55 protein-coding genes and 1 other annotated feature (1 of these 56 running past the window's edge) are annotated in these 51181 nt (G+C 41.5%); of the genes, 37 read left to right on the top strand and 18 right to left on the bottom strand.

Going from position 1 to position 51181, the window contains the following annotated elements; all coding sequences use genetic code 11:
• Nucleotides 1–254 precede the first annotated feature (254 nt).
• Complete coding sequence (locus ACWODM_RS04195; RefSeq protein WP_455320120.1) at nucleotides 255–395, bottom strand: hypothetical protein; 141 nt, start codon at nucleotides 393–395, stop codon at nucleotides 255–257.
• 168 nt (nucleotides 396–563) lie between these two features.
• Nucleotides 564–2345, bottom strand: coding sequence for an ABC transporter ATP-binding protein (locus tag ACWODM_RS04190; RefSeq protein ID WP_455320119.1), 1782 nt, complete (start codon nucleotides 2343–2345; stop codon nucleotides 564–566).
• Nucleotides 2346–2495: 150 nt separating this feature from the next.
• Here ACWODM_RS04190 and ACWODM_RS04185 point away from each other — a divergent pair, with 150 nt between their 5' ends.
• The 5 genes from ACWODM_RS04185 to ACWODM_RS04165 all read left to right on the top strand — a co-directional run bounded on the left by ACWODM_RS04185 (nucleotide 2496) and on the right by ACWODM_RS04165 (nucleotide 9057).
• A complete protein-coding gene (locus tag ACWODM_RS04185; protein WP_455320118.1) occupies nucleotides 2496–3338 on the top strand; it encodes an AraC family transcriptional regulator in 843 nt (280 codons plus the stop codon).
• Nucleotides 3339–3555: 217 nt separating this feature from the next.
• Nucleotides 3556–5022: a DHH family phosphoesterase gene (locus ACWODM_RS04180; RefSeq protein ID WP_455320117.1), complete on the top strand. Its 1467-nt coding sequence runs from the start codon at nucleotides 3556–3558 to the stop codon at nucleotides 5020–5022.
• Nucleotides 5019–5471: a 50S ribosomal protein L9 gene (rplI, locus tag ACWODM_RS04175; protein ID WP_455320116.1), complete on the top strand. Its 453-nt coding sequence runs from the start codon at nucleotides 5019–5021 to the stop codon at nucleotides 5469–5471. Before ACWODM_RS04180 ends, rplI begins: the two co-directional genes overlap by 4 nt.
• A gap of 96 nt (nucleotides 5472–5567) precedes the next feature.
• Nucleotides 5568–6938, top strand: a complete 1371-nt coding sequence (dnaB, locus tag ACWODM_RS04170; RefSeq protein ID WP_455320115.1) for a replicative DNA helicase — start codon at nucleotides 5568–5570, stop codon at nucleotides 6936–6938.
• A 193-nt stretch (nucleotides 6939–7131) separates the two neighbouring features.
• Nucleotides 7132–9057: a fructose-1,6-bisphosphatase gene (locus ACWODM_RS04165; RefSeq protein WP_455320114.1), complete on the top strand. Its 1926-nt coding sequence runs from the start codon at nucleotides 7132–7134 to the stop codon at nucleotides 9055–9057.
• A gap of 110 nt (nucleotides 9058–9167) precedes the next feature.
• Here the strand turns inward: ACWODM_RS04165 and ACWODM_RS04160 are convergent, their stop codons facing one another.
• Complete coding sequence (locus tag ACWODM_RS04160) at nucleotides 9168–9374, bottom strand: hypothetical protein (RefSeq protein ID WP_455320113.1); 207 nt, start codon at nucleotides 9372–9374, stop codon at nucleotides 9168–9170.
• 222 nt (nucleotides 9375–9596) lie between these two features.
• Between ACWODM_RS04160 and ACWODM_RS04155 the strand changes: the two genes are divergently transcribed.
• The 4 genes from ACWODM_RS04155 (at nucleotide 9597) to ACWODM_RS04140 (ending at nucleotide 13232) form a co-directional block, all read left to right on the top strand.
• Nucleotides 9597–10889, top strand: a complete 1293-nt coding sequence (locus tag ACWODM_RS04155; protein ID WP_455320112.1) for an adenylosuccinate synthase — start codon at nucleotides 9597–9599, stop codon at nucleotides 10887–10889.
• Between the two features lie 94 nt (nucleotides 10890–10983).
• Nucleotides 10984–11850, top strand: coding sequence for a DegV family protein (locus ACWODM_RS04150; RefSeq protein ID WP_455320111.1), 867 nt, complete (start codon nucleotides 10984–10986; stop codon nucleotides 11848–11850).
• Nucleotides 11851–11882: 32 nt separating this feature from the next.
• Nucleotides 11883–12746 carry a formylglycine-generating enzyme family protein gene (locus ACWODM_RS04145; protein ID WP_455320110.1) on the top strand — a complete coding sequence of 288 codons (864 nt, stop codon included), beginning with the start codon at nucleotides 11883–11885 and terminating at the stop codon, nucleotides 12744–12746.
• 168 nt (nucleotides 12747–12914) lie between these two features.
• A complete protein-coding gene (locus tag ACWODM_RS04140; RefSeq protein WP_455320109.1) occupies nucleotides 12915–13232 on the top strand; it encodes a hypothetical protein in 318 nt (105 codons plus the stop codon).
• A 92-nt stretch (nucleotides 13233–13324) separates the two neighbouring features.
• Here ACWODM_RS04140 and ACWODM_RS04135 read toward each other — a convergent pair whose 3' ends face one another.
• The 3 genes from ACWODM_RS04135 to ACWODM_RS04125 form a co-directional block, all read right to left on the bottom strand.
• The gene (locus ACWODM_RS04135) at nucleotides 13325–15346 is read right to left on the bottom strand and encodes a methyl-accepting chemotaxis protein (RefSeq protein WP_455320108.1); all 2022 of its coding nucleotides are present in this window, start codon (nucleotides 15344–15346) and stop codon (nucleotides 13325–13327) included.
• A gap of 165 nt (nucleotides 15347–15511) precedes the next feature.
• Nucleotides 15512–16255, bottom strand: coding sequence for a class I SAM-dependent methyltransferase (locus ACWODM_RS04130; protein WP_455320107.1), 744 nt, complete (start codon nucleotides 16253–16255; stop codon nucleotides 15512–15514).
• 164 nt (nucleotides 16256–16419) lie between these two features.
• A complete protein-coding gene (locus ACWODM_RS04125) occupies nucleotides 16420–18042 on the bottom strand; it encodes an ABC-F family ATP-binding cassette domain-containing protein (RefSeq protein WP_455320106.1) in 1623 nt (540 codons plus the stop codon).
• Nucleotides 18043–18231: 189 nt separating this feature from the next.
• Here ACWODM_RS04125 and ACWODM_RS04120 point away from each other — a divergent pair, with 189 nt between their 5' ends.
• The 3 genes from ACWODM_RS04120 (at nucleotide 18232) to ACWODM_RS04110 (ending at nucleotide 20696) form a co-directional block, all read left to right on the top strand.
• A complete protein-coding gene (locus tag ACWODM_RS04120) occupies nucleotides 18232–19047 on the top strand; it encodes a ZIP family metal transporter (RefSeq protein ID WP_455320105.1) in 816 nt (271 codons plus the stop codon).
• Between the two features lie 186 nt (nucleotides 19048–19233).
• Nucleotides 19234–19839, top strand: coding sequence for a helix-turn-helix domain-containing protein (locus ACWODM_RS04115; RefSeq protein ID WP_455320104.1), 606 nt, complete (start codon nucleotides 19234–19236; stop codon nucleotides 19837–19839).
• A gap of 116 nt (nucleotides 19840–19955) precedes the next feature.
• Nucleotides 19956–20696, top strand: coding sequence for a hypothetical protein (locus tag ACWODM_RS04110; protein WP_455320103.1), 741 nt, complete (start codon nucleotides 19956–19958; stop codon nucleotides 20694–20696).
• Between the two features lie 24 nt (nucleotides 20697–20720).
• On the opposite strand, the gene ACWODM_RS04105 is transcribed toward ACWODM_RS04110, so the two are convergent.
• The 4 genes from ACWODM_RS04105 to proB form a co-directional block, all read right to left on the bottom strand.
• The gene (locus ACWODM_RS04105; RefSeq protein WP_455320123.1) at nucleotides 20721–21218 is read right to left on the bottom strand and encodes an FUSC family protein; all 498 of its coding nucleotides are present in this window, start codon (nucleotides 21216–21218) and stop codon (nucleotides 20721–20723) included.
• Nucleotides 21219–21633: 415 nt separating this feature from the next.
• The gene (locus ACWODM_RS04100) at nucleotides 21634–21837 is read right to left on the bottom strand and encodes a DUF7554 family protein (protein ID WP_455320102.1); all 204 of its coding nucleotides are present in this window, start codon (nucleotides 21835–21837) and stop codon (nucleotides 21634–21636) included.
• Nucleotides 21838–21915: 78 nt separating this feature from the next.
• A complete protein-coding gene (locus tag ACWODM_RS04095) occupies nucleotides 21916–23160 on the bottom strand; it encodes a glutamate-5-semialdehyde dehydrogenase (protein WP_455320101.1) in 1245 nt (414 codons plus the stop codon).
• Between the two features lie 2 nt (nucleotides 23161–23162).
• Entirely contained in the window at nucleotides 23163–23963 is an 801-nt protein-coding gene (gene proB / locus ACWODM_RS04090; protein ID WP_455320100.1) for a glutamate 5-kinase, read from the bottom strand.
• A 173-nt stretch (nucleotides 23964–24136) separates the two neighbouring features.
• Here proB and ACWODM_RS04085 point away from each other — a divergent pair, with 173 nt between their 5' ends.
• The 5 genes from ACWODM_RS04085 (at nucleotide 24137) to ACWODM_RS04065 (ending at nucleotide 28431) form a co-directional block, all read left to right on the top strand.
• Nucleotides 24137–24616, top strand: a complete 480-nt coding sequence (locus ACWODM_RS04085; protein WP_455320099.1) for an RNA polymerase sigma factor — start codon at nucleotides 24137–24139, stop codon at nucleotides 24614–24616.
• Entirely contained in the window at nucleotides 24617–25201 is a 585-nt protein-coding gene (locus tag ACWODM_RS04080) for a zf-HC2 domain-containing protein (RefSeq protein WP_455320098.1), read from the top strand. It begins immediately after the preceding gene.
• A 142-nt stretch (nucleotides 25202–25343) separates the two neighbouring features.
• Nucleotides 25344–25847, top strand: a complete 504-nt coding sequence (locus ACWODM_RS04075; RefSeq protein ID WP_455320097.1) for a dUTP diphosphatase — start codon at nucleotides 25344–25346, stop codon at nucleotides 25845–25847.
• A gap of 21 nt (nucleotides 25848–25868) precedes the next feature.
• On the top strand, nucleotides 25869–27239 hold the full coding sequence (gene radA / locus ACWODM_RS04070; RefSeq protein ID WP_455320096.1) for a DNA repair protein RadA: 1371 nt from the start codon (nucleotides 25869–25871) through the stop codon (nucleotides 27237–27239).
• 79 nt (nucleotides 27240–27318) lie between these two features.
• On the top strand, nucleotides 27319–28431 hold the full coding sequence (locus ACWODM_RS04065) for a PIN domain-containing protein (RefSeq protein WP_455320095.1): 1113 nt from the start codon (nucleotides 27319–27321) through the stop codon (nucleotides 28429–28431).
• Between the two features lie 158 nt (nucleotides 28432–28589).
• On the opposite strand, the gene deoC is transcribed toward ACWODM_RS04065, so the two are convergent.
• On the bottom strand, nucleotides 28590–29303 hold the full coding sequence (gene deoC / locus ACWODM_RS04060) for a deoxyribose-phosphate aldolase (RefSeq protein WP_455320094.1): 714 nt from the start codon (nucleotides 29301–29303) through the stop codon (nucleotides 28590–28592).
• A gap of 218 nt (nucleotides 29304–29521) precedes the next feature.
• A complete protein-coding gene (locus tag ACWODM_RS04055; protein ID WP_455320093.1) occupies nucleotides 29522–30985 on the bottom strand; it encodes a BglG family transcription antiterminator in 1464 nt (487 codons plus the stop codon).
• Nucleotides 30986–31293: 308 nt separating this feature from the next.
• Between ACWODM_RS04055 and gltX the strand changes: the two genes are divergently transcribed.
• From gltX to ACWODM_RS04010, 9 genes are all read left to right on the top strand, one after another.
• Nucleotides 31294–32751, top strand: coding sequence for a glutamate--tRNA ligase (gltX, locus tag ACWODM_RS04050; RefSeq protein ID WP_455320092.1), 1458 nt, complete (start codon nucleotides 31294–31296; stop codon nucleotides 32749–32751).
• Nucleotides 32751–32954 (top strand) — a binding site (T-box leader). It overlaps the preceding gene by 1 nt.
• A gap of 68 nt (nucleotides 32955–33022) precedes the next feature.
• Nucleotides 33023–33577 carry a serine O-acetyltransferase EpsC gene (gene epsC / locus ACWODM_RS04045; protein ID WP_455320091.1) on the top strand — a complete coding sequence of 185 codons (555 nt, stop codon included), beginning with the start codon at nucleotides 33023–33025 and terminating at the stop codon, nucleotides 33575–33577.
• Nucleotides 33549–34958 (top strand): cysteine--tRNA ligase, encoded by a 1410-nt coding sequence (gene cysS / locus ACWODM_RS04040; protein WP_455320090.1) that lies wholly within the window; start codon nucleotides 33549–33551, stop codon nucleotides 34956–34958. Before epsC ends, cysS begins: the two co-directional genes overlap by 29 nt.
• On the top strand, nucleotides 34955–35356 hold the full coding sequence (locus ACWODM_RS04035) for a Mini-ribonuclease 3 (protein ID WP_455320089.1): 402 nt from the start codon (nucleotides 34955–34957) through the stop codon (nucleotides 35354–35356). Before cysS ends, ACWODM_RS04035 begins: the two co-directional genes overlap by 4 nt.
• 10 nt (nucleotides 35357–35366) lie before the next feature.
• Nucleotides 35367–36218: a 23S rRNA (guanosine(2251)-2'-O)-methyltransferase RlmB gene (gene rlmB / locus ACWODM_RS04030; RefSeq protein WP_455320088.1), complete on the top strand. Its 852-nt coding sequence runs from the start codon at nucleotides 35367–35369 to the stop codon at nucleotides 36216–36218.
• Nucleotides 36215–36745 carry an NYN domain-containing protein gene (locus ACWODM_RS04025; RefSeq protein WP_455320087.1) on the top strand — a complete coding sequence of 177 codons (531 nt, stop codon included), beginning with the start codon at nucleotides 36215–36217 and terminating at the stop codon, nucleotides 36743–36745. The genes rlmB and ACWODM_RS04025 overlap by 4 nt, the downstream gene beginning before the upstream one ends.
• A 110-nt stretch (nucleotides 36746–36855) precedes the next feature.
• Entirely contained in the window at nucleotides 36856–37425 is a 570-nt protein-coding gene (locus tag ACWODM_RS04020; RefSeq protein ID WP_455320086.1) for a sigma factor, read from the top strand.
• Between the two features lie 357 nt (nucleotides 37426–37782).
• Nucleotides 37783–38028, top strand: coding sequence for a Veg family protein (locus ACWODM_RS04015; protein WP_455320085.1), 246 nt, complete (start codon nucleotides 37783–37785; stop codon nucleotides 38026–38028).
• A 59-nt stretch (nucleotides 38029–38087) separates the two neighbouring features.
• The gene (locus ACWODM_RS04010) at nucleotides 38088–38537 is read left to right on the top strand and encodes a GNAT family N-acetyltransferase (protein ID WP_455320084.1); all 450 of its coding nucleotides are present in this window, start codon (nucleotides 38088–38090) and stop codon (nucleotides 38535–38537) included.
• A 15-nt stretch (nucleotides 38538–38552) separates the two neighbouring features.
• Here ACWODM_RS04010 and mscL read toward each other — a convergent pair whose 3' ends face one another.
• Entirely contained in the window at nucleotides 38553–39017 is a 465-nt protein-coding gene (mscL, locus tag ACWODM_RS04005) for a large conductance mechanosensitive channel protein MscL (RefSeq protein WP_455320083.1), read from the bottom strand.
• A 147-nt stretch (nucleotides 39018–39164) separates the two neighbouring features.
• Between mscL and yfmF the strand changes: the two genes are divergently transcribed.
• The 9 genes from yfmF to ACWODM_RS03960 all read left to right on the top strand — a co-directional run bounded on the left by yfmF (nucleotide 39165) and on the right by ACWODM_RS03960 (nucleotide 46451).
• Nucleotides 39165–40418, top strand: a complete 1254-nt coding sequence (gene yfmF, locus ACWODM_RS04000; RefSeq protein ID WP_455320122.1) for an EF-P 5-aminopentanol modification-associated protein YfmF — start codon at nucleotides 39165–39167, stop codon at nucleotides 40416–40418.
• A gap of 1 nt (nucleotide 40419) precedes the next feature.
• Nucleotides 40420–41715, top strand: a complete 1296-nt coding sequence (gene yfmH, locus ACWODM_RS03995; RefSeq protein ID WP_455320082.1) for an EF-P 5-aminopentanol modification-associated protein YfmH — start codon at nucleotides 40420–40422, stop codon at nucleotides 41713–41715.
• Between the two features lie 100 nt (nucleotides 41716–41815).
• Nucleotides 41816–42709: a RodZ domain-containing protein gene (locus tag ACWODM_RS03990; RefSeq protein ID WP_455320081.1), complete on the top strand. Its 894-nt coding sequence runs from the start codon at nucleotides 41816–41818 to the stop codon at nucleotides 42707–42709.
• 29 nt (nucleotides 42710–42738) lie between these two features.
• Nucleotides 42739–43317 (top strand): CDP-diacylglycerol--glycerol-3-phosphate 3-phosphatidyltransferase, encoded by a 579-nt coding sequence (gene pgsA, locus ACWODM_RS03985; protein WP_455320080.1) that lies wholly within the window; start codon nucleotides 42739–42741, stop codon nucleotides 43315–43317.
• 79 nt (nucleotides 43318–43396) lie between these two features.
• Nucleotides 43397–44176: a hypothetical protein gene (locus tag ACWODM_RS03980; protein ID WP_455320079.1), complete on the top strand. Its 780-nt coding sequence runs from the start codon at nucleotides 43397–43399 to the stop codon at nucleotides 44174–44176.
• A 245-nt stretch (nucleotides 44177–44421) separates the two neighbouring features.
• Nucleotides 44422–44562, top strand: a complete 141-nt coding sequence (locus ACWODM_RS03975) for a hypothetical protein (RefSeq protein ID WP_455320078.1) — start codon at nucleotides 44422–44424, stop codon at nucleotides 44560–44562.
• A 126-nt stretch (nucleotides 44563–44688) separates the two neighbouring features.
• A complete protein-coding gene (locus ACWODM_RS03970) occupies nucleotides 44689–45366 on the top strand; it encodes a response regulator transcription factor (RefSeq protein ID WP_455320077.1) in 678 nt (225 codons plus the stop codon).
• Nucleotides 45363–46259 (top strand): sensor histidine kinase, encoded by an 897-nt coding sequence (locus ACWODM_RS03965; RefSeq protein ID WP_455320076.1) that lies wholly within the window; start codon nucleotides 45363–45365, stop codon nucleotides 46257–46259. The genes ACWODM_RS03970 and ACWODM_RS03965 overlap by 4 nt, the downstream gene beginning before the upstream one ends.
• Nucleotides 46260–46262: 3 nt before the next feature.
• Nucleotides 46263–46451, top strand: a complete 189-nt coding sequence (locus tag ACWODM_RS03960) for a hypothetical protein (RefSeq protein ID WP_455320075.1) — start codon at nucleotides 46263–46265, stop codon at nucleotides 46449–46451.
• 182 nt (nucleotides 46452–46633) lie between these two features.
• Here the strand turns inward: ACWODM_RS03960 and ACWODM_RS03955 are convergent, their stop codons facing one another.
• From ACWODM_RS03955 to ACWODM_RS03935, 5 genes are all read right to left on the bottom strand, one after another.
• Nucleotides 46634–46909 (bottom strand): type II toxin-antitoxin system RelE family toxin, encoded by a 276-nt coding sequence (locus tag ACWODM_RS03955; RefSeq protein ID WP_455320074.1) that lies wholly within the window; start codon nucleotides 46907–46909, stop codon nucleotides 46634–46636.
• Nucleotides 46906–47151, bottom strand: a complete 246-nt coding sequence (locus ACWODM_RS03950) for a DUF6290 family protein (RefSeq protein WP_455320073.1) — start codon at nucleotides 47149–47151, stop codon at nucleotides 46906–46908. The genes ACWODM_RS03955 and ACWODM_RS03950 overlap by 4 nt, the downstream gene beginning before the upstream one ends.
• A gap of 225 nt (nucleotides 47152–47376) precedes the next feature.
• On the bottom strand, nucleotides 47377–47877 hold the full coding sequence (locus ACWODM_RS03945) for a hypothetical protein (RefSeq protein ID WP_455320072.1): 501 nt from the start codon (nucleotides 47875–47877) through the stop codon (nucleotides 47377–47379).
• A gap of 30 nt (nucleotides 47878–47907) precedes the next feature.
• Nucleotides 47908–48684, bottom strand: coding sequence for a hypothetical protein (locus ACWODM_RS03940; RefSeq protein WP_455320071.1), 777 nt, complete (start codon nucleotides 48682–48684; stop codon nucleotides 47908–47910).
• Complete coding sequence (locus tag ACWODM_RS03935; RefSeq protein WP_455320070.1) at nucleotides 48677–49603, bottom strand: ATP-binding cassette domain-containing protein; 927 nt, start codon at nucleotides 49601–49603, stop codon at nucleotides 48677–48679. The genes ACWODM_RS03940 and ACWODM_RS03935 overlap by 8 nt, the downstream gene beginning before the upstream one ends.
• A gap of 165 nt (nucleotides 49604–49768) precedes the next feature.
• Between ACWODM_RS03935 and ACWODM_RS03930 the strand changes: the two genes are divergently transcribed.
• Nucleotides 49769–51010, top strand: a complete 1242-nt coding sequence (locus ACWODM_RS03930; RefSeq protein ID WP_455320069.1) for a competence/damage-inducible protein A — start codon at nucleotides 49769–49771, stop codon at nucleotides 51008–51010.
• 113 nt (nucleotides 51011–51123) lie between these two features.
• Nucleotides 51124–51181: the 5' end (the start) of a recombinase RecA gene (gene recA, locus ACWODM_RS03925; RefSeq protein ID WP_455320068.1), read on the top strand. It continues 983 nt past the right edge of the window; only the first 58 of its 1041 coding nucleotides appear in the window; the start codon lies at nucleotides 51124–51126; its stop codon lies off the right edge, out of view.

The following is a 51181-nucleotide window of genomic DNA, read 5'->3' as shown; positions in this document are numbered from 1 at the left end:
CAGAATTTGTTTTATACTTATCCATGCTTTGGTCCTTTTTATTGGTCTTGGATAAGTCATCCAAGTGCTAGTATAAAGGATTTTTTTGTTTCATGGAATAGGTTATAATTTTAATGCAACACTAGTGAAAAAAATGAAGACCTTATTTTTGAGAAAGGTTTTCATTTTTTTATGCTTATTTAGATTTTCAAGACAACGGCTAGAGCTAGAGTCCTTTACTTTTGATATATCCTCAGTCGGTAAATAATAGACACTCATTTTGTCACCAAGGCTTTGTATAGTTTGTCATGCTTTTGTACGGATTTAGTCGTAACCATCTCCCATTTTTTTTGATGTTCATCTTTGGTTTCTTTCTTTGCAAAAGCTTCTTTTAATTTTCTTTCTTGAATCGTCATACTACTACTTTCGTATATCTTTTAAAGAGTCTTGTAAAATTTTTAGAGGCCATCAATTAAATGAATTAGGATTCATAGTGAGAAACAGTACTAGGCGACCATCGGAATCGTAGTAACTATTTGAATAGCAAAAAAAGCTTTGAGATTCGTTTCTCAAAGCTTTTTTAGTTAGGATTGTGTATGGAATTGTTTGGCGACCCAATTGGCGTACGATGGATGCTCCAACAGTTCATTATGCGTACCTACACCAGTAATTTTACCTTTTTCTAAAACGATGATTTGATCTGCTTCTACAACTGTGGATAGGCGATGAGCGATGATTAAGGTTGTCCTTTGATGCATTAGCTTGTCCAAAGCTTGTTGGATTTTCTGTTCGGATTCGCTGTCTAAGCTAGCGGTCGCCTCGTCTAACAAAAGAATCTCAGGCTCTCGTAAAAAGGCTCTGGCGATGGCAATTCGTTGGCGTTGACCTCCAGAAAGTTGCATGCCCCGTTCACCTACGCGAGTCTTGTACCCCTCAGAAGAATCTTCAATGAAAGAATGAGCATAGGCTATTTTAGCTGCCCGTTCAATCTGTTCTTTAGTAAACGTTTTGGTTTGTCCGTAACAGATATTGTTTTGAATCGTTCCATCAACAAGCGAGCTCTCCTGAGAAACGTAGCCGATTTTCTCACGCCATTTTGTTAAGTCCAATTGTTTGATCGCTTCTTCGCCATACAAAATCTCACCTGTTGTTGGTAAATAGAATTGTTCGATCAATGAAAACAAGGTTGTTTTACCACTTCCACTTGGTCCAACAATCGCAGTGACTTTTCCTTTAGGAATTGTAAAGTTCAGATTTTCCAATACAGGTTTGTTCTGCACATAAGAAAAGGACAGATTTTTAAAAATTAAATCCTGATTGGCGTGCAAAGTTTTGTTTCGAGTTGTTTGATGTTCAGAAGGATGGTCCAAAATAACGGTCAATCGTTCCACAGCTCCCATGACTTTTTGTAGCTGCGTATAGAAGCCGGTAAATGAAGAGAGCGGCCAAATAATTTGAAAAATAAGTAAGATGAAGGAGACAAGTTCACCTGCTGTGATGGCTCCAGAAGCGACTCGAACACCTCCATAACCTATGACAAGGACCAGCATGGATAACATGATCGTTGACATTAATGGTTGTAAAATAGCGTTGATCTTGGCTTCCTTTAAACCGAACTGAAGTAATTGTTTCATATTACTCAATCCGTTTTGTTCTTCTTGTTTTTCAGCATTGCTGGCTTTGACTAAACGAATCTCACTGATCGTTTGGGTCAGGACAGTAGTGAGTTCTGCCAGTTTAGAGTATAGATCGATCGAGATTTGATACATTTTTCCTCCAATTGGCGTGATGGCTAAAATACCAAGTGGTACAGCTAATAAAATGATCATAGCCATTTGCCAGTCGATCCGAAAAAGTAAAAAGATTCCTCCAAGAACCGTGATCATATTAGCTGCTAGTGTCACTAAATGATTGGAGAATAATAGGTTGATCTCATTGGTGTCGTTGGTCACTCGACTCATGGTTTCTGCAGAACGGTATTTATCAAAAAACAAAACTGGGAGTGCTAAAACTTGTTTCCAAAGTTTTTCTCGGATGTTGTAAAGTACTTGTTGCCCGATATAGGCTAGTAAGTACCAAGAGACACTTCCTAGTAGATTTTCAGCTAAGAAAAGACCAAGTAGTGTGAGAATCAGCCACCAATCAATCGTGCCTTGTCCGATCACATCAATCAGATGACCAGTTTGTAAAGGCACAAACAAACCAAGCAATGCCCCCCCTAGACTTAATATAATAGAGAGTAGTAAGAGAAGTTTAGGAATTCTAGCTTTGCGGATTAATTGGTAGGTGGCTACCAATGTTTGTTTTTTTACTTTTCCTTTCTTTTGTTCTTCTTGTTCAGAATAGGTTAACTCTTGTTTTTCCAAATGCATCGATCCTTTCTACTAATGATAACAATTATAAAAGAAAGTAGCAGTGCCTGTCCGACTTCTTTGGAACAATTTTAGTCGATGGCCTCTAAATGATGTTATTCAATGCTATACTAACTAGAAGATAAAAGAAGGGAAGTGAGCTGAATGAATCAATTGTATCCTATCAATCAAGCCTTAAATTATATAGAAGAGCATTTAGATCAAGAAATTGATTATCAGGAAATTGCTAGAATTGCTTTAACTTCGGAACAATATTTTAAACGCTTGTTTTCTTCTCTATCGGGAATGACTTTAAGTGAATATATTCGAAAACGCCGCTTGACGCAGGCAGCCTTTGAATTAAAAAAATCAGATGATAAAGTAGTCGATATAGCTTTGAAATACGGCTACACTTCCCCGGATGCTTTTTCAAGAGCTTTTCAACAGTTGCATGGTGTCACACCAACCGAAGCAAGAGTATTGCACAGTCCTTTAAAAACCTATCCCAAACTATTTTTCAAATTAGATATTCAAGGGGAAGAGCCCCTACATTATCGTTTTGTTCAAAAACCAGCCTTTTTACTGACGGGATATTATGTGGAGGCAATTGCAGATTTGGATGGACGATCAGAAGAGATCATCCAACTGTTAGAAAGTCTGGGAGAACCGCACTACCAACGTCTGGATGCTGTCAACAATCAACTTTTTGGCAAAGGTCCGCTGTATTTCTCATCAGAATATGCTGAAAAAGGAGATGTTTATGTACAGGATTTTTATGTCGGTGTTCCTGTTGATGAAATTCCTGATGATTTAGTGGGTGTTGCGGTTAAGGATACTTTATGGGTTGTTTTTACAGCAATCGGTGAATGGGAAGAAATCTCTAATACTTGGACCAGAATCTATACGGAATGGTTTCCTTCTTCTTCTTTTGAACCAGCCTTTTCACCTGAGTTTATGATCAATAAGGACAAAGAAACAGAAAGTTGGATTGCGATTCGATCAAAGTAAGAATTCTCCTGTTTGTCACACTCCGTAAACGATAGAAAATCGCGTTATACCACATTTTATGGTAAACTATTAACGTATATTTCAGGTGTTGTTGGTAAATAAGCACAGAAATAAAGCATCAGGAAAAGGGTATCATTCCCACTGACTATTTTCCAAATGAGTGGGAGGATATACGGCATTTCGAACGAATTAAAAGAAATAAATAAGGAGTAAAAATATGACAACAGCAATCGGGGTCATCTCTTTGGATAATTATGATGATATCATTGATAAGATGGATGACAAAAACATTTCATACCTCAATACATTCATTACGACAGTTATTTCTGACTGGGCCACTGACTATCATATTTTTTACAAACGGATCAATGCAGAACGCTATTTTTTTGTTACGAGTCTCGCCGCGGTTGAGAAGATGAAGGAACAAAAATTTGAATTGTTGAATCGGGTCAAAGAAGCTGATATCAATAGTGAGCTGTCGTTGACAGTCAGCATGGGGATCGCTTATGGAGACGATACGACAGATACAATTGGCGAGATCGCTCAAAGCAATCTAGAGCTGGCTTTGGCGCGTGGCGGAGATCAGGTTGTTTTGAAAGACACGAGTCCCAAAGCCAAACCGCAATTTTTTGGCGGAAGAACAGAGGGATCACTCAAGCGAACGCGGACCCGTTCTCGTGCGATGAGTGTGGCCTTGAAACGAATTTTCAAAGACAATCAAAAGATCTTTATCATGGGGCATCGTTTTCCAGATATGGATGCGGTCGGTTCAGCTTTTGGTGTCGCTACGCTGGCAAAATTTAGTCAAAAAGAATGTGCGATCATCATCAATCGTGAAGAAGCTTCTGCAGAGATCGAGCGTTGTTTTTCAGCAATCGAGGATTATGCAGAGTTCGAGCAGTGGGTCCTTACAGAAAAAGAGGCGCTGGAACAGATCGACAAAGACAGTCTGCTGGTAATGGTCGATTACCATAAGCCCTCCATGTCTATCTCACCGAAAGTGTATGAAGCTTTCGATAAAGTCGTGATCATTGATCATCATCGCCGAGGCAATGAATTTCCAGATCATTCCCTACTGACCTATATTGAAACAGCCGCATCTTCTGCTTCTGAGCTGGTGACAGAGCTGATCCAATATCAGTCCAGTAAGTATAATCGTTTGCCGAAATTTATTGCGACCTTGCTTTTAGCAGGTATTTATGTCGATACCAAACGATTTTCCGCACGAACGACCGGCAGAACTTTCAATATTGCCGGTTATTTGCGAAATCAAGGAGCTGATCTAACCCAGGTTCAGCATTGGTTAAGTTCTGATTTTGATTCATATATGCAGATCAGTGAATTGATTTCTCGCAGCGAACGGCTGACAAAACAGATCTTGTTAACTGTCGGGTCAGAAGATAAAAAATACGATACCGTCACGATCGCCAAAACAGCGGATACGCTATTGGGGATCAAAGATGTTGAAGTTTCTTTTGTTGTCGGAAAACGTTTAGACGATTCGATCGGAATCAGTGCACGAAGCTCCGGCAAAGTCAATGTGCAAAACATCATGGAAGTATTTGGTGGCGGCGGACATTTTACAAACGCAGCAGCACAAATCAAAGGAGAAACTCTTGAAAAAGTCCGTGAAATGCTATTTAATGAATTAAGAAGAATGAAAGAAAAGGAGCAGTCAATATGAAAGTTATTTTCTTGGAAGATGTAAAAGGCAAAGGAAAAAAAGGAGAAGTCAAAGAAGTTCCAACAGGCTATGCACAAAATTATCTCCTAAAGAATCAGTTAGCGAAGGAAGCAACACGTGAAAACATGGCTGCTATGAAGGGCCAGAAAAAAGCCAAGCAAAAACAAGATGCTGAAATTCTGGAAGAGGCCAAAGAACTGCAGGCCTTCTTGGAGAAAGAAGAGACAGTTGTTGAGATCAAAGCCAAGGCTGGCGCAGATGGTCGTTTGTTTGGTTCGATCCCGTCAAAACAGATTACAGACGCGTTGAACAAACAATACAAAGTGAAAGTCGACAAGCGTAAAGTCGATCTGAAACAACCGATTCGGGCCTTAGGTTTCACTAATGTACCGGCAAAACTTCATCCAGAAGTTACCGTAACGATCAAAGTACATGTGGTCGGTGAATAATCAAAAGCAAGGCAGATTCATCAAATGAATCTGTCTTGTGCTTTTCTGAGAATAATTGTAGAATAAATGCACTGAGTAAATATAGGAGTAGAGATTATGAATGAAGTTTGGCAAGATCGGATTCCGCCACAAGATATAGAAGCTGAACAAGCCGTCTTGGGGGCTGTTTTTCTCGATTCTGATGCGCTGATCGAAGCAATGGAATTGATTGAACCCCGCGACTTTTATCGCCGGAGCCATCAAATCATTTTTCAATGTATGATTCAATTGAATGATCGTAATGAAGCCATCGATTTGATTACATTGAAAGCAGAGATCGAGAAGAGCAATGCCTTGGAAGATGTCGGTGGTATCAGTTATCTAACAGAAATAGGACAGGCCTCTCCCTCCTCTGCTAGTGTGTCTCATTACGCAAGGATCGTTGATGACAAAGCCACGCTGCGCAATTTGATCCAGGCAGCAAACAGCATTGTGACCAAAGGTTTTGAGCAGGATGAAGAAGTCCAGTCGATCGTTGACGCTGCTGAAAAAAGCATTCTTGAAGTATCCGAAAAAAGAAACAGTAGTGGATTTCAGGCAATTGGAGATGTATTGAACCGTTCGATGGCCAACATTGATCAGCTGTCGCAAAACAATGAAGCAATCACAGGCCTACCAACAGGTTATCCTGCCTTGGATAAAATGACTGCGGGTCTGCAAAAGGAAGAACTGATCATTTTAGCCGCTCGTCCAGCTGTAGGGAAGACGGCCTTTGCCTTGAATATTGCCCAAAATATCGGAACCAAAACAGATCGTACCGTAGCTATTTTCAGTTTGGAGATGGGGGCAGAATCTTTGGTCAATCGGATGCTCTGTGCGGAAGGTTCGATTGAAGCCAGTCATTTGCGGACAGGACAATTGAACGACGAAGAGTGGCGTAACTTGATCATTGCGATGGGGAGCTTGTCCAGTGCTAGCATTTTTATCGACGATACCCCTGGGATCAAAATTTCTGAGATTCGTGCTCGCTGTCGTAAATTGGCGCAGGAGCAAGGCAATTTAGGTCTGATTCTGATCGACTACTTGCAGCTGATCGAAGGCAGTGGACGTGAAAGTCGCCAACAAGAAGTTTCTGAGATTTCTCGTCAGTTGAAAAAGCTGGCTAAGGAACTAAAAGTACCTGTGATCGCCTTGTCTCAGCTATCTCGTGGTGTGGAGCAGCGACAAGACAAACGACCTGTATTGAGTGACATCCGTGAATCCGGATCGATCGAGCAGGATGCCGACATCGTCGCCTTTTTATACCGTGATGATTACTATCAACGAGAAGGCGATGAGAATGAAAACGGCGAAGAACCGCAGAACGACAATGTGATCGAAGTCATCATTGAAAAAAACCGGAGCGGTGCTCGAGGTACAGTTGAGTTGCTGTTCATCAAGGAATACAACAAATTTTCTTCTCTTTCATTACGTGAAGAATTTGCCTGATAAAGATACTGGAGAATCAGATAGTGGTGTAAGAGCCACTGTCTGATTCTCTTTTTTAGTATAAGAGAAGAAAGTTTTGCTTCTCGAATATCACTGTCTTTCAAAAAATCGAATAGAATTTAAACAAACTTGTATTTTATCATTGTACAAGTGAGGCGGTTTTGGTATAGTACTAATCAAATGAGGTGATTTTATGTCAGAAGACAAGTACTATACTTTGCTGAAAGAAAAATTTCAAAATAAGGAAAATGTCGTCACTGAGATTATCAATTTAGAGGCGATTTTACATTTGCCCAAAGGTACGGAGCATTTTGTCAGTGATGTACATGGAGAATATGAAGCGTTCGATCATGTCTTGCGTAATGGTTCAGGAAGTGTCAAAGAAAAGCTGGTTGAGTGTTTTGCCGGAACCTCGGTGGATATCAATGACCTGGCGACATTGATCTATTATCCAGAAGAAAAAATGCAGCTGGATCGAGCCGAATTGTCCAGAGAAGAGCGTGTGGACTGGTATGCAGAAAAAATCCAGCTATTGATCCAGACGATCAATTTTTCCAGTCGCAAATATACGCGCTCTAAAGTGCGCAAAGCCTTGCCGAAACGCTTTAGCTATATCATTGAAGAGCTACTGACAGAATCACAAAAAGAACCAGATAAGGAAGGTTATTTCCATGCAATTATCGACAAGATCATCCAATTAAATCAGGCTTCGGCTTTGATTACCGATCTATGTGAGCTGATCCAGCGTTTTGTTGTCGATCATTTGCATGTCGTCGGTGATATTTACGATCGTGGTCCGGCACCAGACCATATCATGGAACGGCTGATCCAGCATCATTCGGTCGATATCCAGTGGGGCAATCATGACATTGTATGGATCGCAGCGATGGCAGGTTCACCGATCGCGATCATGAACTTGTTACGAATCTGTGCTCGCTATGGCAATCTTGATATCGTGGAAGACCGCTACGGCATCAATCTTCGTCCACTAGTCGAATACAGCAAAACCCATTATGTACCGAATGAAAAATTTGCCCCGCGGATCGACAGTGGCGATGAAGAACTAACAGCAGTCGAAAAAGATCATTTGAATGTTGTTCAACAGGCAACCACGATTTTGCAGTTCAAACTGGAGGGACAGTTGATCAAACGTCGACCATCCTTTGGTATGAATGCTCGAAATATGCTGCCTCAAATCGATTATGAGAAACTTGAGATCACCTTGAAGGGACGTACCTATCCACTGGTGAATTTCCAAATGCCAACAATTGATCCAGCTGATCCCTGTCGACTGACCAAAGAAGAAGAACGTTTGCTGAATCGTTTGGTCTTGTCTTTCCAAGCTTCTGAAAAGCTGCAGCGTCATACGGATTTTATGTTGGAAAAAGGCAGTATGTATCTTTGCTATAATGGCAACCTGCTTCTGCATGGATGTATCCCGCTGCATGAAAATGGCGATTTTAAATCACTGCGGATCAATCAAAAACAGCACTCTGGAAAAGAACTGCTGGATTTCTTTGAAGAACAGGTACGCTCTAGCTACAAGCATCCAGAGATTCCAGACGATCTGGCAACAGATCTTTTATGGTATTTATGGACAGGGGAATCCTCCTCACTGTTTGGAAAAAATGCCATGACTACTTTTGAGCGTTATTACATCGAAGACAAAGCGACCCATAAAGAAGAAAAGAACCCTTATTACCATTTGCGCAATGAAGAGGGCGTCTGTCTGGAAATCCTACAGACCTTCCATTTGCCGCTTTCGGGACATATCATCAACGGGCATACACCAGTCAAAGCCAAAAAAGGCGAGAGTCCGATCAAAGCGAAGGGACGGCTGTTGGTCATTGACGGCGGCTTTGCTAAAAGTTATCAAAAAGAAACTGGATTGGCCGGCTACACCTTGTTGTCCAACAGCTATGGCTTACAGCTCGTTGCTCATCAACCATTTTCTTCCGTGGAAGAGTCGGTGGCTCAAGGCACAGATATCCATTCCACCAAACGTTTGATTGAAAGAGTAGAAGATCGGACAACGGTTGAGAGTACCAATATCGGTCAAAAACTAGCAGAAGAAATGGCTGCACTGGAAAAACTTTATCAAAATTATGAGAAGTATTGAAAAAATCAAAAAGAAAAGAACCTCCCTTATGAAATCCGTGTTAACGCTGATTTCATAAGGGAGGCTTTTGGATCGGCAAGTTGCTATAACTGTAAAAAATAGCTTTGAGTTCAAGAATTCATTCTTTTTTTCAAGCGGCGCTCTCGACGGAAGTCTTGGATAGTTAAATCCTTGAAAGTTTCTTTTTTATCTGACAGGATTCCTTGCAATGAATCAAGGATTACTTTTTTCTCCTCGATGGATGGTTTCAGAGAATCACTAGCCTTAAGAGCAACCGATTGTGTTTTTTCATTTTCCCATTTTGCAGTCTTGTTCATTTGATAGCCCTCAATTCTATTGTTAGTGGGTGCTTCATAAATAAACTATAACATAAACGGAAATGTATTCAGTTAAATTCTAAACTAAACCAATACTAAATCGTTCGTTTTTCCTGTGTAAATCCTCCTTTCGCTCTTTAAATGTTCGATTTTCATTGAAAGAAAGTCAGAAAATTGTTAAAATAGTTCTGGAATACATTAAAAACAGAAAGAGGTATTCATATGTCATCAGTGGTAGTAGTAGGAACGCAGTGGGGCGATGAAGGAAAAGGAAAAATCACCGACTTTTTAAGCGAAAATGCAGAAGTCATTGCTCGTTATCAAGGTGGAGACAATGCAGGACATACCATCAAATTTGACGGTGTTACGTACAAGCTGCACTTGATCCCATCAGGTATTTTCTATAAAGAAAAAATCAGTGTGATCGGTAACGGCGTCGTTGTCAATCCCAAATCAATTGTAAAAGAATTAGCTTATCTAAAAGACAACCAGGTCAGCACTGAGAATTTACGTATCTCAGATCGTGCACATGTCATTTTGCCTTACCATATCAAGCTGGATCAATTGCAAGAAGATGCAAAAGGCGAAAATAAAATCGGTACAACGATTAAAGGGATCGGTCCTGCGTACATGGACAAAGCTGCTCGTGTAGGTATTCGGATCGCGGATCTATTGGACAAAGAAATTTTTGAAGAACGCTTGCGTATCAACCTAGAAGAAAAAAATCGTCAGTTTGTTAAAATGTTTGATTCAGAACCTATCTCGTTTGAGGACATTTTTGAAGAATACTATGAATATGGTCAACAAATCAAAAAATACGTAACAGATACTTCTGTGATTTTAAATGATGCTTTGGATGAAGGCAAACGAGTTCTTTTTGAAGGAGCACAAGGTGTTATGCTGGATATCGACCAAGGAACCTATCCATTCGTAACATCTTCTAACCCAGTTGCCGGTGGTGTAACGATCGGTAGTGGTGTTGGTCCTTCTAAAATCGATAAGGTCGTTGGTGTCTGCAAAGCCTATACTTCTCGTGTGGGTGACGGACCGTTCCCATCAGAGTTATTCGATGAAGTCGGCGACACGATCCGTGAGGTGGGTCGCGAATACGGTACAACAACAGGTCGTCCACGCCGTGTTGGTTGGTTTGACTCTGTCGTGATGCGTCATTCTCGCCGTGTATCAGGGATCACCAATCTTTCTCTGAACTCAATCGATGTGTTGAGTGGGTTGGAAACAGTCAAGATTTGTACAGCTTATGAACTGGATGGAGAATTGATCTACCATTACCCAGCAAGCTTGAAAGAATTGAATCGTTGCAAACCAGTCTATGAAGAATTACCTGGCTGGTCAGAAGACATTACTGGCTGCAAATCATTGGCTGATCTGCCAGAAAATGCACGTAATTATGTTCGTCGGGTCTCTGAATTGGTCGGTGTACGGATTTCTACCTTCTCTGTGGGTCCTGACCGTAACCAAACGAACATTCTAGAAAGTGTTTGGTCTCAAATTTAAAAAAACAAGAGGAGGATTTATTGGAAATCGGATTTCTAATAGATCCTCCTTTCTTTTGGTATAATGGAACAAACGATAGTAGGAGGAGAGAAAAGTGTTTCGAATAATAACCGATGCGTGCTGTGATTTACCGGCAAAAGTACTGGATCAGGCAGAAGTAGCCTACATCCCGATGATGTTGGATCTAGAAGGAAAAGAGTATATCGATGATTTAGCTCAGACCTTTGACTATCCGTGGTTTTTAGAGCAATTAAAAGAAAACAAGCAACCGACGACTTCTCAAATCAATGTAGGACGCTACATGGAGTATTTTCGTCCTTATGTTGAAAAAGGGACCCCTTTGTTATATGTAGGCTTTTCATCCAGCTTGAGTGGTTCTTACAGCAGTTCTCTGCAAGCAGTGGAGTTGTTGAAAGAAGAGTATCCGGAAGCGGAGATCCATTGCGTAGATACAAAAGCTGCTAGCTTAGGTGTGGGAATGCTTGCTCTACAGGCGGCAGCTCTGCAAAAGGAAGGCAAAACATTGTCAGAGATCGTCGAATGGCTGGAAACCTACAAAGGACATTTGCGTTCTTGGGTAACAGTCAATGATTTGAAGCATTTAGAACGAGGCGGTCGAATTTCCAAAACAGCGGCAGCGATCGGTGGTCTATTGAGTGTTAAACCGATCATCAATGTGGATGCAGAAGGTCGTTTACAAAATGTTGACAAGGTACGTGGACGCAACAAAGCCATCCAAAAGGTCATCAGCGAAACGAATACTGACATTGATTTATCGATCGTGAACCATCTGTACGTGGCTCATAGCGGAGACGATGAGACAGCTGTGAAAGTGGTGGAACAGCTTGCAGCGACTTATCCAGATACTCCAGTCACTCGTTTTCCATTAGGACCGACAATTGCCAGCCATACAGGGTATGGATGTATCGCTTTGTTCTCTATGGGGAGCAGCGAGCGTTAAGCACGCATGCTAAACTAAAGGAGGGGGCAATCATGCGGAAAATTCCTAAAGGATCTTACCAAATCGGTACAAACAGTAAAGACGGATTCAAACCTGACAAAGAAGGACCACAAATAACTGTCGAGCTGGGAGAATTTTTTATGGATGCGACCACTGTGACCAATCAGGATTTTTTTCGATTTACTTCTGAAACTGGTTATGTAACAGAAGCAGAAAAATTTGGCTGGTCATTTGTCTTCCATTATTTTTTGAGTGAGGAAACAAAGAAAAAAAGTCAGCTCGTCTCGCATTTATCTTGGTGGTATGCGGTCGAAGGTGCAGACTGGAAGCATCCGGAAGGACCAGATTCAACTATCAGTGATCGGCTAGAGCATCCAGTCTTTCATGTCACTAGAAATGATGCAGTTGCCTATTGTCAGTGGATTGGAAAGCGACTACCGACGGAGGCAGAGTGGGAAGTGGCTGCAAAAGGTGGCACAGACTTTGACAAGTATCCGTGGGGCACAGAGCTATTAAAAGATGGAAAGTATCATTGCAATATTTGGCAGGGTGACTTTCCTAAACAAAATTCGATGGCAGATGGATTTGCAAGCACAGCACCTGTAAAATCTTTTGAACCAAACGGCTACGGCATCTATCAGTCTATTGGAAACGTGTGGGAGTGGTGCTGCAATCCTGCTAAGATAGACTTAAACGAATTTCAAACACATAATGGTTCTTTTTTCTGGCAGAAATTTCAAACGATCGATGATGAATCTTATGCAACGAGAGGCGGTTCGTTTCTATGTCACCAGTCTTACTGTAAAAGATATCGCATCGCGGCTAGAAATGGAAATACTGGAATGTCATCGGCAAACAATCTAGGTTTTAGATGTGTTTCCGATTCATTGATCTGAGCATTACAAACCCCTCAATCAAATCAAAAGTATTTTTATGTTAAGTTTCTTAATATAAAAATACTTTTTTTTTACTTTATAATCAAAAATAATGGTAAAAAAGGGCTTTCAATGTTATTATTTCTGACATACAAATCATTTTAGGGTTGATGATAAGGGGAAATTTTTATGGAGAAAAAAGTGATCTTGCTTGCCTGCACGACAGGTGTAAGTGCAACGTTCTTTTTAAAATATATGCAACAAGCAGCTCAAATCAAACAAATGCAGCTAGAGCTCGTCACTTGCGGTATTTTAGAATTAGAGACCTATTTGGCGATGCGAAAAATCGATATCTTGTTGTTGGCGCCACATGCCCGTCCAACGAAGAACTATTCTTACCAAAAAATCGCCAATCTGTCGGTGGACTTAGACATCATCAAAATGACAGACTATGGTTTGATGGATGGTGAACGGGTCTTGACACAAATCGAGGATCTGTTGGTGTAGCAAACGAAGGAAGTAGAAATCAAAATTGATCATACGAATCTCAAAAAAACTCCTCCCTGCAAATTGAAGCTGCAGGGAGGAGTTTTCTTCTTTTAGGATAATTCGAATTGATTGGTCAATTGTTGCAGTTTATGGGAGATATTTTCCAATTGATGGATGTTTGATTGGAATTCTTCCATAGTTGCCAAAACTTCTTCGGCATTTGCTGATACTTCCTGAGTACCGGCGGCATTCTCTTGTGTAGAAGCAGCAATTGAATCAAGCAGACCAACGACTTGATCTTTGCTGTGGACGATATTTTGGCTTGAAGATTGGATCGATGCAATAAACTCAAGTACTTCTTGTCCATTCGTGTAGATTGTGTTGGAGGAAGCAATGGCTGCCTTGATCAGTTCCTGTTGCTGCTGGCTTCCTTGTAAAGAGGCTTCCGTTTGGGCAACCATATCTTGTGACTGCTTTTGAATATTGGAAACGATGGCTTCGATTTCCTGCGTAAAGGATTTGCTTTGTTCGGCTAAACTACGGACCTCAGAAGCAACAACCGAGAAGCCTTTGCCAGATTCGCCTGCCCGTGAAGCTTCGATCGATGCATTCAAAGAAAGCAGATTCGTCTGAGTTGAAATATCATTGATACCAGAAATGATTTTATTGATGCTTTGGATGTCTGTATCCATTTGATTCATACTCGTCAACAAGTAATCCATTTTTTTCATTTCTTTGTCCCAGTTATCTTCTACATCGTTCATGATGGCAAGGTTTTCCTGGTTTGATGAAGCAGAGGCTTCAATACGTTGATTGACGACTTCGATCTCGCGGTCGATATCTTGGATCTTATCTGACAACAAGGCCATTTCATCAACGCTTTTACCAGTTTCACCGGCTTGATTACTAGTTACTGTGGCAATTTCCGTGATCGTTTCAGTGACTTCTTCTGTAGCGATCGTCGTTTGTCTTGTCGCATCTGTCAAGGTTTTCGCCATATCAACGACTTGATTGCTTTCAGATTGGACACCTAAAATAAGGCCAGTCGTATTGTTGACCATGTGATTGAAGGATGAAACCAGTTGATCGATCTCATTTTCGGTCGTTTGTTTTTGTGTCTTTTTCGTCGTGTTCATTTTTGTACTGTTAGGATCGATCGTTTGTAGCTTTCCAGCACCGACTGCCGAGAAGGCCTGGATGAATACGGCAATGATTCGTTTGACATACTTGACCAGTAAATAAGTAACTAAAAGTATCAGAACCAGGGTCAGTACAGTGACTGTTCCGGCAGAAAAAAGAAAGCTGTAGATTTCCTGGGACAGTTCATTTTTTTGAACATCTGCAATTGCCCATAGATTGTTCGTTTCATCCCCTTTGTTGTAGTAATGCGATTGTAAGGAAGATTCTTTGTCTAGCAAAATGGAACCACTAGTATCTGCTTGTGCCGCTATTTCTTTGAAGTAAAGGGTCTCACTGATATCAGTTCCGACAGTTTCTTCATCTTTAGACAATAAAACAATTCCTGAATCGGAAACCAAGGAGATGTTTCCTGTCTGGCCAATTTCCATATTTGCGATGGAGTCGACAATGTTCCCGTAAGAAGCTTCGATAAATACCACACCAGCCAGTTCATTGTTTGAGTCTGTGACGATCGTTGAGACCGAGGTGATATATTCACCCGTACTGTTATCTTGATACGGAGTCGCCCAGAAAAAGCCTCCCGCTTCTGCTAATGCCCCTTCATACCAAGGACGAACCCTCGGATCAAAGTTATCCGGGTATTTTCCACTTAGACTGGCATAATCGCCATTGATCGTACCAAAGCCGACTTGGGTGATTGTCGCATCGGCTTGGTATTTGCTGAGGATAACTGCGCGGATATTTCTTTCGCTGAATGATTGGGTCAAGATTGGGTCTATGACAAAATCCGCCAATTTATTTTGCGTATGTTCCTTTAGTGTTTCTGTTTGTTGACTAAGTAAAGCAACGGCGCTCTCTTTACTACTAGAGATCCGATTTTCTAATAATTTTGTAGAGGTGAAAAAAGTCATTGCTAACGTAAAAAGGATCGGCAGTATACCTACTGAGATCAACATCAGAGCAATGGGCTTGCTGATAGATTTTTTATTCATCGTTTTCCTCCTGAACCTGTTTAATTAAAGAATCGGTTATTTAGAACAGGAATTAAGGGATCGGCAGGTCTAACGGAAAATTTTTTTAAATCGTGGGAAAATAAAAAAGACAAGAACAGAGCGATCCGTTCCCATCTTTTGATCGATCATATCTTGCAAGGTGTATTAGTTGGCTTTCGCTACAAACTGAAGCCGACGGTAATCAGCTTCCCAGTGGTCTGCTTTCCACAAGAATTTCTCTAGCTTCTTTTCCACGTTTTGGAAAAGAGTTGTTTGTTCTTCGGCAGACAGCTTTTCCAAATCGTCCGCAAAAAACTGCGCCATCCAATGTCGAAGTCCTGCTCGCTGGTCTTTTAACACAGTTGGACGATCATAATCGACCAAATGGAGGATTTCAAAACCCGCTTCCCCTAGCAAAACCCGATATTCTTCCACTGAAGGAAAAAAGAAGGGAGAATGATAACTGACATCGATTTTATGAAGCTCTTCGATAAAGGCTCGCTCGATTTGTTGTATGTTGCCCTGCGCGCCAAATTCGCAAAGGAGTGTACCGCCTGTTTTTAAAATCTGCCGACAGTGCTGTAGCAGAGCCTCCTGCTGAGGGATCCAATGAAAAACAGCATTGGAAAACAAAACATCAAAGGAATTATTTGCGTGAAAGTCCAAAATATCTGCTTGCTGAAAGTGAACATCTGGAAACAAAGCTTGTGCTTGTTGGATCATCGTTGCTGAAGGATCGATCCCCGTCACGCGGTGCCCCTGTTGAGCGATCTCTTGGGTCAATCCTCCTGTTCCGCAGCCAATATCCAAGACTTTACTTGGTGCAGAAGGTAAATAAGTCAAAAGATCTTTCCCATAAGTTGTCACAAAATCATGCTGCTGATCGTACTGTTGAGCATTCCATTCCATCGCTATCCCTGCTTTCTGTTGGAGTGAGTTCATTGTAACATGTTCTGGAAGATAATTTATGGTAGAGACTTGTTGATAGGAGCTGTCTGATCAGAAAATCCAGTGAAAATGATATACACTAAAAAAGAAAAAACGTCTCACCGCACTCGGCAAGACGTTTTTTACTATTCGTACAAAGCGGCAACACGTTTTTGTAAATCAGCATTTTCTAAGAAATCATCGTAAGTGGTTTCTGCACGGTCCACAACACCATTTGCAGAGACGACAATGATTCGATTCGCTAAGGTTTGAATAAACTGATGGTCATGAGAAGCAAATAACAATGAACCTGTGAAGGCCATTAAACCTTCGTTCAATGCGGAGATTGATTCCAAGTCCAAGTGATTGGTTGGATCATCTAAAACCAATACATTGGCTTTAGAAAGCATGTTTTTAGACAACATACAACGAACTTTTTCGCCCCCAGATAAGACATTGACTTTCTTCAATACTTCGTCACCAGAGAACAACATTCTTCCTAGGAAACTACGTAAGAAGGTATTGTCATCTTCTTCTTTGTTGGCATATTGACGTAACCAGTCCAGAATTGTCAAGTCATTATCAAATTCCGCACTTGGATCTTTTGGTAAGTAAGAGTGACTGGTCGTTACACCCCAACGAACGCTTCCTGAATCAGGAGTCAATTCACCCATGATGACTTTGAATAAAGTCGTCGTGGTGATATCGTTGTTGGCGATGAAAGCTACTTTGTCCTCTTTGTTCAAGGTAAAGGAAACCTTGTCTAAAATCTTTTTGCCATCGATCGTAACACTCACATCTTCGACTTGCAATAAGTCATTCCCAATCTCACGTTCTGGTTTGAAACCAACGAATGGGTAACGACGAGAAGAGGGTTGAATATCATCCAACGTGATTTTATCCAACATTTTCTTCCGAGAAGTTGCTTGTTTAGATTTAGAAGCATTCGCAGAGAAACGTGCGATAAATTCTTGTAATTCTTTGATTTGGTCTTCTTTTTTCGCATTGGATTGTGATTGTAATTTGGCAGCTAACTGACTAGATTCTAGCCAGAAATCATAGTTTCCGACATAGAGTTTGATTTTTCCAAAATCAAGGTCAGCCATGTGCGTACATACTTTGTTCAAGAAATGACGGTCATGGGAAACAACGATTACGGTATTTTCAAAATTGATCAAAAATTCTTCTAACCAGGCGATCGATTGAATGTCTAGTCCGTTGGTCGGCTCGTCTAGTAAGAGAACGTCAGGCTTACCAAATAGAGCTTGCGCTAACAATACTTTCACTTTTTGTCCGGCAGTTAGTTCACTCATCTGCAGTTGGTGCAATTCTTCAGGAATGTTCAAGCCTTGTAGTAAGACAGCCGCTTCAGGTTCTGCTTCCCAACCATCTAATTCGGCAAATTCGCCTTCTAATTCTGCGGCGCGAATTCCATCTTCATCGCTGAAATCTGGTTTCATATAAATCGCATCTTTTTCTTTCATTACATCATACAAACGTTTGTGACCCATGATTACTGTCTCGATCACGGTATGGTCTTCGTAGTCGAAGTGGTTCTGTTTTAAAACAGCCATACGTTCATCAGGACCTAGTGTCACGTTTCCTGTCGACGGTTGGAGCTCTCCGGATAATATTTTTAAAAAGGTTGATTTACCAGCACCATTTGCACCGATCAAACCATAGCAATTTCCGGGTGTAAACTTAATATTCACATCATCAAAAAGTTTGCGATCTGAAAAATGCAAACTAACATCACTTACTGTAATCAATTCTTTTCCTCACTTTTAATTGTATTCTTTATAGACCGAGGTCTCCTAGCATTATATCGGTGATAGTCAAAAGTTTCAAGGTATTGCGATGAAATTCAGGTTTTCTGTCCCCTTTCCTTGATATTTCTTATGGTGAACCTTAAAATGTAAGCAATAATAGATATTTCAGGAAAAAGTGGAGGAATGAAAATGATTGATTGGCTTGTCTCTTTACAGCCTTGGCAGCAGGCTTTAGTAGGTACAGGTTTTACCTATTTTATGACAGCTTTAGGAGCTGGTTTGGTTTTTTTCTTTAAAAGTATTAATAGAAATGTATTAAGTAGTATGTTGGGCTTCGCTTCAGGGGTGATGATCGCAGCCAGTTTTTGGTCCTTGCTTGATCCAGCGATCGAACGGGCGACGGAAAGAGGAGACATTCCGTGGTTAGTTGTCAGTATTGGCTTTGCCTTCGGTGGTTTGTTTTTATTTGCCGCCGATAAGATTTTGCCTCATATCCATTTTGGTCAAAAAGAAGCAGAAGGGATACCGAGTCATTTTAAACGCACGATTTTACTGGTCTTTTCGATTACCCTGCATAATATTCCAGAAGGACTAGCGGTTGGGGTGGCTTTTGGTGCAGCAGCGAATGCCGATAATCCTCGAGTAGCTATTTTAGCAGCCTTATCCGTAGCGATCGGAATCGGGATCCAAAACTTTCCAGAAGGAGCCGCGGTTTCGATTCCTTTACAACAAGAAGGACTTAGTCGTAGACGAGCCTTTTTCCACGGACAAGCTTCAGGGATCGTTGAACCAATCGCTGGAGTGATCGGTGCCGTTTTAGTTGCCAGTATGGAAGCGATTCTACCGTATGCCTTGGCTTTTGCCGCGGGGGCGATGATTTATGTGGTGGTGGAAGAATTGATTCCAGAAGCCCAACAGTCTTCTACAGAGGGAACGCATTATGGCGTCTTTGGTACGATGTTAGGTTTTGTTATGATGATGATTTTGGATGTGGCGTTGGGATAAGAGAATAGGAGCTAGTAGCCTTTGGGTTGCTAGTTTTTTTATTTGTCATAAATGTCTTGAAAAAGGCTTGAAATCAGCATGCTACGCATCGTTGCCTATAGGATAGCGAACGTGACTTGCTAAATATTGCTATAAAAGTAAAATAAAGATAGCAATAGGAGAAAGCATTTTTTGGAGGCGGAGAGCATGAGTACATTAGGTGAAAAAATCAAAGATACGCGGAAAGAAGCGGGATTGACCCAAGAAGAATTGGCAAATAAATTGATGGTGTCCCGTCAGGCAGTCACTAAATGGGAAACCGAAACAGGGCTACCGGATATTGAAAATTTAAAATTAATTGCACAATTGTTGAGTGTCAGTGTCGATTATTTATTAAATGATGGAGAGACCGTTGAAAAATCAATCATCAAAGAAGCGATTGATCTTTCTAAATATGGCAAGCAAAGAAAAAAAGGAATCAAGGATCACATCGTGCGTGAAAAATTTCCGAAGGGGACAATCCATACCTTAGTCGGTTTACAGAAAAGTACCAAGGGAGAAAAACGCATGGATCTCTTACTGCTTCTGTTGACAGATACGCCATCTGGAATTTTAGATCTTATCAATAGTTTAAAAAATTTGGACAAGGAATTTTATCTCGTTTCACAAGAAAACAAGCAATTTTTTGTAAAAGTAACCGATGAGTTTATTGAAAGCAGACAAATGGTTCAAAAAGTATTGAATCAAAAGAAAGAAACATTCGAGATTGGAGAATTTCAGTTCATTAATTGTGGTCCAATTGCTCCGGAATAACGGAAAATTACCACTGAAAATTACATTATTTGTTTCACGTGAAACTTTGAGAACTTTTTATAGGAAAGTCTCCTAGAATTTTGGTAAGGTTGAGAAACTAAAAAGGAGGAGATTCTATGAGCAGTTCAGTGATTCCATTGTACAGTGCACCATACAGAGAGTTTGATGAGGTCTTGTCCTTCTACACAGCACTAGGATTTGAGATGGTTTATTATCAAAAAGCACCTTATCGTTATGCTTCAATGAAAAAAGAGGAGTTGGTTGAGATTGGTTTTTTTGGTGACAAAGAATTTTCGGAAGGTCATCAAAGCGGTTGTTTTATTGTGGTGGAGGATATCACCAGTGTCTATCAAGAATTAAAAAGTCAATTGAAAGAGTATTATGGAAAAATCCCAACAAAAGGGAAACCACGATTTTCAAGGCTGAATCGAACGGCAGAGGATGTGCGTGTCAATATCACAGATCCATGTGGAAACACAGTGACGATCGGTCAGCCTCTGGGAGATTCACAAAAATTAATGGACGAAGAAGAAGATCGGGTCAAAAATTTAAGTAGCCGTTTTGAAAAAGCTTACGCGCAAGCCTATCGATATGCCTATTCAAAAGAAGATTTTTCCGCAGCCAACAACTTAATTTCTGCGGCTTTGAATCGTTCACAAGAACCTTTGACAGAAGCAATGATTTATAAAGCAAAAGTTTTACAGCTTGAGTGCTGTCTAGCATTGGATATACCGAGTAAAGTCAGTGTACTTGCCCAAGAATTAAAAACTTTAGCAATACCAAGTAGCGCAGAAGATTTCACAGAAATTATTGCGAGAAAAAACGAGTTGTTAAAGGAACTAACAGAAAGAGGATAAAAAAAGACTTGGGTCGCCATTTCATTAATGGACGCCCAAGTCTTTTTGTGCTGAATTTTTGTTTGGTAAAGCATGATTGACACCGATCGCGATACCCATTCCGATAAAGCTGTCAACGATGCGATCCCAAGCATAGCTATAGGATTCAGTCGTTGGAATCATAAAGAGAATCGTCATCAAGGTGGCACAGGCACCGACAGTTCCTTCCTGAAAACCAAAATGAGAGAGCAAGGTGATCAGCAAGACAATCAACAGAGGCATGACGATCAGCTGGATCATTTGTCCATCGCCAAAGAAGTTGAAAAGAAACATTGCCACCAAGGAGGACAATGCGCCAAAAATATTTCCTGCTACACGATGTTTGCCAAATTTAAAGGTGTTCATCATATCTTCTCTTAAGGTGAAAACTGCTGTCAAAGCAGAAACAATATAGGTTTCCCGATGAAAAAGAATACTGATCAGGATACAAAGAAAGACACTTAATCCAGTTTTGATTGTACGTAAACCAATTTTCACTTTTATTCCTCACTTAACAATTATTCTACTGTAAATATATAGAATATCAGTCAAATATGCAAAAAAGAACCTACTAAAATAGAGAGTGTTCTAATTATAAGCAATAGAAACACGGTCATTTAATCAATTGTTTTCATGGACATTACACCATCAAATGTCCACCAAAACAAACATATGTCCAGTAAAACTGAATCAATTAATTTTTAACTATTAATATTAATAACCATTGTTCACTCTACATAGTACTCATTTTCAAGTAACTCATTCAAACGAAGATAAAAGTATAATTTATACTGCAATATCAAGCTCTCTAGTTTAAATTCATTCCCACTCTAATTGTAAAAAAAAGACTGTAGATTTGAGCCAATTTCTTGGACTCTATCTACAGTCTGAGCTGGATCTCCGAAGAGCCAGTTTTTTATCAATAGTCTCGAGAATTCTTTTTCGGTCTGTTTGTCAACCAGCTTACAAGAGCGATCGCAATCAGTAACGGGATGCCAAATGTAAATGCGACATAAAACAATCCGCCTAATAAAGCAAAAACGATTCGAATCGCTAAACTTGCAATCACTAAGAAACCAACTATTTTAAAAATATTTTCTAGAGTAGAATTGTTTTTATTCATTATTTTGTCCTCCTGTTTTCTTCTTACACTTACTTTATCAAACATAGAAGACAAAAACATCCGTCTTAAGAAGGAATTTTAGCCTCTGACCTGTCCATCGCCATATACAATATATTTCGTTGAGGTCAGCTCTGGCAAGCCCATTGGTCCTCTGGCATGCAGTTTTTGAGTAGAGATTCCGATCTCTGCACCAAAACCGAAGACAAAACCATCGGTAAAACGTGTTGAAGCATTGACATAGACGGCGGCTGCATCGACTTCTTTCAAGAATTTTTGTGAAGCAAAATAATTGTCTGTGACGATTGCTTCTGAATGTTTTGTGTTGTACTGGTTGATGTGTCCGATCGCTTCTTCGATTGAATCAACGACTTTTACAGCAAGGATGTAATCTAAAAATTCAGTGGACCAGTCTTCTTCCGTTGCTGGCTGCGCGGTGGTCAGATACTCTAAGGCACGTTCATCTCCACGGAACTCGACTTGACCGTCCAACTCGGCTTCCAATTTAGGTAGGAAGATCTCAGCAACATCCTGATGGACTAGTAAGGTCTCAATCGCATTGCAGACAGAAGGTCGTTGGACTTTGGCATTGATCGCGATGTCCATCGCCATTTGTAATTGCGCTTCTTTATCTACATAAACATGATTATTTCCTGTTCCAGTTTCGATGACTGGAACGGTGGCTGTCTCTTTGACACGTTGGATCAGTCCGGCACCACCACGAGGAATCAACACGTCAAGATACTCGGTTAGGCGCATCATTTCATTGGCTACCGCATGCGAGGTATCGTCAATGAATTGAATCGCATAAGGCGAATGGTCATTGGCTTTCAGCGTATCCTGAAGGACTTTTACCAATATTTGATTGGAATAAAAGGCTTCTTTACCACCACGAAGAATTACGGCATTCCCGGTTTTGAAACACAGGCTGGCAGCATCCGTGGTGACGTTGGGACGAGATTCATAGATGATCCCGATTACACCTAGTGGGACACGCTGGCGACCAATCATCAAGCCGTCCGCATTTTTCCACATTTTTTCCACTTCACCGATTGGATCAGGCAACTGGATGACTTGACGAATGCCTTCTGCCATTTCCTTGATCCGCGCTTCGGTCAAGCGCAAGCGGTCTTTCATTGTTTCTTTGATCCCGTAATCGTCTGACTTCGCCAAGTCTTTGTCATTGGCTGCTAAAATAGCTGCGCTGTTAGCTTCCAGAGCGTCCGCCATTTTTTCTAATAACTGATTTTTCGTTGCTGTATCTAGTAGTCCAAGCTGATAGGCACTTTCTTTGGCCTGTTTTCCTAATTGAATCAAATCTGTCATGTTCATTCCCCCTTAAAGAATGTTCCGATGTCCTTACCATCCAAAATATCCAGAATCACTTTCGGTCGTTTGCCATTGGCTAAAACCATGCCACTGTTATGATCTAAAACACGCTGAGCTGCTTTTAATTTACTATACATTCCGCCAGTTCCAAACTGACTGCCTTTGCCTCCTGCACGTGAGAACAGATCATCTGTTAATTCTGTCACTCGTGAATACAGTCGGGCATTTTTATTGGTGCTAGGGTTGTCTGAATAAAAGCCGTTGATATCTGACAGCATCACCAATAAGTCGGCGTTGGTCAACTGTAAAACGATGGCAGATAGCTGATCGTTGTCACCAAACTTGGTGAAGTGATCTAGTTCATCGACAGCGACCGTGTCGTTTTCGTTGATGATTGGGATAATATTCATTCGTAGTAGCTGCTCCAGTGTATTCATTACATTGGTGCGGCTTTCTGGAAAATCAGTCACGTCTCTTGTCAGCAGGACTTGTGCGGTCTGCTGACTATATGTGGCGAAGCGCTGATTGTAGATCGCCATCATCTGTGCTTGTCCGACAGCAGAGATCGCTTGCTGTTCGGGGATCGAAGCAGGACGGTTTCTGTAACCTAGTTTATTCATACCGATCCCGATTGCTCCTGAGGAAACCAGCAAGACTTCTTTGCCACGGTTTCTTAAATCAGTTAGTACAAACGCCAGCTCATCGATTCCTGCCAGATTGATATTGCCATTGGGATAGAGCAGAGAGCTTGTCCCGATTTTTATGACGATTCGTTTTGCGTCCTTTAATTTTTCTCGCATATGACACCTCTTTGTCGACACTTTTTTATAGTGCTTCTATTGTACTAGCAAAAAGTACTTTCGTCATGTAAATTCTTATAAAATTCTGAAAAATTAATGGCAAAATAAAAAAAGAAAGAAAAAATGTAACAAAATGGCTCTTTTTAGGATATATAGAGTAAGGGGGTGAGAAAGTGTCACGAGAAATGAAGCAATTGTATCAGCAGCATGCTCAAACGGTCTATCGTTATTTGTATAGTTTGTGTCATCAGCAGGAGCTAGCAGAAGAATTAACACAGGAAACTTTTTATCGGGCGTTGTATTCTATCGAGCGTTACGACGGAACTTGCAAGGTCAGTGTCTGGTTGTGTCAAATCGCCCGTCATATCTGGTATCAGTATGTGGACAAAAAGAAGAAATATCCTGCGGCAGAGTGGACAGATACTTTGGCAGACAAGGCCTTGTCTCCAGAAGAGCATTTGATCCAAGAGAATCAGCGAGATCTTTTGTATCAAAGGATTGCCCGTTTACAAACGCCGATGAAGGAAGTCGTTTTTCTGCGTGTTTCGGAAGAACTGAGTTTTGCCGACATCGGACGGATCTTAAACAAAAGTGAGAATTGGGCAAGGGTCACTTTCTACCGAGCCAAAACAAAATTAAAGGAGGGGCTGTAAATGTTAACGTGTCATATTGTCCAAGATTTGCTGCCAATGTATATTGAAGGACTGGTGAGTGAGGAGACAGCGAGGGATATCCAGCAGCATTTGGCAGGCTGTCCAGAATGTGAAGCCTACTATCAACAGCTGATCACACCTGTCCAGACAGAAACGGAGCTAGTCGAGGTACAAGAGATCGATTTTCTAAAAAAAGTCAGACAGCGTTTTACCAAGCGTCTGGCTGTGATCCTGTTGCTAGTGGGCTTGGTATTTTCGGGAGCTGCCTATCTGTATGCTGTTGGACAACCCTTACGCTCTGACGAAGTGGATGTCACCAGAAAAATAGCGGATGAGCAGCTGTTGTTAGATTTTTCCAAACCTAAAACTGGCTTTTTAAAAGTGACTTCCAAAGTGACCGTCAATGAAGACGGCTCCTATGTGGTGGAGCTTACACCAAAAAAATTGTTGAAAATGCCTTTTGATGATGTTGGAGAAGGCGGTTTTTCATGGGCTTGGGTCTTGAATACGGAACAGCAGGAAGAGCTGACCTTTGTGATCAAATTCAAAGACAGAGAGCTCGTTTTTGAGAAAGACGATTTTTAAGAAGGACCAAAACTTGCCGGAGGAATCCAGCAAGTTTTTTTGTTTGAGTAAGTTCTGAGTGGTTTTGAAAGAAAGGGAGGAAATTTTCAGCATTTTTGCGAATTTGTGGTAAAATAGACCTAATATTTATTGGAGGGCCATCATGAAAAAAAGAGGATTTGAACGCGTCACAAGTTTTGAAAAAAAAGAGATCAATTTGCCAGTACGGGCTACACACCATGCGGCAGGCTATGACTTCGAAGCCGCAGAAGATGTGGTAATACCAAGTATTTGGAAGCAACTTTTCTCTCGAACGATCCGTAGCGATCAAGCAGTTGAAAAGAAAATCAAACCGGTTCTTGTACCGACAGGGATCAAGGCGTATATGAGCGAAGATGAGTTTTTACAGTTGGCCAATCGCTCTAGCAATCCTTTGAAACGTTTTTTAGTCTTAAGTAACGGTGTTGGGGTGATTGATAGTGATTATTATAACAATGATGCCAACGAAGGACATATCATGTTCCAATTTACCAATTTTGGCTTGCGGGATGTGACGATCAAAAAAGGCGAACGCATTGGACAAGGGATTTTCCTACCATTTTTAAAAGCGGATCATGATGAATCGATTGGTGAACGAACAGGTGGATTCGGTTCATCGAATGAATAATAGATAAGGAGGTGGCCCCTAATGGCAAAAAAAGTAAAAACACATTTTGAATGTCAGCACTGTGGGTACATCTCCCCAAGATATTTAGGAAAATGTCCTCAGTGTAACAGCTGGAATTCCATGGTGGAAGAAAAGATTCAGGACACATCTGACCGCCGGATACGAACCAGCTTGACTGGACAAAAAATGAAACCAACCAAACTAGCGGACGTTGTTCCGAAGAAAGAGCCACGTGTCAAAACACAGCTAGATGAATTGAACCGGGTTTTAGGTGGCGGTGTCGTTCCAGGTTCGATGGTGCTGTTGGGGGGCGACCCGGGAATTGGGAAATCGACCTTGCTTTTGCAGGTGTCACAGCAGCTGGCAGCGACTGGCGGCAAGGTCTTGTATGTCTCAGGTGAAGAAAGTGCCGAACAGATCAAGATGCGTGCCCAGCGTTTGGGTGTTGTCGACAATGAATTTTATCTGTATGCCGAGACAGACATGCAGGATATCAGTCGTTCGATCGAAACTCTTTCTCCCGATTATGTGATCATCGATTCGATTCAAACCATGACGCAGCCGGACATCAGCAGTGTCGCGGGTAGTGTCAGTCAAGTGCGCGAAACGACGGCGGAACTGTTGAAGATCGCCAAAACTAACGGCATTGCGATTTTTATCGTTGGTCATGTCACCAAAGAAGGCTCGATCGCTGGACCGCGAATGCTGGAGCACATGGTTGACACCGTTCTTTATTTTGAAGGGGAACAGCACCAGAGCTTTCGGATTTTACGGGCAGTCAAAAACCGGTTTGGTTCTACGAATGAGATCGGGATTTTCGAGATGTTAGAAGGCGGTTTGCAAGAAGTCGCCAATCCATCACAAGTTTTTCTAGAAGAGCGTTTGGCAGGAGCCACTGGTTCGGCGATCGTGGTGGCGATGGAAGGTAGTCGACCGATTTTGGTAGAGATCCAGGCACTGGTCACACCGACGATGTTCGGCAATGCCAAACGGACAACGACGGGACTGGATTTTAATCGAGTCTCACTAATCATGGCTGTGCTGGAAAAACGCGCGGGTCTGTTGCTGCAAAACCAGGACGCTTATCTCAAAGCTGCTGGTGGTGTAAGATTAAATGAACCAGCAATCGATTTGGCGATCGCGATCAGTATCGCTTCCAGCTATCGTGAAAAAGGCACCGATGCGACGGAATGTTTTATTGGTGAGATCGGTCTGACCGGTGAAATTCGCCGGGTCAATGCGATCGAACAGCGTGTCAAAGAAGTTCAAAAACTAGGCTTCAAAAAAGTCTATCTCCCAAAAAATAATTTGGTCAACTGGGAACCACCCAAAGGCATCAAGGTCGTGGGTGTGGCAACCTTGGATGAAGCGTTAAAACGAGTATTTCGTTAAGAAAAAGGAAAGACAATAGATTAAAGACATTCAGTATGAGAGAATGAACCATACTGAATGTAGAATTGGAGGATGAAGTATGCAAAAACGTGTCATTACTGTTTTGATGGTACTTGCTGGAGCAAGCATCGGCGTTTCTTTACTGCCCCTTGCCTGGAATACCATCGGACAACAGAACAATGACTGGCTGAACAATACAGTAACCAACAGCGTAGTAGGTGCCCTTATTTTTTATTTATTTTCTTTGCTGGTGGCAAGCTATGTTTCAGCTGGTATTCAAAAAATCGAAAAGAAATTGAGTGAGTTCAGTCTCACCTATTTATTATTTGGAGCAATCGGAACGATCATCGGTCTGATGATCGGCGTGATCGTCTCTATCCCACTTTATAATTGGCAGGTCCCGTTTATCAACAGTGTGGCACCGATTTTAGTGATGGTTCTGTTAGGTTATTTAGGCTTGCAGATCGGAACCACACGGATTGAAGAATGGAAGAAAATCTTTACATCCAAAAATAAAAAGACCGAGCCGCAAACCGAACAGCAAATGCTGGAACGTAAAGTCGAGGACCGCTTCCATAAGTACAAGATCTTAGATACCAGCGTGATTATCGATGGTCGGATCTATGATATTGCCAAAACTGGCTTTTTAGAAGGTGTTCTGTTGATCCCGAACTTTGTCTTGTATGAATTGCAATACATCGCTGATTCAGGGGACAGCCTGAAGCGAGTACGGGGACGTCGGGGCTTGGATATCTTGAATTCTTTGCAAAAAGAAGAAGGTATTACCGTTGAGATGTATGATGGTGATTTTGAAGATATCTCTGAAGTCGACAGCAAATTGCTGAAGCTAGCAAAATTGTTGGATGGTGTCGTTGTGACCAATGACTACAACTTGAACAAGGTTGCGGAATTCCAAAATGTCCCAGTTCTGAATATCAATGCGTTGGCTAATGCCGTCAAACCAGTCGTTATCCCTGGAGAAACGATGGAAGTTCTTGTCGTTAAAGCTGGGACTGAGCGTCAACAGGGTGTCGCCTATCTGGATGATGGAACCATGGTCGTTGTGGAAGATGGTCAGCATTACATGAACGAACGCATCAAAGTCGTCGTGACGAGTGCCTTGCAAACCGCTGCAGGACGAATGATCTTTGCGAAGCCAGCTCATTCAGGTCGCGGAATCGACAGTAAATAAATGAACAGACATAAAAAGATCCAAACCTAAGCAAGATAGGTTTGGATCTTTTTCGATTATTCCATGAAATAGTAGCCAAAATTCTTTGAGATCCGAGGAAAGGTGTACAGAGCGTGTGTTCCTTTCAAATGTTATTAGCAGAAGAGGGAAGTCAATTGTCAGGAAACCTCTAAGGTGTTTTTTTCTGCAATCAGTAATTCATTTTTTAGTTCATCAATGATCGCGATGCCCGCACTGGTACCGATTCGTTCAGCACCTGCTGCTAGCATTTTTTTGAAAGTTTCTGCGTCTCGGATGCCGCCGGCCGCTTTGACTTTCACCTGATCGCCAACATGCTGCTTCATCAAACGGACATCTTCGATCGTTGCTCCCGACAGACCAAAGCCCGTCGAAGTTTTAATAAAGTCCGGCTGTACTAGCTTAGCAATCTCGCAGAGCTTGATCTTTTCCTCGTCTGTTAAATAGCAATTTTCAAAAATCACCTTGGAAGTGACCTCATTTTGACGGCAAACAGCAACGATCTCCGCCATTTCTTGATGGAGATAGCTCCAGTTTTGGTCTTTGACAGCTGTCAGATTAATGACGTAGTCGATCTCAGTCGCCCCATTTTTGATGGCATCTGCTGTTTCGAATATTTTTGACTCGATACTGGTTTGACCCAGTGGAAAGCTGATGGCTGCGCCTATGCCAATGTCTGTGTTCGCTAGTAATTGCTGACATTTACTGGTTTGTACTTGGTTGATCGCCACCATTTTGAAGTGATAGCTGTGGGCTTCCTGGCAGAGAAGCTCCATATCCTTTTCAGAAGCTGTGGGATGCAGATTTGTATGGTCGATCAAGCGTGCCAACTGATCTAAAGTATAGCTAGTCATGTCCTTTCCTCCGTTCTTTTTAGATATATTATAACACTGCTGCCGCTAAAAAGGGGAGGTTGTCATGATAGAGGAAAGAGGAACGAGAAGGAGGGGAGAAAATGACCATATGCCCTATTGAGTCCTGTCAATTATTTTGAAATAGACAGACAAAAAATGGAGGAAAAGCAAATCATTTACGTTGCTTTTTTCCTCCATTTTATTTTTGTTGATGACACCTACTCCTCATTTCCGATCATTGTTTTCAATCGAATTACAAATTCCTCGAAACTGTCTGAATGTGCTAACTGTCTTACATTGATAGGATCGGAAACAACTTCAATAAATGTTTCAAAAAAATCGCTGAAATCCTTAGAATCTGTTTGAGAAATAGCAACTAAAGCAACTAAATTTACGGAGTATCCGTCCCACTTCAAATAATCTTGTAGGGTCAGTATTGAGATCCCACTTTTGTTTGCATTCTGCTCAATAAAATGAGGGACGGCAATTCCTGAAGGAAAACTTGTAGAAGATAACTCTTCCTTTTTTTCCATTTTAATTTCAAAACTTTGATCTATCACATCGTATTTCACCATTTGTTCAACCATTTTTTTACGAATACTTTTTGGTGTATTTGTCGATGAAGCAAATTGATTAAAATATAGATGTTCTACAATGAAGGAATCTATCAGATCAAACATCCGTTTACGCCAGATACTTTTTTTCTTTAAACGAATCCGTTTTTCAATTAGTTCAATGTCTTTTCTGGTCAAGATAGGATGTACATAGATCGCTCCAGACATTTCTGCTGCTCTTTCGCGGGTAGTGAGATAGACATCATAGTCCTCTACAGCCGTCTTTTTAGAATCAAAAAGTTGTACACTAATATTTTCATTTAGTTGTTTTTTTAATTTTTGAGTAATGACTTCTTCGATATTGTAGTATCGATCGATCTCTACAACAAGTTTAACTTCTGGTCCGTCATCTTTACAGCTTTCTAGGTAAACACCTATATGCAAGGCAATGAAAGAAATTTCATCATCATTGAACCAAATAGACAACTTATCCTGAATCAACATCGAAATATAAACAGCAATATCATATACCAATGGATAAGCTGTTTTAATATCTAATAAGCCCGTATTTCTTGTATATCGTTCGTATTGCGAACGATCATACAAGCTTTGAAGATGGATAGCTAATTTGTTAAATAGTTTGGGTGTCTGTAAATCAATCAAATACATTTTTTTGACTTTATCTAAACTTTCTTGTAAAGCGGTAATGATTTTATCTTCTACAAAACTAGACAACTCATTTTCATTTGTATTTGTGAGGTATTCGTTTTGTAATCCTACAAATAACAACGATAACTGCTGAATTTCCATCGTTGTAAATTCGATGTGATACTCTTTTCTCAGTAATTCAGTAATTTCTTGTGTCAGATAGTATTCTGCTGAATCTTGTTCTAGTCGATAACCTGTTGTAAAATCTAGTACATTTCCTTGACGGATTCTCTCAATACTAATGGCAAAGTGAAGCACAATATTATTCATAGAGTAATCGGTAATTTTAATGCCTTGCTTTTTCAAAATAGTTTGAATGACTGCTTCTAGTTTCTCTAAAGAGATTTCTCCAATCATGTCTTGCATATGACGTTTTAATTTTTCTTGATAGTCTCCCTCTGCGTACAAAAGAGAAATCATATACCTTCGTTTTTCACGTTCAGAGCCCTCTAAATTTGCTACGTCATTTCTAATAGTTAGCTGTAAATTTTTGTTACTTATTTCCTTTTTTAGTGATTGGATAGTATTTTACACAGGATTATGGACTTGACTGAGCATTATTTACATAAGTTCTAGGTTTTGTCAGTGAATTTGGGAAAAAAGTAGATTCTCCTAGCCATTGGCTTTACTAATCGCCATATTAAATGTACAATTCTAGCTATACAGCAATTTCATTTCAGAGGAAATAAATAAGTGGAAATTGCATTTGAAAGAAGAGGAAGATGACAATGACAAAAGTACGTGTACGTTACGCACCAAGTCCAACAGGGCATTTACACATTGGCAATGCGCGAACAGCATTATTCAACTATTTATTTGCGCGTCACAATGACGGAGAATTTATTATTCGTATTGAAGACACTGACCAAAAACGCAACATTGAAGGCGGCGAAAAAAGCCAGCTGGAAAATTTGAAATGGTTAGGCATGGACTGGGATGAATCACCGGCAAATCCAGGTGATTACGGACCTTACCGTCAGTCAGAACGTAAAGAAATCTATCAACCACTGATCGATCAGCTTTTGGCTAGCAACCGTGCTTACAAATGCTATTGTACAGAAGAAGAACTGGAAGCCGAACGTGAAGCGCAGCGTGCTCGTGGGGAGATCCCTCGCTACAGCGGAAAATGTGCGAACCTGACAGCGGAAGAACAACAGGAAAAAGAAGCGGCGGGCATTACTCCCGTGATTCGTTTCCGTGTCCCACGCAATGTAGAATACCGCTTTGATGATATGGTCAAAGGCGAAATCGTCTTTGAATCAGACAACGTGGGTGGTGACTTTGTCATTCAAAAACGTGATGGTATGCCAACCTATAACTTTGCGGTAGCAGTTGATGATCATGAGATGAAAATCAGCCATGTCCTACGTGGAGATGATCACATTGCCAACACGCCAAAACAAATGATGATTTATGAAGCATTTGGTTGGAAAGTGCCACAATTTGGACATATGACCTTAATTATCAACTCCGAAACAGGGAAAAAACTAAGCAAGCGGGATGAAACGATCCTACAGTTTATTGAACAGTATCGTGAACTAGGTTACTTACCAGAATCAATGTTCAACTTTATCGCGTTACTTGGTTGGTCACCGGTGGGAGAAGACGAATTGTTCACACCATCTGAGATCATTGAGATGTTTGATGTGGATCGTTTGAGCAAGTCACCCGCAGCTTTTGATGCGAAAAAGCTGGAATGGATCAACAATCACTACATGAAACAGCTGGATTTGGATGTTTTGACAGAAATGTGCTTGCCTTATCTTGTAGAAAAAGGTTTAATGGAAGAAAATCCAACGACCGAACGTTTGAACTGGTTCAGAAAAGTAGTTAGCCTGTATCAACCACAAATGAGCTATGCTGCAGAAATCGTGGATGTTTCTAGCTTGTTCTTCAATGAACATCCTACCTTGGATGATGCCGCTAAAGAAGTCCTAGCTGGTGAAACTGTACCGACTGTACTGGCAGCATTCAAAGCACAGCTAGAAGCAATGGATGTCGTGGATGCACCGACTGTCAAGGCAGCGATCAAGGCTGTTCAAAAAGAAACAGGCATCAAAGGTAAGAACCTATTCATGCCGATCCGTGTGGCTGTCTCAGGGCAAACCCATGGACCAGAGTTGCCAGATACGATCGAATTATTAGGCAAAGAAAAAGCATTGGCACATTTGAATCAAGTATTATAAAAAACACGAAGAACAGACGAAGTACAAAGCTCCTTTTTTAAAGAGAGATTGCGGGTGGTGGAAGCAATCAAAAAGGAATTGGAAATGCATCTGGGAGTGGCTCTGACGAAAATCAGAGACGGCAATGCACGTTACGCGAATCTGAGGCAGACAGAGCATCAGTCTGTAAATAAAAGTGGAACCACGCCCAAAGCGTCTTTTAGATAGGGAAACCTATTTGAAAGGCGCTTTCTTACGTAATGAAAAAAACAAATAAAGAAGGTGAACAAACATGAGTTGGTTGAAGCGCGCGGTAGAAGCGACGAAAAGAAATGATCCAGCTGCTAGATCGACAGCGGAAGTCTTACTGACCTATCCGGGGATCCATGCCTTATTTTGGCATCGCATCTCTCATTTCCTCTATCAGCATCAGTGGTATTTACTGGCAAAAATGAATGCTCAATTTTGGCGATTCATTACGGGAATCGAAATTCATCCAGGAGCAAAAATCGGACAAGGTGTTTTTATCGATCATGGCATGGGCTTAGTGATCGGAGAAACAGCGGAAGTGGAAGATGACGTGATCCTGCATCACAATGTTACGCTAGGCGGAACTGGTAAACACAAGACCAAACGCCATCCAACGGTCAAAAAAGGCGCGTTGATCTCAGCTCATGTTCAGATCCTAGGGCCTGTCACGATCGGCGAGCGAGCAAAAATTGGCGCAGGAGCGGTGGTTTTGCATGATATTCCTGCTGATACGACAGCAGTCGGAGTGCCAGCTAAGGTGGTACGCTGGAAGGGAGAGAAAATTAAAGATGATCAAGATCTACAACACATTAAATAGAACCAAAGAAGAATTTCATCCGTTAGAAGAAGGCAAGGTAAAAATGTATGTCTGCGGTCCGACGGTCTACAACTACATCCACATTGGTAATGGCCGTAGTACGGTTTCCTTTGATACGATTCGTCGCTATTTAGAATTTCGTGGCTATGAGGTCAACTATGTTTCAAACTTTACTGACGTCGATGACAAGATTATTCGTGCAGCCAAGGAACTAGAAATTACTGCACCTGAAGTAGCTGATCGTTTTATCCAAGCCTTTGAGGAAGATACTCAAGCCTTAAATGTGAAGCCGGCGTGCTCGCATCCACGGGTCATGGACCATATCGATGATATCATCGACTTTATTCAAGTGCTGATCGACAAAGAATATGCCTATGCAGCAGAAGGTGATGTTTATTACCGCACACGCAAATTTGCCACCTACGGAAAACTAAGTGATCAATCGATTGATGAACTGGAAGTTGGTGCTAGCCAGCGAACAGGACAGGAACAGCAGATCAAAGAAGACCCGTTGGATTTTGCCTTGTGGAAATCTGCGAAGCCAGAAGAAATCTCTTGGGATTCACCTTGGGGCAAAGGACGCCCGGGCTGGCATATCGAGTGCTCGGTCATGGCAACGAAATTACTAGGGGATACGATCGATATTCATGGTGGTGGTCAGGATTTGGAGTTTCCGCATCATGAGAATGAAATCGCCCAAAGCGAAGCCAAAACAGGAAAAACCTTTGCCAACTATTGGATGCACAATGGCTATGTCACGATCGGTGAAGACGATGAAAAGATGAGTAAATCCCTAGGTAATTTTGTGACCGTTCATGAAATGGTGAAACAAATGGATCCACAGGTGTTGCGTTTCTTTATGGCAACGACGCAATATCGTCGCCCGATCCGTTACAGTGAGAAGACTTTGAAGGAAGCGGCAACGAATCTGCAGCGCCTACGCAATGCCTATGAAAATGCTGGCTTTCGTTTAGCAGATGCCAAAGAGTCCCTAGGTGATGACCAAGGGAAACAGGCGGAATTACAGGTGCTAGTCGATCGTTTTACCGAAGAAATGGACGATGACTTCAATACGGCTAATGGGATCACGGTGATCTATGAACTAGCGAAATGGCTCAATACTTACAGCGAACAAGCCGATGTTTCACGTGCGGTTTTAGAAAAAGCCCGTGCGAATTTTAGTCAGTTGCTAGAAATTTTTGGGGTCGTTTTCCAAGAAGAATTGCTAGATGATGACGTGGACGCTTTGATTGCGGAACGCAATCAAGCACGGAAGGAAAAGAATTTTGCCCGCAGCGATGAGATTCGCGATTTGTTGAAGGAACAAGGGATTGTTTTGGAAGACACACCGCAGGGAACACGATGGAGACGAGAAGCATGAGAGATTACCGACAATTGAATGGTTTAGCGCTAGCTTACGTTGGTGATGCGATCTATGAAGTATATATTCGCGACTATCTGGTTTCTCAGGGACAAACGCGTCCGAATCAGCTGCATCGGATGGCGACCCATTTTGTTTCAGCGAAAGCCCAAGCATCACTGGTTCAGGCGATGTTGGAAGCGGCGATCTTGACTGAGGAAGAAGAAAATTTTTATCGTCGTGGTCGCAACAGCAAGAGTCACACAAGTGCCAAGAATGCGGACATCACCACTTACCGGATTTCTACTGGATTTGAAGCGCTGATGGGTTATCTTCATTTGACTGAGCAAAAAGAACGGCTGGAAGAGCTGATCCAGTGGTGTATTGATCAGGTTGTGACAGAAATGAAAGAAAAGTAAGGTGAAAAAAATGAGAGAACGTTACGGAAACGATCAAAAGAAGCGCAAACCGCGCGTGAACGATAGAACAAAAGACAACCGTCGACAAAAAACACCTCGGGAAGACAAAGCGAATGTTCGCACACAAGAGGAGATCGAAGAGAACTTTGTTTTTGGTCATCATGCGGTCATGGAAGCCCTGAAGCAAGGTCGCGGCAATAAGCTGTTTGCTTCTGAAGATGCTCGAGGAGAAAAAATCGATGAACTGAAGGTGTTGGCAAGTGAACTGTCTGTTCCGATCAAGTGGGTTCCTAAGCAAAAACTGGATACAATGAGTAATCAGGGAGTTCATCAGGGCTTGATCTTGGCGATCACCCCTTATGAATATTTGACCTTATCTGAGCTGCTTGATCAAAGCAAGGAAAATCCGTTTTATTTGCTCTTGGACAATTTGGAAGATCCTCATAATTTTGGGTCGATTTTAAGAACCGCAGATGCTAGTGGTGTAGATGGCGTGATCATTCCGAAGCATCGGGCAGTCGGGATCACTCCCGTCGTTGTCAAAACATCAACAGGAGCAGTTGAACATGTCCCCGTAGCTCGAGTGACGAATTTGAATCAGGCGATCAAGGAATTGAAAGCCAAGGGATTTTGGATTTTCGGAACGGATATGGAAGGAACGACGTATTCAAAATGGAATGCGCAAGGTTCGATCGCCTTAATCATTGGGAACGAAGGTCGTGGGATGAGCGAAGGCTTGAAAAAAGAAGTCGATGAAATGCTGACGATTCCGATGACTGGCCATGTTCAGAGTCTGAATGCTTCGGTAGCTGCGGGACTATTGATGTATGAAGCCTTTCGTCAAAGAGGCGTAGACCGATGAAATCACAGTTGTTGATCGTAGATGGTTACAACATGATAGGCGCCTGGCCTGAACTGGTTCTGCTAAAAAAACAAGACCGTATGGAAGATGCCAGAGAAGCCTTGCTACAGCGTTTGTCTAACTATGCAAAATATGAAGGGCTCCGAGTCATTGTGGTCTTTGATGCCCAGCTAGTTCCTGGCATCACACAAAACTACACGAAATATCAATTAGAAGTCGTTTTTACTGAAGAAGGAGAAACGGCAGACAGCTATATTGAACGAGTGGCTGGAGAATTGAATGATCGCTTGACGCAAGTCACTGTAGCCACCAGTGATTTGGCAGAACAGTGGGTCGTCTTTTCACAGGGTGCCTTGCGAACCTCTGCTAGAGAGTTGTACAAAATGCTAGAAAAAACAGAAAAAACGATTCATCGACATCAAGAAGACATTCAATTTACAAGTTTCCGTCGCAATTCGCCTTGGGACGACAACCAGTTGAGTGCTTTGCAGCAGAAGCTGAAAGAATTGAGTAAAAAGAAAAAATAAGCGCGACAAGCCTCTCAACCAAAAGAACCAAAATCGGTTAGTTCAATGAGAGTATTTGACTGAAAAGAATGGTACGCTTCTTTCATCAGAGGATGGAAGGAGCGTTTTTTATGGAACCAGATTTGTTACAGGCAGCGAAAAAAGGAGACGATGAAGCTTTGCGTCAGCTATTTGATCGCTATCGTCCGTTAGTATACAGTATCAGAAATAAGTATTTTTTGCGGGATTTCGATGATCAGGATTGGCTACAAGAAGGTTTGATCACCTTTCATGATTGTATTCAAGTGTTTGAAGCAGGTTTTGGGACTACATTAGGCGCTTTGTTCAAACGTTCTTTTGAGAATCGAATTCGCAGCTTAGTCAGAAAAGAATGTGCCTACAAAAGAAGAAGTACACAGCAGGCTGTTTCTCTTGAGCAGCAAATGGCACAGGAAGGATCTGAATTTCTTGCAGAAACAGGATTGGGTCTCAGTCCGTTGGATCAGATCCTGATCCAGGAAACATTTGAAGAGTGCCAGCAACTCTTATCTTCTTTGGAGAAAGAAGCCTTTGTGATCTATGGGTTAGGCAATGCTGTTTCACCGAGCTCTTCAGAGGGGAGTATGCAACGTGCCTATGATCGGTCAAGGAGAAAAATAAGAGCCCATCTTCGCAAGAGAAGACAAGAAAATATGGATTGAACAACGAGCAGACCGTGTCAATCTAGACTTTTTGTGAATAGCCAATCATTGGTTCTATCTTATAGTGGTTTTTGTATAGCAATCCTTCGCGGAGAGAAAATCTGCTCTTGTGGATCATGAAATCAGCTTCAAATAGTCGTTTACCTAGGCTTTTTAACAGGCTCACATTGTTCCACGGCTGACTTCAAGCAAGACTTTCTTGCAGTGTAGCGTTGCTATGTGAAACAACCGTGATTTATGACGATTATTTGGCTTTTTCCAGAGGTCCTCACAACAAAGGATTGAAAAGGGTTTAAATTTATGGTATACTTGAAATTTTCAGGAAATTGTGGTATAATAATCTTTGAGGTGAACGTGATGCCAACAACTTTAGCAACGATTAAAAAAGACTTAGAAGGTCGTATCGGCAGTGAGATCATGCTTGTTGCTCAGACTGGAAGAAAACGCCAAACAGAACGCAAAGGAATTTTAACAGAAACCTATCCATCTGTCTTCGTAGTGGATTTGGATCCTGAAGAAAACTCTTTTGAACGTGTGTCTTACAGCTATTCAGATATTTTGACAAAAACAGTTGAAATCGAATTTCTGTCTGAGGCGGTCTAATAAGAAAACAGAAGAAGGAGCTTAGCTGAGGCGAGCTCTTTTTTAGTGGAGGAAAACAGATGGAACGAAAGAAAAAAGACTTTTCATCCTTGACTTTGTCAGAATATCATCGTCTCATGACGTTGCGTGTGGCAGTTTTTGTGGTGGAGCAAAACTGTCCCTATCAAGAAATCGATGAGATCGATCCGACCGCTGTTCATTTTTGGCTGGAAGAAGACGAAAAAATTCTTGCCTATGCGAGGATCTATCAAACGAATGACCTTATTCACTTTGGTCGGGTACTCGTGGCTCCAGAAGCGCGTCGCCAGAAATTAGGTACACGCTTGGTGCAAGAGGTCGTTGACTGGATCGAAGAAGAGTACCCAGGACAAACGATCGAGATCGGTGCCCAAGCCCATCTCCAAAACTTCTATGGTCAGTTTGGTTTTCAAACTTGTTCAGAAGAATACTTGGAAGACGATATCCCGCATATAGATATGAAAAAAGAAAGCTCGTCTCCTAAACAATAGGATGAGAGCCTTCTTTTATTTTTCTTCTGATTCTTCTGTTGAGTCAGTGATCTCAACTTCGATTGGTAGACCAGACTGCAAGCGCAGCAAGTCGCGAATCTCAGCCAAATAATCTTCAGCAGTGATTTCTTCGGGTTCTTCTTCCTCTTCCGTCTTATGGAAAGACTGCATTCTGTTGATTGCTCGAACGACTAGGAACAAAACAAATCCGGTAATTAGGAACGTAATAATTGCACTAACGACACTACCAAAATCAAACAAAACGCCATTGAAGCGAACGGATAAGACGCTCAAGGAATCTTCCAGATCTCTTCCATTCGTAAACAAACTAACGACTAAGGCGATCAGTGGTGTGATTAGACCATCAACGACTTGTGTAACGATTGCAGTGAAGGCACTACCGATCACAACCCCGACAGCCAAATCGACCACATTCCCTGTCATAATAAATTCCTTGAATTCTGAAAACATTTTTTTCATGATTTTCACCTCCATTATGAAGATTAGTATAGCGAATCCAAGGCTATTTTTGAAATGATAACACTCTGATTCAACGAATTTTCTGCAAGCGAGGGTCTATGTTATACTAAATAAGAATGACAAGCAGCATGAAGGAGACAAAAAGTGATGCAACTACAACCAGGTATTCGATTGACTGTGATCCCAACGGAAAAATATAAAACAATTCGTATTTTTATCCGCTTTTCTGCAAAACACAGTGAAAAAACTGCTACGAAGCGCACCTTATTAACTAGTTTATTAGAAACTAATAGTTTACATTACCCAAAACAAACCGATATCAGCAGCCAATTAGCCGAGCTTTACGGGGCGACCTTTGGACTGAGTGTCGGTAAAAAAGGAAACGTGCATCAAGTCAACGTACTGATGTCACTGGTCAATGGCAAATACATTGGCAATCCAGATGTTTTGTCTGAAGGGATCGACTTTTTAAAAGAGATTCTGTTTTATCCAAATATCAAAGATGGTCACTTTGACAAAGAAACTTTTACTTTGGAAAAAGATAATTTAGCCGCTTATTTGAAGAGTCTGCAAGAAGACAAGCAAACCTTGGCTTCTTTACGTTTACAGGAGCTTTATTTTAGTGAGAGTTCGGATCAAAAAGTCCCAAGTTTTGGCTCAGTGGAGGATCTGGAAAAGGTCACTTCTGAAGAGCTGGTGCAAACGTATCAGGAGATGCTGGCACAAGACGAGATCGACATTTTTGTCGTGGGTGATATCGAAGAAGCTGATGTGCTAGCCGCATTTACTGACTGGACCTTCCCAGAGACTGATCGTCTGCATCCAGAGATCTTTTACCATCAGCCGGCGATCATCGATGTAAAAGAAGAAGTCCTGCGAGAAGCAGTCACACAAGCCAAACTGAATATGGCCTTTCAAACATCGATCTATTACGGTGATCAACGACGTTTTGCTTTGATGCTGTTCAATGGCTTGTTCGGTGGATTTCCGCATTCAAAATTGTTTTTGAATGTCCGTGAAAAAGAAAGTCTGGCCTATTATGCATCCAGCAGTGTCGATACCTTCCGTGGCTTTGTTTCTGTACAGACGGGAATCGACGGCAGCAACCGAGCCCGTGTTCTACAGCTAGTAGAAGAGCAGCTAAACAGTCTGCGTCAAGGAGTATTTACCGAGGAAGAGATCGCTCAAACCAAAGCGATGCTACGGAATCAGTATTTGCTGTCCTTGGACAATCCTCAAGCATTGATCGAGACAGCCTATTTGAATCAGTGGCTTCCAGAGACACAGCTGACAGAATCAGAATTTTTGGCGAACCTGATGAAGGTCACAAAAGAGGAAATCCAAGAAGTAGCTCAGGATATCCATTTACAGGCAATTTTTGTTTTGGACGGTGAGGAATAGTATGGAAAAAAAAGTATACGAACAATTAAATGAAACCTTGTATAAAGAAGTTCTTCCTAATGGACTAAGAGTCTTTGTTCTTCCTAAAAAAGACTTCCATAAAACCTATGGACTGTTCAGTACCAACTATGGTTCGATCGACAATGAATTTGGCTACGGGAACGAATTGACCCGTGTACCAGATGGGATCGCCCATTTTCTAGAACACAAAATGTTTGAAAAAGAAGACGGCGATGTCTTTCAGTTATTTGGTAAGCAAGGGGCTTCCGCCAATGCCTTCACGAGCTTTACTAAAACCAGTTATCTTTTTTCAGCGACAGACAATATCAAAGAAAATCTGCAAACACTGATCGATTTTGTTCAGGATCCTTATTTTACTGAGGAGACTGTTGAAAAAGAAAAAGGGATCATTGGACAAGAGATCCAAATGTACGACGACGATCCAAACTGGCGCCAATTTTTTGGAATTTTAAAAAATATGTATCCAAAGCATCCGCTACATATCGACATTGCAGGAACGATCGAAAGTATCGCAGAAATCACCGCTGAAAATCTGTACCATTGCTATCATACCTTTTACCATCCTAGCAACATGACTCTGTTTGTCGTAGGGAATGTGGAGCCAGAAGATCTGATCGAATTTGTAAGCCAAAATCAGGCGCAAAAAGAGTTTGCCGAGATTCAGACGATCCATCGACATTTTCCCGAAGAAAGCATCGAAGATATCGTTCCTTTCAGCCGAATGGAAATGCCTGTCAACCGAACCAAGGTCGTATTGGGGATCAAAGGAGCTCAGGATAATTTGCCAACGGATGCCTATGAACTGTTGCGCTTTCGTACCGCATTGAATCTTTTGTTCCAGCTATTACTGGGCAATACGAGTGAAAACTACCTGCGTTTGTATAACGAAGGAGTGATTGACGATACCTTTGGCTTTGAATTCTCGCTGGACCGTAGCTTCCATTTTGCTGATTTCTCAGGAGATTCGCAAACGCCGGATGTGTTTGCCAAAGCGATCGAAGAAATTTTGTTGGACTTTGCACAGGATCCAGAAGTGAAGGAAGAAAATCTGACCCTTTTGAAGAAAAAAATGCTGGGTAAGTACTTCCAGTCCTTGAATTCACTGGAATTTATCGCCAATCAATTTACACAGGATTTGTTTGGAGAATTGACCTTGTTCGATGTACCAGAGATCATTCAATCGATCGAGATCCAAGATGTTTTACAAGCCGGAGAGCGTTTCATCCAACAAGAAGCCTTCAGTCGTTTTTATTTGGAGCCACTAAAAGAGAAATAAGTTTAAAAAATGTTTGAGACTGTCAAAGGTTTGTCCTCAAATACCTTTATTTATGGTATTCTAAGATATATTGATTTTACAGACTGGAGAAGATGGACGAGTGGGCAATGAGATAATTATTGGAGATCGACTACGGCAAGCCCGATTAAATAAAAATATTAGTATAGATGAATTACAAAAGATAACCAAAATCCAAAAACGTTACCTGGAAGCAATCGAAGCAGGAGAATTCGATCGACTACCGGGAGAGTATTATGTGCGTTCTTTTTTAAGAGAATATGCGGCAGTGGTAGGAGAAAATGGTGATTTTCTCGTAGCAGTCTTTGATGAGGAGGCAACGTTTGGCGAAGATTTACCTAAGCGTCCTCAGCCTGAGACAGTCGAGGGTTCTAGAAAAGCGATGCATGTGGAAGAAGCCCGTAAAAAAAGATTGATCGACTATGTTCCGATGATGCTGTTGGGCTTGATCGCTTTGACCATTATCGGTATCGTTGGCTATATGACTTGGCAGGATCGCCAAGCAGCACCGATCATCGGCAATACTACGCCGGCATCGATCATCATCAATGAGTCTTCAACCAGCTCCTCTGAAGAAGTATCAACAGAGACTAGCTCTTCAACAGAAGAAACCAGCACCACTGAATCGGAAGAAGAGACCGAGATGGCGATCGAACGAATCACATCGACGCAGCGAGTGGCTGAGTATACTGTTTCTGATGCAGAGAATCCTGTGGTGATCACGTTGAAGGGCAAAAACGATCGTTGCTGGGTAGGAATCACAGCAGATGGTAGTGGCTATTTGTTCCAGCAAACACTGGAAGCCACAGACGAAGAAACAATTACCTTACCTGAAGGTGCTACAAACGTGGAGCTTTCTTTAGGAATGAGTGCCAATATAGAGATTGAGATCAACGGGGAAACACTAGAATTTGATGATCCGCAGTTTGAGCTGCTGCAAAAAAATCTTCGTTTGACGATTTCTTATCAGGAATAAGCAAACAATAGGAGAAAAGGAGACAAAGTGTGAATTTACCAAATAAACTAACCGTTTTAAGAATATTGATGATCCCGGTATTTATTCTTATTTTAGCCGTACCTTTTGACTGGGGAAGTCTCTCCGTTGGGTCAACAGAGCTGTTGTATACCCACTTGATTGCAGCGATCATCTTTGCTGTGGCGAGTATCACGGACTGGCTGGATGGGAAAATCGCCCGTGACCGCGGGTTGGTGACGAATTTCGGCAAATTTGCTGATCCACTGGCTGACAAGATGCTCGTGATGACCGCGTTTATTATGCTGGTTGAACTAGGCAAAGCACCAGCTTGGATTGTAGCGGTGATCGTTTGTCGCGAACTAGCGGTAACCGGTTTGCGTCTGTTGCTAGTCGAAGGCGGCGAAGTGATGGCGGCAGCATGGCCAGGAAAAGTCAAAACAGCAACACAAATGCTGGCGATTATTTTCTTACTGACCAACAACATCCCATTCAATCTGCTAGGACTGCCAGTTGATCAAATTCTGTTGTATATTTGCTTGGCGGCGACTGTGTATTCGGGAGTCGATTATTTTGCCAAAAATACAGCAGTGTTCAAAGGTTCAATGTAGTTAAAAACAAAAGAAGGATTGCTTTCAAGAGCGCCTTCTTTTTTTTATCTATGAATAAAGAAGAAGATGGGGGAAAACGATGTCTCAAAAATTAAAAAATCAGTGGAAAGCAGGAGTGATGTTTCTTGCAGGACTTTTCTTTTTATTGATCTATTCTGAATATCATCCAGAAACACGTACCCTTTTGGCGCTACCTGTCGTGTTGACTATCCTGTTGTTTTTGATAGGAATGGACTATTACATGGACGGTGAGGATCAACGGCGTCAGTTATTCGATCGCAAAGATTATTTGCTTGTTTGGTCATCCGGTAGCGTGCTCATGTTGGTGACGCTATTTGCTGCCGATTATTCGGACAGTCTTCCCAGAGAGAGCTTGGTCATTGCCTTACCTGCGCTAGGGCTTATGTTGGCGCTATTTGGCTTCATGATTTTTAAAGCAGCCAGAAAAGAAGCTCAAGAGGTTACCGGCACCCATCCCATGCCTCCAAAACTGCGTGCACGTGTCCGGAGTGTCTTGATCCAGCTGACCGTTATTCTGATTCTATGTGTCCTAGCTTTTCATCAGCGAGAGGATTTGATTTTTAAACAGCATGTCGGAATGATCAATGTGATGTTTATGGCTTGTATGCTCTACTTTTGGGAAGCAGAGAAAAGTGGTCGGCTTCGAGCAAAGGATCAATGGTGGGCTTGGGCTGTTTATTTAGGCTTGATGTTGTTCTTGTTGATAGATATCGATAGTCTACTGATGGGTTCCTACTATTCACTATTCGCGATTGGTTCTACGATGCTCTTGTCCTTTGTTCTGGGAGGATATTTCTATTTAGAGGATAGACGAAGCTCAGTGAAAGATAAGAAATAAGTAGGAATGACTGTTGCCTTGAGGTGATGGTCATTTTTTGTTGGTCATCACAGCCAACATCATTTCGTTATTTTGCAAGAAAATAAAGAACCCAAATTGTCCCATCTCTCAAAAAATGGTAGGATAAAAATATAGGATAGATTCAGCAAATAATGAAGGGAGAAAGAGACCGGGGAGCTATTTTTGACAGAAGAGCTCAAATTTTTTCATGGATAGTCTTTCTAGGGCTCCTGGTCTGGACCTTTGTGAATAGAAATCAGTCGACGATCCACCCAACAACGATCGATGTAAAGGTGGCGGCTTTTACCATCCTGTTGCTTTCAGGCTTGTCTATCTATTATTTCGTGATCGGAGTGATCCGAACAAAGGCAAGCGTCCAGGAATAGTCTATTGTTTCAAAAAAATCCATACAGAAAGCTTAGCAGGGATCGGATTTGCTGAGCTTTTTTGCTCTGGCAATTTCAAATTGAATAGTATATGCTTAGAAAAAAGCGAGAGGAAAGAAATGACGTATGTCGAATATACTAATCATTGAAGATCATAATGAGATCAATCAAATATTAACCGATCTGCTCAAAGAGGAACATCAGATCTTCTCGGCATTTTCAGGAACAGAAGGACTGTTGGTTTTTGAAAAAGAAACGATCGATCTAGTCCTGTTAGATATTATGCTGCCGGGAAAAAGTGGGGATCAGGTACTGACAGAGATTCGCCAAAGTAGCCAAGTACCAATCATTATTTTGACCGCTTTGAGTGAAAAGAAACGAATCAGCGAATATCTCTTAAATGGTGCCAATGACTATATTACGAAACCTTTTGATTTAGAAGAAGTCTACGCAAGGGTTCTCGTCCAGTTGCGGACAGTGCAGCCAAAACAGGAAACGAGATTGGCTCACAAGAAGATCGTGCTGGATTTGACTGATTTTACACTGCGGAGTGCACAAAAAGAGGTTCGTTTAGGCAGAAAAGAGTTTGAACTGTTTAAACTCCTACTGGAAAATCCCAAACAAATTTTTACGAAGGAACAATTGTATGAACGGGTTTGGCAAGAGCTGTATATTCCCAGTGACAACACACTGAACACGCAGCTGAGTAATCTGCGAAAGAAAATCGCGCAGCTAGACAGTGAAAATGAGTATGTGGAAACGATCTGGGGCTTAGGAGTTCGTTTGGCAGGAGGGAATCAATGATGAAAGGACTGCTTGTCACCTTATTGTTGCTCCTACTGTTCGTCAGCTATCGTCATTTTTTATTACTGAATCGAATCAAAAAGTTGAATCGAGACATTGCAGAAAAAAAGCGCAAGGAAACATCCTTGCTTTTGACGACTTCGATCCAAAACAAAGAGCTGGAAAAACTGATCGCGCAGATCAACGAGCTATTTAATGATTTACAGGAAATCAAGAATCTCAGCATCAAGGAAAAACAGCTGTTGGATATAGCGATCCATAATATCACTCATGATATTCGGACGCCGTTGACGGTTGCCAGCGGGTTTACCCAGCAGCTTTTGCGTCAGGAAAACGATCCGCTTTTACAAAATATCCGTAGCAATCTTCAGCTTGTCTCCCAGCGTTTGGAGGTCTTGTTAGAATATCAAAACTTGATCGAGGGTTCCGTCCAACCGGAACTTCAGCCACTTTCTTTTTCACAACGAATCAAAGAAACACTCTTGAATTACTATGAAGCGTTGACCGAGAAAAATTTTAAAGTCACGACAGCACTGGAGGAGCCACTGACGGTTTTAGGTGATCCAGATATTATGGAGCGAATCCTGCAAAATATTTTCAGCAATGTACTGAAGCATGGCAAAGAAAGCTTGTCAGTCAACTTGACATCAGAGAATAAATACGCTATTTTGACGGTCACCAACACTTGCCAACAACCAATTGAAAATATTGAAAAGCTCACGACTCGTTTTTATTCAGAGAATCTTTCAGAGACGGAAGAATCTTCCGGATTGGGTCTGTACATCACCAAAGAGCTGGTTGAGTTGCTGAACGGCTTATTGACAATAGAAACCGTAGATCAGCGGTTTGCGTTGTCAGTCTATCTTCCAAAAAACAAGGAGGTCGAGGAGTAAACAATGAAAAGCTCGGATCTTGTTTTTTATCTGTTGCTGATTGCTTCTCTTGGCTTGGCTGTTTGGGATTATTTTTTTGCTGAACAGCTGACGTCGGATCAATTGGCATTTTTTCTACCGATCAGAGCGCTGGTCTCGCTACTTTTTGTAGGAATGTTAGCTGTTCGCGTGTTTCTTAAGCGGAAAAAGTAAAACTCACACATTGTTGAGTGATAGACTGTAGACAAAGTCCAAGTCCGATATCAAGCTAGTTATGCTTGTAAAAGTGGTCTTTATTTTGTTGCGAATTTCAAAAAAATAGATTGAGAATCTCTTAAACAAAGATTCTCAATCTATTTGTCTATCGTCTGTATCTTTTTGAATCAAGAGATTTTTTAGCGTTTTGTTTTATAAATTTGTGATCTGTGACCAACATTGATACAAAGTATAACTAAATCATTGTCTAAAATATCAGCAATAATCCGATAGTTACCTACTCTATATCTCCAAAATCCTGATTTTCCAGCAGTTAAACCCTTCCCAAAACTTCGAGGATTTTCACAACCGACTAAGTTTTTCTCGATATAATTCATGATTTTTTCAGCTTGTGGTCTGTCCATTTTTTTAATTGCTTTTATAAAAGTTTGATCATACGCAACTTTAAAACTCATAGTCCTAGTTCCGCCTTTAACTCCTCATGACTAACAGTATCTTTACGATAATCGGGCCGGTTCGTAATTTCTAGGTAACTAGCATAGTCTTGTTGTTCTTCCAGCTTATCAAGAACAATGTCTCTAATATAATTGTACACGTCTTTTCCTTCAGCAGTCGCTTGTCCAGTGATAAAACCTTTGTCTGACTCTGATAAATCAAAAGCATCTAAAATGTCATTCATTCTAGTATCTGACGTCATCGTTAATAGCCTCCTTTTAACGGTTTAATCTAAGCCAATTATATTACACTCTCTTGAATATTGGTAGTTAAGACTTTTTTAAAATGAACGATCAGCTTGCATGGATGAATGGCTTCCTGACGATGGAGGCGAAGGAACAAACCTTTGCTGTGTCAGTCTACTTTCTGCAAACGAAAGAAGCAAATGAAAAATAGTCGAGGGATCGAGAGTGATCCTTCGACTATTTTATTGAGGTGTGCCTGCAAAAATAACTGTCTCTTCTGGCGAAAAAAGATGTTCGTAATCGCAGATATAAGCTCGTAGCCACAGATGTCCCTCGATTTTTCTCAAATAAAAGCCCTTGGGAAAGCTGACTTCTTCGTCAAGGATTTCTGAAAGAACGGTGACCGCATCATCAGGGGTGTGATGTTTCTTTTCCATCCCGAAGCTGTTCGTCTGTTCATATTCAGTCAGTCTTAGGAAGGGCGCAGTCTCTACAGGGCAAAGGTGTAATCCTATCTGCTGGCCACGGGAAATGATTCCCAGCAGATTGATTCCTTCTGTGATCCCCAGCTCTGATAACCGAAGCTCAGTCAGTTCAATCGTTGTTTCTTCTTTTGAAATCTGAAACAATTTGCTCTGAAGCAGACTTTCAGCTAGAGGATTGAGGGCAATTCCCTGTTGGTCCAGTGTCTGGATCAGCGCGGTTTTTGATTTTCCACCGATCGTTAATTGGATCGTTTTCATCGAATCCCTCCTTGTGTGAGTCTAACATAATTATAATTCCTTTTTCTTGAAAATTTCGTAGGACAACACGCTACAAATGAGAACCGTACCGGCAGCGGTCAGAGCTGTTTTCAGCCAGAAATATTCGGGAACGGCATGGATCCAGGCACTGTCGATCAGTGACTGAAAATTGAAGTAGGTGAGCCAATCATATTTGGATAAAGCTAGTGTACCAGCAGCGATCAGGAGCGGTGAGACAACGACAGCCAGCACGGCCGCTACATTGGAGAAGGTCAGGTACAACAACAGCATTCCAATACTAAAAATAGCGTTCAAGCAAAGGAACTGAATCCCGAACATGCGTATGAAATTGGTGAGGTAATCAGCTTCAAAAGTACCTAACCCATTTTTTGCCCAAGCTGTCAGAAAGGCTGAGCCATAGTAAAAGATCAACTGCATCAAAGACATCACCAGAAAAGTGACTTGCTTAGAGAGAAAGAAATGTCCTCGGGAAATGCCAGAAGTCAGGACGTTTTTATAGGTTTGGCGGGACAGATCAAAACCAATCGTCATCACAAATAGTGGTAGGCAAAAATACAAGAGAAAGCTGGCCATAGAGGACATAGCGGTCAATGTGGTTGCACTGGTCCATTGTTGCAATGCAAAAGAATCTTGAGGGCTACTTATATCCCCTACATTGAGTCCGACAGAGCCCAGTGCCTCCATAGAAACCGAGAGAACAACGACAGTGATCAGTAAAAATTGAGTGATAAAAAAACCTTTAGAATGGAACAAACGGTAAAAATCAGCGCGAATCGTATTAATCATGGTGAATATCCTCCTTTGAAAGCAAATCTGTAAAATATTTTTCTAGGTCTTCTTTTGAGTAATGGATGCCGTCGATCGCAATCTTTTCCTTCACCAAAAGCTGAATGATCTGGTTGACGTGATGAGACTTACCAAAAATATGCAGCTGATCTTGCCCAACGACTTTCAACGGATAGCCCAGTGCATCGCTGATCACCCTACTGGCGTCCTCAATCTGAGGTGTTTTCAGAACGATATAATCTTGACTAAGCTGATCAAAGTGTTCTTTTGAAATCTCCTGGATCAGTTTCCCTTCATTGATAATGCCAAAACGAGTCGCCACATGATAAAGCTCCGACAGGATATGACTGGAAATAATGATAGTCATGCCTTTTTCTTCATTCAAATGTTTGATCAATTTGCGAAATTCAATGATAGCGATCGGGTCCAAGCCATTGATCGGTTCGTCTAGGATCAAAAAATCTGGTCGAGACAAAATGGCGATGGCGATCCCTAGCTTTTGCTTCATACCCAAGGAGAAATTCTTGAATTTCTTTTTACCTGTAGCTGCTAGATCGACGAGCTCCAATGTTTCCTGGATTACTTGTTTGTGATTGACGATCCCCCGCAGTTTACAGTAGTAGACTAGATTTTGTTCGGCGGTCAGTTGTTCATAAGCAACCGGTGTTTCGATCACACTGCCGGCACGTTGTAGATTTTTGGTCCATTCTCTAGCTGTTTGCGAGCCAAATAGCTGAATTTCTCCCTCGGTCGCTTCGATCAAACGGGTGATCGTTTTTAACAGCGTTGTTTTTCCGGCACCATTGCGACCGATCAATCCATAGACTTCCCCTTTTTTGATTTCTATTGAGACATTTTCTAGTGCATCTTGTTGTTTATATTTTTTAGTGACACGATTCATCGTTAAGATTGTTTCCATTGGTAACGCCTCCTTGTTGTTACTCTTAGATTAAAGCACAAATTTCAAATAATTCTCCGGCAATTCTCAAATATTTCTAAAAAAACCGTAAAAGAACCAAAAAATCTTCAAGTGGTGTAAAATAATAAGGAGGAAAAGACGTATATTAAAGTAGGAGCGTGAAACATGAAAGCAGAAATCATTGCAGTAGGAACCGAGTTGTTACTAGGACAAGTGGTCAATACGAACGCCACGTTTTTATCGGAAGAATTAGCGGGATTGGGAATCGATGTTTACTATCATAGTGTCGTAGGAGACAATCCGGCAAGGCTGGAAGAATTGTTGGCGTCTGCAGACAAAAGAAGTGATTTGATCGTTTTATGCGGTGGTTTAGGACCGACAGAGGACGATTTGACCAAGCAGGTGACTGCAGCACATGTAGGACAGGAATTGGTTCGCGATGAAGCAGGCTATCAAAATCTGCTGACATTTTTTGAAAAAAGACAACGACCAATGACAGAAAACAATTTGCTCCAAACATTGGTCTTCGAAGATGGACTTTCTTTGCAGAACAGTGCAGGTTTGGCAGTGGGGATTTTCTATACTTCAGAGCAAGGCACTCATTATTTGCTACTGCCCGGACCGCCGAGTGAGCTAAAACCAATGTTTTACAACGAAGTGGTCCCACTGTTACAGAAGCATTTTCAAGAAGACGAGCGCTTGATCTCTCGCGTTTTACGTTTTTATGGTATTGGCGAGTCGCAAATCGTGACCGACTTGGCTGATTTGATCCAGCAACAGACCAATCCTACGATCGCTCCCTATGCCAAACCAAATGAAGTGACGATTCGATTGACTGTGAAAACCGTCGATGAAGCACAAGGTCTTCGTCAGTTAGATGAACTGGAGGAAGTGATCCAAGAACGTGTTGGAGAATTTTTCTATGGTTATGGAGAAGACAATTCACTGGCAAAAGTCGTTGTAGGATTGTTGAAGGAAAAAGGCAAAACTCTGGCTGCGGCTGAGAGTTTGACCGCTGGTTTGTTTCAGGCAACGATCGGCGATGTTTCCGGGGTCTCTGAGGTCTTTCCGGGTGGTTTTGTGACTTATTCCGAAGAGACCAAGGCGGCTTTCTTAGAGATCGATCCAACGCTGTTTGAAACGGTTGGAACAGTCAGCAAAGAATGTGTCGAAACGATGGCTAGTCAGGCAAGAAAGCTGGCAAAAACCGATTATGCGGTTGCTTTTAGCGGTGTTGCGGGTCCAGATGAATTGGAAGGGCACGCAGCCGGAACGACCTGGATCGCTCTTGCCAGTGAGAAAGAAGTCGTTAGTCAGCTGTATCATTTTTCAAGAGATCGCAGCTATATCCGTCACAGTGCAGTGATGACTGGTCTGGATCTAGTTCGTCGTGCACTACTGAAATAAAAAAGCGAATGTTTGTTCGCTTTTCTCTTGCTTTTTCAGATCAGAAAAGCTATGATAAACATACGAAGTGAAACATGCATTAGGCATGGTTTGAATAGAAGGAGGACATCCGAGTGGCAGATGATCGTAAAGCAGCTTTAGATGCTGCATTAAAAAGAATTGAAAAGAATT

The organism is Enterococcus olivae (genome assembly GCF_053760925.1).
The sequence above is the reverse complement of the archived record's forward strand: the minus strand, read 5'-3'. Positions and strand labels throughout refer to the sequence as shown.

What these genes read in the sequence shown, in the direction of transcription:
- rplI (WP_455320116.1), top strand. Translation starts at nt 5,019, where the DNA reads ATGAAAGTTATTTTCTTGGAAGATGTAAAAGGCAAAGGAAAAAAAGGA.
- ACWODM_RS04010 (WP_455320084.1), top strand. Translation starts at nt 38,088, where the DNA reads ATGGAACGAAAGAAAAAAGACTTTTCATCCTTGACTTTGTCAGAATAT.
- ACWODM_RS04160 (WP_455320113.1), bottom strand. Translation starts at nt 9,374, where the DNA reads ATGAACAAGACTGCAAAATGGGAAAATGAAAAAACACAATCGGTTGCT.
- dnaB (WP_455320115.1), top strand. Translation starts at nt 5,568, where the DNA reads ATGAATGAAGTTTGGCAAGATCGGATTCCGCCACAAGATATAGAAGCT.
- ACWODM_RS03950 (WP_455320073.1), bottom strand. Translation starts at nt 47,151, where the DNA reads ATGACGTCAGATACTAGAATGAATGACATTTTAGATGCTTTTGATTTA.
- ACWODM_RS04120 (WP_455320105.1), top strand. Translation starts at nt 18,232, where the DNA reads ATGATTGATTGGCTTGTCTCTTTACAGCCTTGGCAGCAGGCTTTAGTA.
- ACWODM_RS03970 (WP_455320077.1), top strand. Translation starts at nt 44,689, where the DNA reads ATGTCGAATATACTAATCATTGAAGATCATAATGAGATCAATCAAATA.
- ACWODM_RS04140 (WP_455320109.1), top strand. Translation starts at nt 12,915, where the DNA reads ATGGAGAAAAAAGTGATCTTGCTTGCCTGCACGACAGGTGTAAGTGCA.
- radA (WP_455320096.1), top strand. Translation starts at nt 25,869, where the DNA reads ATGGCAAAAAAAGTAAAAACACATTTTGAATGTCAGCACTGTGGGTAC.
- mscL (WP_455320083.1), bottom strand. Translation starts at nt 39,017, where the DNA reads ATGAAAAAAATGTTTTCAGAATTCAAGGAATTTATTATGACAGGGAAT.
- ACWODM_RS04055 (WP_455320093.1), bottom strand. Translation starts at nt 30,985, where the DNA reads ATGATTTCTCTTTTGTACGCAGAGGGAGACTATCAAGAAAAATTAAAA.
- ACWODM_RS04130 (WP_455320107.1), bottom strand. Translation starts at nt 16,255, where the DNA reads ATGGAATGGAATGCTCAACAGTACGATCAGCAGCATGATTTTGTGACA.
- ACWODM_RS04110 (WP_455320103.1), top strand. Translation starts at nt 19,956, where the DNA reads ATGAGCAGTTCAGTGATTCCATTGTACAGTGCACCATACAGAGAGTTT.
- yfmH (WP_455320082.1), top strand. Translation starts at nt 40,420, where the DNA reads ATGGAAAAAAAAGTATACGAACAATTAAATGAAACCTTGTATAAAGAA.
- ACWODM_RS04135 (WP_455320108.1), bottom strand. Translation starts at nt 15,346, where the DNA reads ATGAATAAAAAATCTATCAGCAAGCCCATTGCTCTGATGTTGATCTCA.
- ACWODM_RS04180 (WP_455320117.1), top strand. Translation starts at nt 3,556, where the DNA reads ATGACAACAGCAATCGGGGTCATCTCTTTGGATAATTATGATGATATC.
- epsC (WP_455320091.1), top strand. Translation starts at nt 33,023, where the DNA reads ATGAGTTGGTTGAAGCGCGCGGTAGAAGCGACGAAAAGAAATGATCCA.
- yfmF (WP_455320122.1), top strand. Translation starts at nt 39,165, where the DNA reads ATGCAACTACAACCAGGTATTCGATTGACTGTGATCCCAACGGAAAAA.
- ACWODM_RS03980 (WP_455320079.1), top strand. Translation starts at nt 43,397, where the DNA reads ATGTCTCAAAAATTAAAAAATCAGTGGAAAGCAGGAGTGATGTTTCTT.
- ACWODM_RS04185 (WP_455320118.1), top strand. Translation starts at nt 2,496, where the DNA reads ATGAATCAATTGTATCCTATCAATCAAGCCTTAAATTATATAGAAGAG.
- cysS (WP_455320090.1), top strand. Translation starts at nt 33,549, where the DNA reads ATGATCAAGATCTACAACACATTAAATAGAACCAAAGAAGAATTTCAT.
- ACWODM_RS04195 (WP_455320120.1), bottom strand. Translation starts at nt 395, where the DNA reads ATGACGATTCAAGAAAGAAAATTAAAAGAAGCTTTTGCAAAGAAAGAA.
- ACWODM_RS04115 (WP_455320104.1), top strand. Translation starts at nt 19,234, where the DNA reads ATGAGTACATTAGGTGAAAAAATCAAAGATACGCGGAAAGAAGCGGGA.
- ACWODM_RS04035 (WP_455320089.1), top strand. Translation starts at nt 34,955, where the DNA reads ATGAGAGATTACCGACAATTGAATGGTTTAGCGCTAGCTTACGTTGGT.
- gltX (WP_455320092.1), top strand. Translation starts at nt 31,294, where the DNA reads ATGACAAAAGTACGTGTACGTTACGCACCAAGTCCAACAGGGCATTTA.
- ACWODM_RS04065 (WP_455320095.1), top strand. Translation starts at nt 27,319, where the DNA reads ATGCAAAAACGTGTCATTACTGTTTTGATGGTACTTGCTGGAGCAAGC.
- ACWODM_RS03945 (WP_455320072.1), bottom strand. Translation starts at nt 47,877, where the DNA reads ATGAAAACGATCCAATTAACGATCGGTGGAAAATCAAAAACCGCGCTG.
- ACWODM_RS03960 (WP_455320075.1), top strand. Translation starts at nt 46,263, where the DNA reads ATGAAAAGCTCGGATCTTGTTTTTTATCTGTTGCTGATTGCTTCTCTT.
- ACWODM_RS04145 (WP_455320110.1), top strand. Translation starts at nt 11,883, where the DNA reads ATGCGGAAAATTCCTAAAGGATCTTACCAAATCGGTACAAACAGTAAA.
- ACWODM_RS03930 (WP_455320069.1), top strand. Translation starts at nt 49,769, where the DNA reads ATGAAAGCAGAAATCATTGCAGTAGGAACCGAGTTGTTACTAGGACAA.
- ACWODM_RS03955 (WP_455320074.1), bottom strand. Translation starts at nt 46,909, where the DNA reads ATGAGTTTTAAAGTTGCGTATGATCAAACTTTTATAAAAGCAATTAAA.
- proB (WP_455320100.1), bottom strand. Translation starts at nt 23,963, where the DNA reads ATGCGAGAAAAATTAAAGGACGCAAAACGAATCGTCATAAAAATCGGG.
- ACWODM_RS04165 (WP_455320114.1), top strand. Translation starts at nt 7,132, where the DNA reads ATGTCAGAAGACAAGTACTATACTTTGCTGAAAGAAAAATTTCAAAAT.
- deoC (WP_455320094.1), bottom strand. Translation starts at nt 29,303, where the DNA reads ATGACTAGCTATACTTTAGATCAGTTGGCACGCTTGATCGACCATACA.
- ACWODM_RS04155 (WP_455320112.1), top strand. Translation starts at nt 9,597, where the DNA reads ATGTCATCAGTGGTAGTAGTAGGAACGCAGTGGGGCGATGAAGGAAAA.
- ACWODM_RS03965 (WP_455320076.1), top strand. Translation starts at nt 45,363, where the DNA reads ATGATGAAAGGACTGCTTGTCACCTTATTGTTGCTCCTACTGTTCGTC.
- ACWODM_RS03935 (WP_455320070.1), bottom strand. Translation starts at nt 49,603, where the DNA reads ATGGAAACAATCTTAACGATGAATCGTGTCACTAAAAAATATAAACAA.
- rlmB (WP_455320088.1), top strand. Translation starts at nt 35,367, where the DNA reads ATGAGAGAACGTTACGGAAACGATCAAAAGAAGCGCAAACCGCGCGTG.
- ACWODM_RS03940 (WP_455320071.1), bottom strand. Translation starts at nt 48,684, where the DNA reads ATGATTAATACGATTCGCGCTGATTTTTACCGTTTGTTCCATTCTAAA.
- ACWODM_RS04075 (WP_455320097.1), top strand. Translation starts at nt 25,344, where the DNA reads ATGAAAAAAAGAGGATTTGAACGCGTCACAAGTTTTGAAAAAAAAGAG.
- ACWODM_RS04025 (WP_455320087.1), top strand. Translation starts at nt 36,215, where the DNA reads ATGAAATCACAGTTGTTGATCGTAGATGGTTACAACATGATAGGCGCC.
- ACWODM_RS04080 (WP_455320098.1), top strand. Translation starts at nt 24,617, where the DNA reads ATGTTAACGTGTCATATTGTCCAAGATTTGCTGCCAATGTATATTGAA.
- ACWODM_RS04020 (WP_455320086.1), top strand. Translation starts at nt 36,856, where the DNA reads ATGGAACCAGATTTGTTACAGGCAGCGAAAAAAGGAGACGATGAAGCT.
- ACWODM_RS04015 (WP_455320085.1), top strand. Translation starts at nt 37,783, where the DNA reads ATGCCAACAACTTTAGCAACGATTAAAAAAGACTTAGAAGGTCGTATC.
- ACWODM_RS04095 (WP_455320101.1), bottom strand. Translation starts at nt 23,160, where the DNA reads ATGACAGATTTGATTCAATTAGGAAAACAGGCCAAAGAAAGTGCCTAT.
- ACWODM_RS04100 (WP_455320102.1), bottom strand. Translation starts at nt 21,837, where the DNA reads ATGAATAAAAACAATTCTACTCTAGAAAATATTTTTAAAATAGTTGGT.